Genomic DNA, 56,455 nt, shown 5'->3' with positions numbered 1-56,455 from the left:
CGCGGGTCAGCAACAGGCTCGGCCGGCCCATGTCGACGCCCTGCCCGATCCGCAATTTCAGTTCACCATCCCTGATGTCGTCGAGATCGGCGAGCAGCGCTGCGGCAGCCGCGGTCGCGCTGCCGGTCGCGGGATCTTCTGACAGCCCGCTGGCGCCGGGGTGGAACATGCGCGCCTGCAAGTCGAGCGGCTTTTCGCCCGATGGCACGTCACGCGTATAGAAGTAGACGGCGTCGCTGCCGTCGCACGGGAAGGTTTTTGCGAACGCCGCCGCATCGGGCCTGGCGCGCCGCAGCGCTTCGCGCGAGGCGAGTTCGACCGCGATGAACGACAGTCCAACTGAGATGACCTGCGGCGGATGCCGGTCGGTTCTCACATCGCTCGCCGACAGTGTAAGCAGAGCCGCCGCCTGCTCGGCGCTGACCTGCGACATCCGCTTCAACGGCTGCGGCGCGGTGAATTCGGTGCTGACGACCCTGCCCTGTTCGGTCACGACCTCGACCGGCACGAGGCCGGCCTTCTCCTCGAACAACAGCCGCGCCGGCGGTTTTTCCGCCAGCATCGCCAGCACGAAGGCGGTGCCGACATTGGGATGACCGGCGAAGGGGATCTCCCGGTTCACGGTGAAGATGCGAACCTCAGCGTCATGGCCGGGTTCGCGCGGCGGCAGCACGAAGGTCGTCTCCGAATAATTGAATTCCCTGGCGATCGCCTGCATCTGCGCGGTCGACAGCCCGCCGGCATCAAGCACCACGGCCAGTGGATTGCCGCCAAAGGCGCGATCGGTGAAAACGTCCACAGTGATATAACGGCGCTGCATATGCTGCTCCTGATTCTCAATTACGTGAGGCATAAACCGTGACGACGACTTCAAACCCGGCGTCGGCGATCGCCGACACGGTCTCCTTCGAGATAGCAAATTCGGACGAATGCGGTTCAACGCCTGCCTGGATGCCGATGTTGAGACTTCGCAACTCGCACTGTCCCCAAATCGTCCTCGCTTCGGGCGAAAGCGAATTGACCAACTCAACGAGCTTTGCAGTGGTCTCCTCAAGCGACAAAGAGTCCTCATTCAACTCTACGGACGCAGTTTGTGCAGTTTGGTTCAACACGATCACGGAAGACCCCATGGCGTCGAGGAGCGCCTGCAATCCGGCCTGCACACGAATGTCGAGATCAACGTTGAGAAACTGGGTAACCGACTTGCCGTTGGATGACATGCGAAATTCCTGAATCGATCCCTATCCCAGCCGCCACACGGCCATCGGCTGCTCATAGCCCCTGACCTCGACCTCACCGAGCGAGACGGCATCGCCGCAGGCTTCGCCGAGCGCGTCGCGGACCGCTTCGGAGATCAGGAATTGCGAATTGAAATCCTTGTTGAGCGCCTCCAACCGTGAGGCGAAGTTCACGGTGTCGCCGATCACGGTGTATTCCTTGCGCCGCGGCGATCCGATATTGCCGGCGACGACTTCGCCGAGGTGAATGCCGATGCCGATGCGCAGCGGCCAGCTGGTGGCTTCATTGACTCGCGCATTCGCGTCCAGCATCTCGCGCGCCGCGGCGACCGCCCGGTGCGCCGGGTCCGGCGCTTCCAGCGGCGCACCGAACAACGCCAGGAATCCGTCGCCCAGAAACTTGTTCACAATGCCGCCATGGCGATCGAGAATGTCGACCAGGATGGCAAAGGCGCCGTCGAGACGCTCCACCACCTCCTGCGGCGAGCGGCTGCGCGCGCCGGCGGTGAAGCTGCGGAAATCGACGAACATGACGGCAACGCGGCGGATGTCGCTGCCGGTGCCGACGCCCTCGGCCATCAGCCGCTCGACCACCTGTGGCGAAACGTGCTGGCCGAACAGGTTGGTAATGCGGTCGCGCGCGGTCGCCGCCATGATGCTCTTTTCGAACTGCCGCCGCAACTGGTGCCCGACTGCGCCCGCGAGCACGCCGCCAATCAAGAGAATCAGGCTGCGCGCCGCGTGATAGAAGACGTTTACCTCCTGACCAGGATCCGGATGATAGAATATCGCCATCGCAAGTAGCTGCGATGCGGCGACGAACCCGGTAAATGTGGAGAGCCAGAAGTCCAGCCGCAGCGTGGAGAGGATGATGAAGATGAAATAGGTCATCGGGACCACGAAGCCGAGCGCGGCCACCGATCCCATGCTGTTGATGTGCAGCGCTAGCGCAACCGTTGGCATCGAGGTTTCGATCAGCGCGCCGAGGTAGCGCCGGAACAAGGGCAGATCGCGGCCCTCTCGCATATGCCGGCTGATCGACCTGTGCACCCAGAGCTCGAACAGGATGAACGGCACCATCACCGAATAGAGATAGTGCGGCTTGAGATTGCCGTGCCAGACCTGGCTCACCTTCTCGGGCGCGAGGAAGTAGACGGTCCAGAGAATCACTGATAACGCCAAGGTCGTTCCAATCAACGCCTTGATGCGAAGCAGCTCGGTCGCCATCACTTCCCGCGTCAACGCGCGCTGGAAGTCGGCCGAGACGCCGGCGTCTTGGTCACCCTTTCTCTTGCCCCAGAACTTCACTGTCTTCTTCCCCTGTCATTCCGGGATGGTCCGAAGGACCAGACCCGGAATCTCGAGATTCCGGGTTCGCCTCTTCGAGGCGCCCCGGAATGACTGCAAAAATATACCCTCAATCCAGCGTGCGACGGAAGCGTGTCACGGCGATCGTCATCGCCACCAGCATCAGTACAATCAGTGCAATCGTATCGTACTGCAGGTTGGAAGGCGCTGCGCCTTTCAGCATGATGGCGCGGACGATGCGGATGTAATGGGTCAGCGGCAGCGCCTCGCCGAGATACTGCGCCCACACCGGCATGCCCGCGAACGGAAACATGAATCCGGACAGGAGAATGCTGGGCAGGAAGAACATCATCGACATCTGCATCGCCTGCAACTGGTTCTGCACAATGGTGGAGAAGGTGTAGCCGATCGACAGATTGGTCGTGATGAACAGCGTCGTCAGAACAGCCAGCAGCACCACGCTGCCGAGGATCGGCACCCCGAACAAGAGGACGCCGATGCCGACGATCAGCGTCGCCTGGATGAAGCCGACGATCACGTAAGGGATGATCTTGCCGAACATCACCTCCACCGGCCGGATCGGCATCGACAGCAGGCTCTCCATGGTGCCGCGCTCGATCTCGCGCGTCACCGACAGCGCGGTGAATATCAGCATGGTCATGGTCAGGATGGTGCCGACCAAGCCCGGCACGATGTTGAGCCGCGACTCGGCCGCCGGGTTGTAGCGGGCATGCGCCCTGATCTCGAACGGCATCTCGGGGGGATCGCCGATGTGGAGGTCGTGCGCCAGCGCGGTCTGCACCAGGGCACCGAGGGAGCCGAGCGCAGAACCGGCCGCGACCGGATCGGTCGCGTCGGCGGCGACCAATAGCGCCGGCTTGTCGCCGCGCCGCACCGCGCGCTCGAAGCCGCGCGGGATCTCGACCCCGAACAGCACCTTGCCGGACTGCAGGAGATCGTCGAATTCGGCGACGCTGTGCACTTCGCGGGTAAAGCGGAAGTAGCTGGTATTCTCCATCGCCTTCAGCACCGAACGCGCCAGATCGCTGTCCTCCTGGACCAGCACCGCCGTCGGCAGATGGCGCGGCGTGGTGTTGATGGCGTAGCCAAACAGCAGCAGTTGCATCACCGGGATCATCACGATCATCGCGAATGAGACGCGGTCGCGGCGGAGCTGGATAAACTCCTTGACCAGCATCGCATAGCTGCGGCGCCAGAAGCCGAAACGCGGCTCCCTCGCCTCTTCCACGGAACGAACAGCTTCGGTCGCACTCATTGGAAATTGTCCTTTGAGCGGTTCATGAGATCGATGAACACGTCTTCCAGCGACGGCTCACTGTCCTCCCAGCGCCATCCCTCCCTGTCGCGATAAGGCGCAATCGTCGCTTCCAGCGCGGCCTTGTCGCGCCCGGAGACGTGCAGGCTGGTGCCGAACGGCGCCACCATGTCGACGCCCGGTTTGCCGGTGAGTTCGCCCGCGAGCCCGTTGAGATCGTCGCCCGAGACCGTCCAGGTCGACAGCGCCGATTTCGCGATCACCTCGTCCACGGTGCCGTGCGCCAGCAGATGGCCATAGGCGATGTAGGCGATCTCGTGACAGCGCTCGGCCTCGTCCATGTAATGGGTCGATACCAGCACCGTCAGCCCTTCGGCTGCGAGCGCGTGGATCTCATTCCAGAAATCGCGCCGCGCCTTGGGGTCGACGCCGGCGGTCGGCTCGTCCAACAGCAGCAATTGCGGATTGGGCAGCGTGCAGGCGCCGAGTGCCAGCCGCTGCTTCCAGCCACCCGAAAGCTCGCCGGCCAGCTGCTCCTCGCGGCCGTTCAGGCCGATACGCTGGATCATGTCGCGTGCCGCAGCCCGCGCGTCGCGAAGGCCATAGAGCCGCGCGACGAATTCGAGATTCTCGCGCACCGATAGATCCTGATACAGGCTGAAGCGCTGCGTCATGTAGCCGACCTGGCGCTTGATCTTGTCGGCGTCGCGGCGGATGTCGAAGCCGAGGCAAGTGCCCTCGCCGGCATCCGGTGTCAGCAGCCCGCACAGCATGCGGATCGTCGTGGTCTTGCCGGAGCCGTTCGGGCCGAGGAAGCCGTAGATTGAGCCGCGCTTCACCTGCATCGAGAGATCATGCACGACCTCACGGCCGCCGAACGATTTTGAAAGACCTTCGACGTTGATGGCGATGTCAGGCGCCGATGTCGAAACCGAACTCATCGCTTTTCCGCCACCGGCGTCCGGGGATTGAGGAACACGCTGATTGGCTGGCCGACACGCAGCACGTCGGGCCGGCTCGGCCGCGCCTGGATCAGGTAGACCAGCTTGTTGCGCTCATCGAGGCTGTAGATGACCGGCGGGGTGTATTCCGCCGTCGTCGCGATGAAATAGATCTTTGCGGTGAGATCGGCCGCGCAATTGTCGCAGGTCACCTTCACCTCGTCACCGATCGCGAGTTTCGGCAGCTCCGTCTCCGGTACGAAGAAGCGGACCTTCATGTTGCCGGGCGGCATGATGGATAGCACCGGCCGCTGCGCCTGCACCATCTCGCCTTCGCGGAAGTAGATCTGCTGGATGGTGCCGCCGACCGGCGCAAACCCGCTGCGCCGCGCCAGCCGGGTCTGCGAGGTGTTGACGCGGGCCTCCGCGACGCGCAACGCCGACGTTGCCGAGTCGAGATTGGCTTGCGTGCCGGAGCCGGTCTTGCTCAGCGACGCCGCGCGGTCATAGGTCTGCTGTGCATTGGCGAGTGTCGCCTTGTTCTGATTAAGGTCAGCCTGCTGCAGATCGTCATCGACGGTATAGAGCAGCATGCCGGGTTTGACCTCGTCCCCCTCGCGCACATTGAGTTTGGTGACGCGGCCGCTTTCGTCGGGGCTGACGAAGATCATGTCGGCCTCGACCCAGCCCTGAAAGCCTGGATCCCTGCGTTCCTTGCATCCTGACAGCGTCGCGGCCAGCGCCAGCGCGGTCAGGATCGTAATCGTTCGCGACGAAGTCATGCTGTTCTCCGTTCGCCAAAAATCAGATCGAGATGCACGCGAAACATCGCGATCGCATCCAGTGGCGCGTGTCTGCCGAAAAGGCTTTGCCAGATCACGGCGATCAGCGCGGGCGCCACCATGATCTGAGGAAACTGCGCCAGGTTCTTCTGCTTGATCTCGCCACGGGCGATGCCGAGTTCGATCAGCGCGCGCATGCCGGAGAGACCGCGGGTCACCACCTCGCGGTAATAGAAGTCGGCCACCGCCGGAAACCGCGGCCCCTCGGCCACGATCAGACGCACGATATCGCCGCGCCGTGTGCTCGCGACCTCCTTGATGAAGCTTTGCGCGAACAGCTCCACCATGTCGCGTACCGATGCGCCCGGTGGCGGCGGCGTCGAGCTGAGCCGGACAACCAGCGGAACGATGGCGGTGCGGATCAGTTCCTCAAACATCGATTCCTTGTCCTTGAAGTGAAGGTAGATCGTGCCCTTGGCGACACCGGCGCGCTTGGCGATGTCGTCGAGCCGCGTCGCCGCAAATCCGCGCGCAATGAACTCATCCATCGCCGCCTCGATGATGGCCCCGCGCCGCTCGGCGGCGCGTTCGGCGCGGTTGGATGGAGGCGGCGGTTTCGAGGACGCCGATGCCCTCGCCCCGGCGCGGCGGTTGGCAGGCCTTGGGGGCGATTTCCTGCCGGTTTTGGCGGTTTCATTTGTCATGCCACATTTATGACTGACTGGTCAGTCATTGTCAATTTGGATCCGGAAACGGGCTTTCACATGGGCGTGACCGGAGTTCGGAGACCCCTCCATCGCGCTTCCGTTCCTCAGGATTTTGCGTGGCACCGACAGGACGTCACATCCCGCGTATGTGGGGGTATCCAGTAAGGCCGCGGGCCCATCCGCTCATTGCGAGCGCAGCGAAGCAATCCATTTCGCAGCTTGTGGAGATGTGGATTGCTTCGTCGCTACGCTCCTCGCAATGACGGCGGATGCAGTTTCACGTTCTCGCAGCGTGGCTCGCCCGAGGTTTGCATCTGATCTCCCCTCCCCGAAAACGGAGGGTGCAGGGAATGCCGGGTGCTCGCCGCACCCGCGGTCTCGGAGGCTTCAAACTGCTTCGCGGGCCGCCTAGTTCCTTTAGCTTTCGATGGACCAATTCAGCGCGTTCGCTTCGCACATCCATGCGTCGAGCGCTTCCCCGGCGATACCGCATGGTCCTAGTTTGATGTATGGCGGACCACTGCCATCGCCTCGATAACGTGCCCTTCCAAATCCGAAGTCATCGTCTTGTGAGTGCAGCCATTTCTATTGACTGCTTCCCGAACATGTCGGCCCGCCTCTTTGTAAACTCTACTATCACGTCGGCAAATTCGAATGGCGACCTGATTGTCAAAAGCCTCTGGCTGAACTCAAAAGCAAATCGCATGTTGGCTTGTGTCATTTCCAGAAGCTTCGCTTGATAAGCCACCACGCTTCCCGTCGCTGAAGCAAAATCAAACCATCGCATTTGACCGGGGCGGTCTTGCACCTCAGCGACGGGAGTCACTTGTTTTTCGACGTTGGGAGCTTCTTGTTTTGGATCGGCATGAAGCTCAAGAGGCGACTCAATCGACCCAGCGGCAACAGAGCGCAACGGATTGCCTTTCGCGCTTTTAACAACAGCCTGCTTCTTCCCATGGGCCCGCGTGGCTACGGCAGGGTTGCGGGCGCGCTTTGACGCCTTGGCTGGTTTACGCTTGCTCATCTGAGGCTCCAAAGGTCGTAGATCTTTGGAAAAGACAACAGGCCTTGCGATCTAGCGTTCCAATCGCGGGATTATTGGAGACGCACCGCGCTCGGTGTGGCCAATGGATGTTATCGGTCACAGCCCACCTCAGCGTCGAAGGGCGGCGCGCTCACGTTCCGACGGCCCGAGCGGCGCTGACCTCGCCGACTGCAGCAACCACATCGCTCGCGCGCAAACACCTTGCAACGCAGCTGCGGAACAACATTACGCCCGACAAACTCACGGAACGAAACGGCCGTTCAATCTTTCTTTGAAGAATTGGGAGGTGCCCATGACTTCTCTGGCCTCAAAAAGCGCGTGTGCATTCGCTTGGCGGAACTACTTGCTGCGCCATAACAGTATCAGCGAGGACGATAACAGGCGCTCCGCCCTCCATCGCTACGTCAGCGATCTTCGTGATACTCGCGGATATGATTTCGATCTCTTGCAAATAGCAGCAGTCGCTTACTTGAAACACCTGGACAAACTGCATGACGACCGAGAAGCGAGACTCGCGGCAGATCAAGCTTTGGCCCAATGTCTAAAATCACGCAGTGCACAACTCGACACGCGGCTTTATGCCTCCTTAACACCAGAGCGAAGGAGCGAACAGCATAGCAGACAAGACCGCTACCGCTAACCATTTCGGGCGCGATCCACAAAGGCGCATCACCGCAGCGACCGCAAGCGGGATGAATGCTTTTATGCTTGTTCAGGTCTCAATGGTGAGGATGTGGGCCCACAGCATTGAGAGGCTCGCGGGCAATTACCAAAAGGCGTTGGATGAAACCCGTCAGGAGCGGCCAGATAGGGAACGCGCGGCGTAAATTGAGTGGATGAACAGGTCTGCTCGTGCGTGGGCTTGAAAGCCTCTACTCGATTTTCCGTCACACTCATCGAGTGTGATCCATCAAACTGCCATCGATGGCAAGAGTCATGTGGAGCCATCCGTTGATTCAAATCAATCGCTCCGCTCCCCACGGGACGAGCGTGGGCTCGCACTGGCGTTGTTCTGTTCGCCTGTGCAAAGTGCTCCCTCGGCTGGAGCTAGCCCCATCCAGTCGGGGGGCTCCAGGCTGATGTGAAGGTGTTGCAGCACCAAGCTAAAACAGGTCCGATCACGGTCCTAAGAACGCATCGACCGCGAGTACTATCCGTACTTTCCCCCGCCTTCGTTTCCGGGCCCGCGAATTCCACGAGAGCTGAATTCGCGGCAAGCATGTTACGGGGCATCTGTCCGCACAAGGCGGCTTTCAACTCCAGAGCCATCCGCCGAGCATTCGGCTTGAAATGAGCGTGAAGTAGCCGGCCGTAAGCAGAGCGCCGGTAACAAGTCCCCTGACCGTGCCACGATGGTGGGCGATTTGATGGTGCCGCGCAGCGACTCCCACCTCACCGCATCTGGAGCAAGTTACCAAGCGCGGCACTCAGAGCGCCGAACATGCCAACCAGCTAATTGCCGAAGCCCGCAAGTTGTCCGCGGCTGGCAACGAACAAGAGTGCATGAAGAAAGCGGCAGAGCTCAAGGACGTCCTGGGAATCAAGTGAACGTCAAAAGGCGCGACTTAAGCCGGCCGAAATACCCGCGTGGCTGATCGAGAGTCTCGCAGATAGGCTTATGAGGACGTCGAGGCGGCAATCACGAGCCCACGACCCGCCAATCTCGCATGGTTTGCTTGATGCGCTAGAGCTCCTCTGACGGTATAATGCTTATGGCATAGATGGTGTTGCGTCTGACTGTGGAACCCACTCCTAGCCGCCCGCTACCATCGGTAGCCTGAATATGAACTTATTCTGTGCGAGCGTATCAACGAGTTAGCAGGACGTTATCCGGCGATCGCGTGTAACGCGAATGGAAAGCGCACCCAATAAGCCCCCCCACCAAGAGGGCCCCGTATTGCAGTCCGTATCCAAGATTCCCGGTCGCTATTATCTGGCAATCTTTGTGCTGGCGTTCGCGACGCTTTCCTACCAGATCCTGATAACGCGCTTCTTCAGCGTTATGCTCCATTATCATTTCGCATTCGCGGCCATTTCACTTGCTATGCTGGGGCTCACCCGCGGAGCGATGCAGGTCTACGGCAAGCCCGCCCGTTATGCCGCCGAGCGGGTCGGAATCGAATTCGCGCGCCACGCGTCATGGTTCGCCCTCAGCAGCGTTGGCGCAATGATCGTCTTCCTGTGCGTGCCGCTCGTCGTACCTGCAGAAAATGTGCCCCTCGCTCTGGCGCTGGCGATTATCACCTTTGTCGCTCCGTTCACGGAAGGCGGGGTTTGCATCACGCTGTTGCTCACGCGCTTGCCCTATCGTGGCGGGTGGCTCTATGCGGCCGATCTCGTGGGGGCCGCAGCTGGATGTCTCGGGGTGATCTTCATACTGCTGCTGATTGACCCCGTAAGCGCCACGTTATGGATCGGAGCCTCCGCTGCCGGTGTTGGCTGGATCGTCGTGCGAACCGGCAATGACGTCCGTAGTGTGCGTTTGAGCGGGGCTGCCGCGCTAGCGCTGGCCGTCGCGGCCACCATGCACTCCGGCCTTGACCTGACCGGTCGAAGCCATCTCGGTGTGTTCTGGGCCAAGGGCGCTGAGCAGACCGGCACGCTGTTCGAACGCTGGAATACGTATTCGCGGGTAAGGGTGCGCGAATTGGCCGAGAAGGTCCCGATTGGCTGGGGTCTGGTCCGCACTCCTGATGTCCGGGTCGACCAGCACCACCTCGACATCGATGCCGATGCAGGCACGGTCATCACCAGGTATGATGGCGACATCGGAAAGCTCGCCTACCTGAAGGATGATGTCATCAATGCAGCCTACCTCGTGCAGCCGGCGACCGACGTCGCTGTCGTTGGCGTCGGCGGCGGTCGTGACATCCTTTCCGGTCTGCTCTTCGGCGCCAGCCGGATTCGCGCAATTGAGATCAACCCGGCGATCTTCGAAGTGCTCACCGAAAAATTCGCTGATTTCTCTGGCCATCTCGATCGCCACCCCGGCGTATCCTTGGTCAATGCCGAAGCGCGAAGCTACATCAACCACTCGTCCGAGCGGTACGACCTGGTGCAGATTTCGCTCATCGATACCTGGGCGGCGACGGTGGCCGGTGGCCTGACGCTCACCGAAAATCGTCTCTATACCGTTGAGGCGTGGAATGATTTTTACCGTGCGCTCAAGCCTGGCGGGCTGTTGTCGGTATCACGCTGGTACGGTGCCGAGCGCCGTGGCGAGCTATACCGGCTGATTGCGATTGCCGCGAGCGCGCTGCAGCGCAAGGGAGTTTCGGCGGCAGAACTGCGGCATCACGTCGTCGCGGTCAACGTCGGCAACATCGTGACGGTGATTACCCGGCCTGACGCGTTCAGCAGCGCAGAATGGCAAGGCGCGCGAGAGAGACTCCAGGCGCAGGGCTTCAAGCTATTCTTGGGGCCGGATTTCACCTTCGATGCCGTCACCGCGACATTGCTTTCCGACAAGGCAGACCAGGCCTTCTTCGATTCGCTGCCGGAAAACATCGCGGCTTCGACCGACGACAATCCGTTCTTCTTCTATACTTCGCGCTTCAGCGATTTTGTGAATATCCATAGTTGGGACATCATGAGCAACAATGTCGCGATCGGTGTCGCCGGCCTGCTCATCATCGTAGCGCTCTGCGCCTGCGGATATTACATCGTGCTGCCCTTCCTCCGTCTTGCGACGCGGATGCCAATGGCGACACTGACGCCGCCCGTGGCCTATTTCAGCGCGATCGGAATGGGCTTCATGCTGATCGAGATCTCGCAGATGCAGCGCCTGATGGTCTTTCTCGGACATCCCGTTTACGGGCTGAGCGTTGTGCTATTCACAATTCTCCTCTTTAGCGGGATTGGCAGCGCCACGGTCGGTGCGGATACCTCCTCCCGATCACGATTTACCGTCTTCAGGATTACCGCCCTCCTCACCACGCTCGTGGTGGCAGGGCTGCTGACGCCGCTGGTCACCACATGGGGACGAGCGCTGTCAACCGACACGCGTATTCTGGCGTCTGTCCTGCTGCTGGCTCCTCCTGCATTCTGCATGGGGATGATGTTCCCGCTCGGCCTCGGTGTCTGGCGCCGTCATCATGAATTACTGCCGTTCTTCTGGAGCACCAACGGAATTACGTCGATGTTCGCCTCGGTTCTGGGTGTGGCGTTGTCGATCCAGTTCGGCATCGCCAAGACCTATGCGTTGGGGGTGTGCTTTTATGCGGTCTGCGCCATCGTGATCATTGCAAGCCGCCGGGTGCAGTCGATCGACATGTCCGCCGAGAAGAACCCTGTTAGCTCCGAGGCTAGTATCGCAGGAAAGGAAGGCGCCACGATTCGGCGGCCACATCAGTGAAGGGAAGTCCGAATCTTCGACCAGACAAGACGGCAGTGGGAATGGCGGTCGTGCCCACTGCAGGTACCAATGGTGATGGCAAGCGCGACGGGCGGCGCAGGACGGCAATGGGTCATTCGCGTCGATTTAGCCGCGTCCCGCCCGCGTCAGCGGTCATCGAATTTGCGCCGTTCGCTCTCTCCCTGTCGGAACCAGCGCTTTCGTCGAGCGTTGGATCGCTCGGTTGATCGAGTGGTTTCTCGCACCGTCCCGTGCCGACAGTGACGAGTGCCGATAACGACCAAAGCCAAGGGTGACAGGCGTCCGACGGGACCGACGTCTCAACGGCCAAGGGTCCGAAGGCCAGGGTCCAAACGGCCAGTGCAAAGCGAGGATCAACCCTGCGGCAGCCGCCAGTCTGTCCGCAGCTAACTGGCAAGAAACAAGGCAAAGCCGGCAGGCTTTGGGGACCATCGGTCGCTCCGGTGGTCCTTTTTCATTTGGGCGCAAAATCCGTGCGGACGACGGCTCTTATCTCGATGGCGCATTGGCAGTAGTCGTTCAAAGAAATTAGACGACGAGCCTGCGCTGTGGCCACTCTGGGGCAAACAACGTTAGGTCAGCAGAACTGCATTTTCCGAATCAGCGAAGTGCTGGTTCCTCCTGATGGGGGCTCGTGTGGGATTGTCATGCAATTCAACCGCGTCAGCGGTCCCATCGAGGACCTGCATATGTGGAGTGCGACAAGCAACGGCTTCTCCTTCGTGATCAGCTTTGAAACCCGCAGCGGTCCCGGCCTCCGCGGACGCCATGGTTACTTGGCATCTTGGCGCCCGATCCACCAAAGCCGATGCGCCATAAGGGTCGGCGGCTCCCCCTTTAAGACGCTTGTCGAGGCCGAGATCGCTTGCACCGCCATGCTCGCGCACCTGATCCGCCCAGGCTGATCAAAAGCTCTATCGCCATTCAACGCATCACATGGCGCTTTCGCGCACGAAACGTTCATAACTCTTCTCCCTGTCGTGCGCTGAAGATCCTACATCAAGAAAACCTGCCCTTTATGGGACAGGACTTAGCGCCGACGATCATTCCCTTATTCCATGGGACGTGCTTTGAGACGTTCTCACAGTGCTTGGGAGACCAGTCCGCAGATCCCCGCTAAGCGCCGTTTTCCCGAGAAATCAACAGTGCCGCCATTGTATCCTTGGAAGCTATATAAGGCCAAAATCGTCGGCGGGTAAAAGCCAGCCTAGCAGAGTTGACGTGCCCTCGCCTGTCCTGGGTTTGGGCTGGCTAAGAGTTAAGAGCCGCTGCCTAGCTCCAGAGGTGCTCTTATGTCCATGGACCAAGTCAAACAGTTTGCGCATTACAATAAGTGGGCCAACGCACGTCTATATGCCGCAGCGCTTGATCTGTCAGAGCGATCTTACCGGCTTCACATCGGCGTCTTCTTCGGCGGCCTTCACGGCACGCTTAACCACCTGCTCCTCACGGACCGCCTCTGGTTGAGGCGGTTAACCGGTGAGGGCGACCACCCAAACGGACTAGATGCCATCTTGTACGAAGACCGCATGGAATTGGCCCGTGCGCGTATTGCAGAGGATGATCGGCTCATCAAAGTAATCGAAAGCTACGATGAAGCAGCGCTGAAAAGTCTGCACAGCTATAAGACTACTTCAGGAATGCCCCAATCGCAGGTGCTGGCCGATATCCTGATGCATCTCTTCAACCACCAAACGCATTACCGTGGACAGGCGCATGCATGCCTATCAATACTGACGGGAGGTGAGCCGCCGCCCCTTGATCTTCTTGCTTTTCAGCGGGGTGGCACAGCACCAGACCTCCAGAACATTGCTTCGAAGTTACGTCAGTTCAGAAGCGGGTAGACTTCGCATGCCACTGCCCGCCGGGCGTCGTCGCGACGCCTCCCGGCACACAACTGTTTAACCATCCGTTAACCATAGCTATTCATGATGCTGTTCGTGTGCGTTCACGACGAGCTTGAACTACATGGCGCAGCGTATTTCCAGAGCGTCAGTTGGAGGGGATGAGGACGCCCTGCGCTTTCCCTCCCCGGTGGCACCAGACGAGGGCGCAACAGCCCTCGATCTGGTATATCAAGCGGCCAATGTTTTCCGCGACATGGAGAAGCACGCCCGCGAGACCGAAGCCCGTGCCCAGTCAATTTGCGCGAGCGCCTTAGAAGGATTGCGGCTTGCCGAAATGCGAGCGGAGGCCGCCGAGCGGGCACAACGTGAACTCATCGTCACCGCCGAACGTAAGCTGCAACAAGCGTGCCGAGCGCTGGAACAAGCCCGGTCCTGTATTGAAGCTCAGAAGGATAAGCTGACGGCCTTAGAGCTTCGTGCCGAAGTTGCTGAAGCCGACGCGCGACAAGCCAAAGAGGCGCTCGCGCTCGTTGAAGAGGCTATTCGCAAGCGTCTGCTTTGCGCAAACCCGGACGCCGGTGTCAGGTTGACAGCGGTAGCCTGATCCATTGCAACTGCCATGGCTCACAGGGTGCTGCCGTCGGCAGGCGCGGCACGAGCGAACACCCTGCTGTGAGCCTGACAGCAGCCGCCTCCTTTAGGCCAACCATCTTGAAATCGGGCGGCGCATGGGTCGCGGTTCAAGTACGGGGGTACCACGCGCGCCAATTCAAAATGACAGAGCCGAACGATAAACTAGCTATTAACCAAGTTGGATTATCTGGAGAATAGGGCATTCGGGGCGCGTGTGCTGGCTTGCGGGCCAGCCGGTAGTGTAGGCGTGGATCCATGGCCCTAGACCCGGAAGAGTTCGTCACCCTGACAGATCACGGCTCGATGAAACTGCGCGCGGCAGTATTGCGCGCGATGACGTTGCTACCCAAGGAACGCAAGCGGACGACAATCGTCCGCGAGGGTGAACCGGCGATCCTGAATTTCGAGCAGATCAAGAACCTTGCGGCGCGGTGGGACGAACGGCTCGCGCCAATCGACTGACTCGTTTCCCTGCGCTGGTTTTAGTCGGGTCGCGAATACGCGCCCGATCCGAAGCCGGAAACCAAGGAAAAAGATGTGGCGTCCCTACTCGAGGGTGACCGGCTCTCCGTGGTTTCGGTCAAAGCGATAGCGCGCCCCACAATTGCCCGACCTTTCTTCGGGGACGGCGACAGGGCCCAGAAGGCCAGTAAGAAGCGAGCATCAACCCTGCGCAGCAGTCAGCCAGTATGCGTGCAGTTCTGGCGTGTATGGCAATTGCCAACGAAAAGCCTTCGAGGCTTTTGGGACCATCGGTCGCCCCGGTGGTCCTCTTCGTTTTGGTGGTCTCGCGGCGCAAATTGTCTCGGGGCTGACGTAAGCCGGACCCGCAATGCGCACACGGCGGTAGTTTAACAGTGGCCAAGCAGAGCGCGAAATACTGCGTCAGTAACCGGTACCGGTACCTTATGGATTTCAATCCCGGCTGACTGCCCTCCGGGTAACCCCTCATCGACGGCTGTTCACCGCAGGGGCCGTCAGAGGCGTTGCGTGGTTAGTAGCGTGCTCTCCGGCGCCTCTGTGCAGTCTTCGTGCGCTTCTGCGGGATTGTCTTTCGGCTTGCAATATTTGCAAGCCGAAAGACAATCTACCCATGCCGGGATTCCCTGGCTGCGCTTCATCCGCCAGCGCCTCGGCCCGCGCGTGCATTTCTGGCCCTTCGACGGGTGGGACATCCCGGCCGGGCAATCGGCCATCGCCGAGGTCTATCCCGCGCTGTGGTCGCGCGGCTTCGCCAACAACGAGGGTCGCACCGGCGATCAGCACGACGCTTTCAGTATCGCCGCCTGGCTCTCACGGGGCCGACCGCGACGGCGGCCTTGCGGCTTTCCTTAAACCCGATTTGCCGCCGCGCGAACGCGCTCTGGGCGCAGGTGGCGGGTTGGATTCTCGGCGTTCCCGGCTTGATCCTTCAGCCGATTGGAGTGGGAGCGCAAAAAGCAGTGGCCCCTGCGGTCCCGCCGCGGCCGGCGCCAAAAACCGCCGGATCACGGATAACGAAGGCGTGCCCGAAGTGCGGTGTTTGTGTTTCGGGGCGGAACTTGGGGCGGGATCGATGTGCACTGGAAAGCGCTTCACAACCATATCATGCCTTACAAAGACGGATGGCCGATTATCAAGGCTGGACGAAAACCATCCGAAGCATAGGCATGGCGCAGCCCCGCGGCTAATGTCAGCGACCTTGGTTCGCTCTCAACCCCAATCGGCGGACTGAGGTTGCGATATTTGCCGTCGCCCGGGGGTAGCAGGAAGCACCGACTCGCTGATTGATGTCGTCGGTCAAGGAAAGTATGGCACAACAGTCGGTGAGCCGGCGTCGGAGAAACCAGGTGTACCCATCGTCCCTAAGAGCCCGCGTTTATGATTTGGTTCCGGCCTGCGAACTCCCATTCGGGCCCGCAGCTCCAGCGCTGCTAAAGGTCGGACAGATGGCAGCATCCGACTACGTGCCGACTTTCTTAAAAGCCGCTTGCATCTCGCGGGGCGTCCACAGATGATTCCACGCCCCAGTCTGGCATCGATGGCTAGTTCGGCGATCCGAGCACCACGTACAGCACAAGCGCGACTACCGCTGCTGCGGTGATGACTTCCTGGACGATCGCAAAGCGAGATCGCTGCATGGCGGAAGCCTTTGCGGACTTTCCCATCCGTAAGCGAGAACGGAACTTTATGAAACGGCTCTGGCGCGGGGCTGGGGGCTCAATGCGCCAGAGCCGTCCTTAGCGTGCGCTCTTTCGAGCGCCGAATCATCATGCCGGGATAAAGTGGCAAAACCGTGTGATCAACCGAGCTTCAATGATGGGCATCTTTTGAGCTGTGGCCACTTTGTACTGGGGCGAGCACCGCTAGGTCAGTGAACTGCGAAGCCATCCTGTATCGCGAATTTTCCGGCCGCTCGCTGACCGAGACCGCCGAGGCGTTCAACGTCACGCGCGTCCGCCCGCACCAATGGCACCACGGCATCGAGGCCGAATTGCCGGCGATCATGACGGCGCTGAAACTGGAACCGGCCAGCGCGTCGGCCCGCTGCCGTGGCGGTGACCGGCCGTCATTCTAGCGCGACCAGGCGATGGTCGACGCGGTCGCCGCGATCAGAATGCGCAGTCTTCGCGAAGCCTTGCGCGGCGTCAGGTAAATTTCGGCACCTCTTCGCACCATGGCAACCGATCAGTGGCAACCTCGCCTCGACAGTCCTGGAATTTTCCCGGCCAGGACCTGGTCAGACTTCTACCAGGATGTTGCTGGACTCGACAGCATCCACGCCGCGCCGCCAGACAGCACAAAAAACCAGACGATGGAAATCCAGAACAACCAGTCGTCGTTTTCCATAACGGGCCTAGTGAAACCGTTTCCAAGCCTGGCTTTATCGCCCCGGCGCATGCGAACAAACGGCCCTCGCTTCCAGCGGACAGACCTCACGGTCCCAGGTTCACAGAACAGCGGCTTGACCGGAAAACTTAACCAACGTCGGCCAAGCCGCTGCCGCTGCCACCAACGCGCGTGCGCGCGCCTACCCCCGTCGAGGCTTTAGCCAAGATCGAGGCACTTCGTCTTGCTCGATCAAGCCAAGATTTTGTTTCGTGAGGCCATTGTGCCGGCGACCGCGGTGGTGCCTACGCTCAATCGCGGGAATTCGCGCCCACAAGCGGAAGTGGCAATCGGCAGTATTCGTGGCAACACCCCGAGAATTTTCGGACTTGCTTGAAAACGCGAGGTGGAAATATTCGCCATTGCCCGCAGCAATAAAAACGCGGTGTTAGTGCCGAACACGGAATTTTGCGAAGGTTTCGAGTGACGGGGTCGTCCTCTCTTGAGGTGGCCACTCTCACGATGAACACCTTGATTAGTTTCGGCAGATGCAAACGTGTACTTCCATAGTCCACGCGTCACGCAGCGTTACGTCAGGCCTCACGGAGGCGATGTGAAAGTTTGTAGCTGGGAGCGGGCAAACCAAGCGGAGTGTACACATAGGTGACGACCAGCGATGGGACACCGCGGCTTGCGATTTCGATCAACCCGGCATGATCAGGTTGTCCTATAAAGACCTGGTGCTCGCACATCAAGACTGGATTGAACGGGCGAATGATTTGTTTGTGACAGCCGCACTGTTTCGGCACCGACAGCGTGACGTCGCCTCGCTGAAAGAGGCCGGCGTGTTGGCCGATTGCGGCGCAAATCAATCGTTATCGGATATGGAGCACCAGTACAGCTCCGAGAGAAAACAGCAACATCGAAGTGCCCATAGACGTCGCAAGGGCGGTAGCGAAGGTCGGTTCTGGATTTCGGAAAGCAAATCGCTGGATCAGGTAGCCCGCAAATAGCCAAATTGCAGCGCCGGCGGCGAGTGTTACGCCGCCAATCGCTGCTTCCACGACACCGTTCATATCGATGCTCCACCAATGATTTCGCCGGATGCCGTCCGGTGATGAAAGCCCAATTGAACTCGGCGGGTTGATTGGTGTCGGTCCGATTTGTAACCGTCGCGCCAGCTGTCCCCGACTTTCGTAAAGTGTTGCGCCGGCGCATCATGCTGCAAGGTGTCGCGAGGCAAGGGACCTGGCGTGACCTGTCACTTTTCACAGGGCTCGACAAAGCAGCTCTCTGCCCGCGCTCTGGCCACTGTACATTTGGGCGAGCACCGTTAGGTCAGCCCAACTGCGTTTTCCGAATCAGCGAAGTGCTGTTTCCTCCTGACGGAGGCTCGTATGGGATTATCATGCTGTTCAACCGCATCAGCGGTCCCATCGAGGACCTGCATATATGGAGCGCGACGAGCAACGGCTTCTCTTTCGTGATCAGCTTTGAGACTCGCAGCGGTCCCGGCCTCCGTGGACGCCATGGTTACTTGGCATCTTGGCGCCCGATCCACCAAAGCCGATGCGCCATAAAGGTCGGCGGTTCCCCCTTTAAGACGCTTGTCGAGGCCGAGATCGCTTGCACCGCCATGCTCGCGCACCTGATCCATCCTGCCTGATCAAACAATCCATCACCATTTCAGTGCGACTGAATAGCTTTGTCGGTTTTCGTCGACGTCGCACGAGCGACCATAGAGCCGAATGTCCCACCTCTGGCCTTCAGATCGCAGTGGCCGCTCATAACAAATGTTTGGCGTGATTTCACAAGGAGGCGCTTGAGCCGACGACGCTAGTGACCAGAACGGTATCGTTGGGGCGTCGTGCCGGTCCACCGTTTGAAAGCATGTGTAAGCGAGCTGACCTCGCGATAGCCAAGCAGCCATGCAATCTGGGAAATAGGCAACGTCTTATCCTGAAGATAACGCTTGGCGAGGGCGGCCCGCAGTTGGTCCTGTATCTCCGCGAAAGAAGTACTCTCATCGCCAAGCTTGCGCGACAATGTTCGCGAGCTCATTCCGAGCCGCCGCGCAACTTCCGTCGCCGTGGCTCTGCCGTGCGGCAGCAGTTCCTGCAAAATGTCCTCTACCTTCGAACGGACCGTGAGACGCTCTCGGGGCTTGCGCGCCAGCGCCTCTTCCGCGTAGCGCCGTAATAGCTCATTTAGCCGTTCGTCGCGTCCCACAAGAGAAAGCAAGGCGATCGGTCGGGGAAACCAGATCTCGTCAGCGTTAGCGCCAAACTCGATTTCAACTCCGAAGAATGCTTTGTATTCAGCTGGCATCCCATTTCGGAAATGCTTTATCTTCAGCCGCAACGGTGCCAAGCGGCCGTTTGTCACCTGTCGGCAAATGCGCACCAGAGTCACCAGCCAGAACTCTATATGCTGCCTGTCGGCATCCCGGTCGACGTTGACGTAATCAACCGCAATCACTGCTGCCCCGTCCCGCATACTGAAACGCAGACGAACGCCTTCATTGTTGATTTGGCTGTACCTTTCGGCGTTCCGAAGCGCATCTGCGAGTTGCTCCGACGACGCTATCACATAGTAAACCAGACCGATCTCGCGCAGGTCGAAGCTGCGCGCCAGGTGGAAACCGAGACATTCGTCCAGCACCTCTTCGGCGGCCAACTCCAGCAGCTTGATCTGGGTTCGTACCTCTAGCCGGACGGATGGGTCCCGGGCCTCTTCGGGCGTCAATCCCACCTTCGAGAGAATGACGGTGGGATCCTTGCCCATCTCCTTGAGCCGAGCGCATGCCAGTCGTGCGATCCCGCCGGTGGCGCTTGGTACCGAATTGAAGCCTCTTGATCTTGTGAACTTCATGCCCGAGAGATCCTGATCCATCGTTCGGCTAATGAATCGGGGGCCTCTTCAGCCGGTATTGATTTGCGTCAAGCAATCTGAGCATGTACTTTCTCTGGCGTTCAGACGCGCCAGGCAGCCGCATTCATAGCCACCTGAGGGCATTACAACGTTGGGGCGCGCCCGCGTGTCTCGGGCTTGCTTCCATGATGCTGTGCGAGCGCGTCAGTGCTGACGAGCTTGAGGAGCCTAACATCAGTCAACTCTTCGATGTTCTGGCAAGACGACAGTAGCCACGCCGTGCCCTGTCACCCTATCGCGGGAGTAGCTCGCATTATGTTGTGCTTGGCTGTCCGAATAGGAGACCAGCTATAGCACGTCCGCGCGAACCTGAGCCACGCCACGGTCTGTAATTCCCAAGCTGCGTGCAGCACCGAGCGAAAGATCGAGGACACGGCCTCGAACCCAAGGTCCCCGGTCGGTGATACGAACGACTACGGATTTGTAGTTCGTCTGTTCGGTCACGCGAACTCTTGTGCCGAAGGGCAAGCTGCGGTGCGCAGCAGTCAGCGCATCTCGATTGAACAAGGAGCCGCTGGCCGTTTTCCTCTTCGAGTATGAATAGTAGGAGGCTTTTCCGGAGAACGCGCGGTTGAAAGATCGAGATGCCGAGCGACCTGACGAGCGACGGCTTGTCTGCTCTTGCCCTGTCGACGGTTGCTCTTGCAGATTTTGCTTGCTCTCGTTGGGCGGCTCGGGAGCTGGTTCTGCGTGGGCCTTTGGGATGATGGACCATCTATCGTCGAAGGATTGTGCTGCAACAGGATCTACTTGCACTACCAACCAAACCGTGATTGCAGCAATCGCGAGTATTCCAAAATGGAGCAGACGCATGACAGGCCTCAAGAACAAAACCAAGAACTATGAACAATGCAGATTCATGAGGCGGTGTTCCCGAGCACGGGACGATTGTCGCGGTGACGAGCGGTGAGTTAATACCGATACAAGGCTGGGCACGACGACAAAGGCGCAATGCAGCAAAATGACCCTGCCCGTTGGCCATGAGGCCGCCGTGTCACAGTGCTGGGGATACTAGCCAAGTGTCGGCTAACGTGCAGACGGCAATGGTTCAGTTGAGCTTGATTGAAGGCAGCGGCGGCGGTTGCGGACTTGTTCGAGGAGCCTCCAAGCCTCGAACGAGTCCGCACACTTGCAAGCTGTCCTAGTCTCGGTGCTGAGACCATTTTGGAACACGTTGTTCAGCTAACATTCAGTCGACAGGTCCTGACCTGCTCCGTTCACGGCAAGTAGGTAGGACCGATGAGTTCCTTTGACCCGATGGCCGCAGCGATTGATTGGCTGGACGCTTACCGCGCAAGCGATCTTCCGATAACAGACTTGTACTCTAAGAGCGACGCGCTGGAATGCTGCAATGGTCAGGCGACAGTAGTTGGCCGCGCCGCAATCACCGAATATTGGCGGCTGCAATTCGCCGAGAGTCCAGCTGGCGAACTTGAAAGCTTGCAGGTAGAGGGTGACGAGGTGGTGGTTTCATACGCGGTGCCTGGCGACGTTCGCCAGACAGCTCTCGAATTTGGTGACACGGAGAGATCGTTAAAAGTCGATGCCGGCACGTATGAAGTGAAAATTGGCGCAACGCGCTTCTGTCAAACGCAGTTTCTGGCTTTAACCGGAACGCGAATCTCTATGCTGACGGCGCGAGGACCTCGGAATGAAACTTTTCTTCAGAGAACGCAGTACGCCCGTGAGAGCATGCGAGCTTTGCTTGCAGCCTATGAAGTTCTTGGGCGATCACGCGGAATTCAGGCTGTTCAGATGCGAGAGCTGCGCTCTTGTCAGCACGGAAAGCGCTGAACGTGAACCGGGACTTGCGCTCGCACGGCGTGCCGGCGTGAGCCTTCATTATTGAGTGCGTCAGTCCGAGCGCCCTGATGCGTCTTTGCACGGCCCCGGTGGTCCCCGGGGGGCCGTGCAATTACGAAGTCGAGCATGGCAGCACATAACGGCAAGCGCGTCAGGCGGCCATCCCGCTGGCGCAGGGTGGTTGCCCGATCCTTTCGCGACGTCGGCCTCGCGCCGCTCAGTACGGACGGTACCCGCCTGGGCAAACCCAGTTGCCGTAAGAGTCATAGCCGCAGCCGCCACGGTAGGCCCCCGCCGCGGCGGCACCGACCGCAGCCGCGCCCACTGCCGCCGCACCGACACCGTAGCCGCGATAGCCGTAGCCCCGATAGCCGTAGCGCCCGCCGCGCACAGCGACAGCGCCGCCCCGGTATCCCCGAGCTGCGACCGCGCCGCCGCGATAGCCTCCCGCTCGCACAGCCGCGCCGCCGCCGTGGAAGCCTCCAGCGCGCATGCCGCCGCCACGGCCGCCACGAGCGGACGCGTCGTCGGGAGTGAAGGTGACCAGCAGCATGGCTGCGGCAGCCGACGCGATGAGAATTCGACGCAACATCAGCATACTCCATCTAGCAAGAGAGGAAGCCGCGAACACCTGCGCATCGCGCCGGACACCGCGCGGCTAATCCGAAGCCTCGCGCCGGGACGCTTCGCACCCTTGACCTAGATCAAGCTACGCGCGTTCATCTACGTGAACGAGCGCTCCGTCACACCGCTCATTCGCGTCGCCGTCGACAGCAGGCACGGTTCGATGAAGCCGGAAGGTCGCTGCAAGACCATGGCCGGAGGATAGAGCAGTAGCCGGTCGGTTCGATCGCGCGCTGTATCAGTTCGCAACGCGATCAGAGTGTCGCCCGGAGCGCTGATCGCCCGGCCATGTAGGACCCGGCTTTGCGCGCGCGTGTGTGTCCTAATCCTCACACCGCGACTGAAAAAGCATCTGTTTGTCACTTTTCGAACCGACAGGGCAAATCCGTTTCATTTCGATGCTCTTACTGGGACCAGTCCAAAAACACGTCTGGTCGGCTAGGAGCCAATGAATGGATCGTTCCGTTATTGCCGATGTTCCGCGCGACAAACACGTCGAGCGGTGTAAGCAACGAGCCTTCGATTACCTCGACCGAGGCGAGCTCAGAAACGCGGTCGCCTCATTCGTAACAATATGAATGCCCGTCCCGATTGCGAATTGCCACATCATTCGCAGCGCTTGGCGTTCTGCTGCTGATGCAGAGCGATGCGCTCGGCTGGAAGGCGCTGATCGAAGAGTTTAGGTGATGATTTCGCTTAGCCAGCATCTGAATACATAGCCTCGTCCTTTTTCGACATGCACTCGATGAAGTGCGGGCGAGCTAACATCTGCGGCATGAGGAGCCTGAAGGACAAGATCGCTACGGCGGCCGGTCATGTGGATGAGTGTCGCCGGATTGTGGATCGGCAACGGCGGCGCGTTGCCGCTGATGGCGCTGGTCTCGCAGAGTTACAGGTGAGCTGGCGTTACAGTGCGGTTGATGCCGCCAAGCGGCGCAGTCCAAACGAACGTAACGGCACAGCAGAGCTACTCAGGATCACCTCGGCGGCCGCGTGCCGCAATCTCAAGGTGCTCGCGCGGCAGTATGGCGCTATCGACACCGAGATAGCATTTATCGACGAGAACACCATGGCTCTGCACAGAGGCACTCGAACTCGCGCCGCGCGCCGATTGCAAAAGCCGGGGAGTTGTCTGCTCGCACCTTTCTGGCGGAGATAAAATCACGCGAGTGACGCACCGCTGCCACATACTGATCACGATTGCGGGGCGAGATGTCCCGCTGCTCTCGGTCGGCGCGATTGCTTCTTGGACAGGTTGGCTCTCTTCGACCACGCGAACCGAGTATAATTCGCCCCAAATACACCAATCGTCCCCCTCGGCTTCCTTCGAGGCGCGCGTCGCGCTCTCGGCGTGCGCGATCGCTTCCGCCTCGTCGGCGTAAGAGGTCCGAGCCGAAGGCGAAGCCCAAGAAATTATGGGCTCGTGCAGGACCGCTGCAATCCCTATCCTCGCTGCGCTTTTGGCAAAGCGCGTTCGGCCAACGATCCGATTGGGTACGCCGGATCGTTACGCAGCCGGGTGAAGTCAACCCGCATGCAATCTTGGCCCTTGTTCCAGAGGACGTTATGGACGCCATCCGGCAGCCTTCCGTGGGCGAGGACCCAGCGCTGTAGCCGCGTCCCATGGAATAGTGGAGGCCAGGCCACACACCGCGCGGCGGGTCATTGGCGGCGACATATTTCTCAGCCAGTGCCATGATGGTGGCCTTGCGCTTGGCGGTCATCCTGTGCTTGCGGCCAGGACGCTGAAAATGCTCGACACACAACCCGAGCAAGATGGCTGGCTCGCCGCAGTTGGGCGCTAAACAGGACATAAGAAAACCCTCCAAGATTGCATAGGCATCTGGAGGGCTGGCGACCTATTGTTGCCCTTCCGGGCCACATCGTCGTTGCCACCTTTGCCGGTCTAGGGCTGGTTGGCGGGACCGTCAGGTCCTCTCAGGATGCATAGCCAGAGTTATCACGACGCATGCGGATGTCAACGATGCCCCAAAGCCGGATGCGAGTGCCGTGAATGTCCAGCGCGTCGCCATCGATAACGCTGGCTTGACCGCGGATGCTCGTTCCTGTCGCGTCGCGGCATGATTTGTTACTTCACCTTCACTAACCTAAACATGCGGGTACGGGATTGTTTCTTGTATTGCTCATAAAGCTTCGGCTCCGCCTCCTTGAAAGCCGTTTGATCAAACGCGCTTCGCGCACCGGTCTTCCATGTTGCAATACCCTTCAACTCGGCAGCGGTGCCCATCGTCACCTTTATTTCCGCCTCAAGATAATCGTACCGCGACTCCAGGCCCGCAATCTGTTCCTCCATTACAGATTTCAGGCGGCGGATTTGCTCCGCCACTTCCAACATTTCCTGATGCATCGAGATCGCCGCGTTACCGGGTATCTTGATCGATCCATCGCTATCGGTTTCCTGCATTCTCTCGGCTTCCAAGAGCACCGGCAAACACTCCTCAAGATACGCCTTGGCGTCCAAGATGATCGGTTCAAGCTCCGCTGGCGTCACCGCAAAAAACTCCTGCGATGATCTGCCGCTAATCTGCTTGGTACTAAGCCGTTTATGCAGATAGCTTTCGCAAAGCACATCGTTGTCCGTCTCGATCAATTGGTAGACGGTGAGTTGCGGATTCCCCGTCCTCAACTGCCGCAATCGCGTCTCGATGTCGATTGTCCGGCCGATCTTGAAAATGTTGTCAGTACCATTCCGCAGAATGTAAACATTCGCCGTAGTTGTTTTGTGATCTTCAACGTCCAACGTAAAGTCATTGACCGCGTTCATTTTGCTGCCTCGATTTGGGCCGACTGCCTCAGCGATTCTGGTTTTTGCGATCCGGTTTCCTTGAGAGGAGCGCGACTCCAATCGATGAGGTCGCCATTGCCATTAATAATTTCCCAGGCGGGCAACTCGTCTGCTTTGGTGCACGCTTCGTTAAGCGTCTGGTCCGTAGACCAGCGCATTCCTGCCGTCGATCACGCAGTATTCCACGCCGATATCTTTCAGAGCTTTGATGCTGAAAGATTTGCATACACTGGCGCGCGACGATCGACTTGCTAAAGAAAGCCAAAGAACTGTGCTTTGACGCCATTCTCTGCTTTGGCTGGTCCGGGAAAATACGGATCGAATAAACTTGGCGTATTTGCTATTGACGGTCGTGCTGCGCTCGCAACTGCAACCACAACTTTTTCTCGCACTAGATATCCTTGGCAAGCGCCGTCGCGCGGTCCAAGCATCAAAGCTCTCCGCGACACCGAGCTGGCTGCAAGCGCTCGGTAAGCGCCGAGCCAGGGGCGCAAAAAAACAAATTATTGGCAAGTTGTGACAAGAATTTATTTGCGCGCATTACTAGATTGTTCCGTTGATTTGCGTCGAGAAGGATCTCGACCAACGCGACTGCCGCACGACAACACGTCAAACAGGCGGTTTCCCGCACCGCGCGTGAAACTCAATCTTTGCTGTCGAAACCGCGAACGGAGCAACTAACGTGGCTTCCTGGAAGATTGTATGCTTCTTCAGCATCGTTACCTTTTGGTCGACGGCCACGGCGGCCAGAGATACAACTTGGAAGGACTGCGAGCTCGGTCGTCAAGACCCCGACCGCAGCATTTCAGCATGCTCAAGGCTACTAGCCCGCGGCCCGACCCGAGTTCATGCAGCAGCATTTCATAACAGGGGATTAGCGTTTGCTGCGAAGGGAAACCTCGACCAAGCAATCTCGGATGTAAGTGCCGGGATTCGGTTAGACCCGAACCGTGCCTACCGCTGGCAGGAACGTGGCGAACTTCATACTCAACAAGGCAAGTACCAGCAGGGCGTTGCTGATATCACTGAAGCAATCCGACTAGATACTACTCCTCGCGCCTTTCGCTTTCACAATCGTGCCCAAGCGTTTCGAGGATTGGGCGACCTGAGCCACGCTATTGCAGACTTTGACGAGGCAATCCGGCTAGATCCCGTGGCGCGTCTGTTTCGGTTCTACGAACGGGGAAACGCCCTGCGGGACTGGGGCCAGTTCGATCGTGCGTTGTCAGATTACGAGATCGCTTTGAAATTGGAACCGACGAACGCTTGGACGCTGGTCGAGCGCGGACGCACTTATGCGAAAATGGGGCAGCCTCAAGCTGCAAAAAGTGACTTCGAAGCCGCTCGCACGTTAGCTCCTTCGAACGATGACTTAAAGCGCACGCTCGAAGTGGAGATAGCGGCACTAACCAATGCTCCAGCAACCGTTGTTTCGCCACCCGTGGCAACGGCACCGCCGCAAAAACGGGCGGCAATTACAACGCCGAATGACCAGCGGGCTGAGATTTCAAGTGGAAGTGCCATCGTCGTTTCTCGGCAGGGCCATTTGCTTACGAACCATCACGTGATTTCGGAATGTGAGAGAATTAACGTTCCTGGTGTCGGATCAGCAACATTGATTGGACAGGACAGTGGGAACGATCTCGCGCTGATCCAAATCAAAACACCGCCTGACTTCGAGGCCGAGCCGTTGAAGTTAACAAGCAAATCAGTTCGGCTGGGGGAAGATATGGTGGCCCTAGGCTACCCCTTACGGGCCCTCCTTGGCGAGGGAATAAACGTGACCACTGGCACCGTAAGTGCTCTAAGCGGCGTAGGAAATGACAGCACCAAATTGCAATTCACCGCCGCCATTCAACCCGGAAATTCTGGGGGTGCCCTCGTGGACCGAGCCGGAGCACTTGTCGGTGTAGTCAGAAGCAGATTAAACGATATTACCGCGATAAAAGTCGGAGGCTTTGTTCCTCAGGGCATCAATTTCGCGATCAGAAAGGAAATCGTCACTGCATTCCTTGCTGCGCAATGGATAACCCTGGAGCCGATGGAGGATGGCACTGCGGGCAAGACGGTTGCGGATATAGCGCAGCAAGCGCGGAAGAGCGTCTTCCCGGTAAACTGTCTGAAGTAGCGGCCGAGATGACCGGCGAGAACAACGCATAAGGAATCGCGTCTGTCGCGGTCGCATCGACGCGAGTATTTCGTGCCCATGTCTCATCAAAGCCGAATGCCAAGCTTAGCGCAAATCGGGCTATGGCTGGTAGTTGGCCGTTGCAGGAGCCACGGCGAATTGTGGGGGTGGACAGTTATCTATCCGGCTGGGCTGTCAGCCGGCAGAAACGCTCCTTGGTGTCATTGATTTACGTCAAGAGGGGTGGGCTAGGACGCTGCCTCCACTGGCGCGGTCGGAATCGCGAGGCCGCTCCATCTATTTCCTTCGAGGGACGATGAGCCGATAAAAACCCGGAGGTTAGCATCATGCTGAACTGGATATCTGGGCTAACATCTGAGAGGCGGTCGGACGGTGCAATGCATGACGCCGAGGCGGCTGTAAAAGCGTTCGGAATTCAGTGGTTCGCAGCCGACCATGAAGCGAAGTTGGCCTGCGGCCAACTCGTGATTGAGGCATTAAAAAAATTGATGCCTAATTACGATTTGAGCCGAAATCTTTACTCTCAGTTTTTCTTCTTCGCGACAAAGCAGTCCGCCACGGATCTTGAGGAAGGCGCAAAATGGTTTAGCGAAACAGCGGCGGCGGGGAAGGACGAAAATCCACCCTTATTCATGGCCATGAGCAGTATCGGTCAGCTTTTTAGTTTGTATGCAATCAATGCTGCTGCGAAAGGCGAAAAGGCCCGCCAAGCATCCGGCACTCTCTACACGACCCACAGTCGAACTGTTAACGACATGATTCAGTACGTGCTTTATCACGGCGCTTTTTAATTCTTTTTCGCATGGCAAAGTGGGTCTCGCGCTTCAGCGCGATCGGATACAGATACCCACATTCTGGGATGGTGCCAGAACCTTGCCGAAGGGATCGATGGCGTGGCGCGATTTGATCACGCGCATATCCTTTTGCACTGTAAGCAGCCCGACCGGCGTGTAGGGCCGTCCTTGAAGTCGTGACGTGGCCTCGACCACTTCTGTAAAGAGGGCGCGAAGCTGATGCCGGAGCCGACAGAGCCGGCCCCATACATCGACGAAGCCTATCGGTTGTGGGGCATCAAACAGAATGGCAAGTAAGGACGCTGGCAGCGGTCAGGATTCTATCGCCTAGCGCTTCACGCAATAGGATGACCGTGGTTGCGCCGCTAACGCGGCCTCCTGCTCGAAAGGCACATAGCGGGCGTCGTAGCGCGGACACGCGAGAGCGGCACCTTGAGCAATTATGGCTCGATTGATGTCGGTGCCGCTGGCCGTGGTGCAATAGCCGACCTCGCGGCTATAGGTCTTTTCGCCGGTCAAGCGACAGGTCAGCGACCCGGTAACAAGCGTAGTCATCACGCGCCGGGCATTCTCGCCGCGCGCTGTACCCAGTTCGGCCGCATCGACGCCCTTGAGCCGTACTGTCGTGCCCGCGACGACGACGGTGTCGCCGTCGATAACGCGAGCGGGGCCGCTGATGGTCGGCGAAGCAATCCTGGATGGAGCAGGCGCGAGCGCGGGATACCACGTGGTAGCGCCCACGTAAATCACCGCGCCGACAGCGGCTGCGACGAGAGGGACGAAAATTCCGGTCACGAATATCTGGGCCCTCTGATGCGACCCCCGATCATCAGCGTTGCGCTGCGACGGATGATCCCACAGAAGCCCATCAAGCGGCTTGGCCTTCTTCAGCCCTTCATTTTGCTCCTTCCAATCCTTCCAATGCAGAAAAGACAAGACCAGAGCAGCCCCCAAGAGGAGTACCATTGCCAATAATACGACTTCGGTGTCGCCGTCGATAACGCGGGCGGGGCCGCTGATGGTTGTGATAGCTGTTGCGCGAGCCTTGATCGCCTCATACCACTTGGCTTCGTAAGCGACGTAAAGCACCGCCAATAAAACCGCTGCGATCCTAGAGAGGCGATAGGCGAAGGCGCTGACTTGGAATGATCGTTCGCTCCCGGTGCGCTGTCCAAGGACACTGCGCAGGCGCAGGCACATAAAGACCGCCAGCGCCGCGAAGATGATGGTGTAAGTATCCACGTCGCCTTCCAATGCAGAAAAGACAAGACGGTACTAGATTTGAGGCGGGTGTTCTTGTCTTCTGCCGCCATTCACTTGTTGAACGTCGCCACGGCTGGAGGATGCACCACCATCCCCCGTGATCGCACGATAAACAATGGATTACCCCGTCCGCTATCAAGCCGCATCATGCAGCGTCTTTGTGTGCGAGGAGGTACGAAATTTAGCGCGATGTGATGAATTGCAAATATGTTCATACGGCGCGGTCGCGCGGTCCCCGCGTGCGCAGCGCTCTCCAAAGGACCCGGTGACTGATGCGGATGGTCGGGCTGTTCTCGCATTGCTGCCGCCGACTTTGGCGCGGGATAACAAAAAAATGGCGAGAATTCCCAAGAGATTTGCGCCGGGTCCTTGCTACATCACCGACTGCTGGGATCGTGCAGCCTGGCTACGGCACACCACTTTTCCAACTGCTTAGCTCAAGGTCGGAAGACGCCGGGCAGTCACTCAATCGGCAGCGACGTCGAGACGGTTCTCAGTGTTGATCTCAGCTTTCCGACAAGGGACAGACGGGCAACGCTGCTGCGAGTGGCAATACCACGACCACCTATGACGCGAGCGTCCATCCAACGGAGCTATAACTAACGATGTTCAACACGGAGACGGTCGTCCACCTTGTCGGCGACCCCTGCTGAAGCTGCACCACAAAGGCAAAGGCTGTTGGTATTTCGAATTTGACGACCACGAGGTGGTCAGTACCAAGATAGTGCAGGTGGAACGGCTCAACGACCTGCCGCTCGATACATGGGTGAACGAGGGCAGGACATTCGCCGCCGCGATGCGGGCGCAGCGAGAGCGGTGACGATCGATCGCAACGCAACCCGGAAAATCGCCCGGGCAAATATCTTGAATGTGTGCCGTCGCGCGGTCCCCCCATCAATTCATGCGCGCAGAAGGACCCAAGCCTCAGAAATCTCCTGAGATTGTCGTCTGGCAGGCGGCGCGCACACCGTCACGACGGCAGCGGCAGGTAATCTGTTTCGCTCAGGGCGGCACGCGTGACGTGCAATTGTCCATAGGGATCTTTGATGGACGGGCGTATCACCCAGCCCGATATGCCCTCGGCAACGGTCCCGTAGCTGCCGCCAGTGGTGGGACTGTTGTTGGGGGGCGAGACCACACGTGCATGGCGTCGCGCGCTAGCGCTCGCACCGCATCGACCCTGTGTCAGCGTTCGATGACGGACGGCATCCCGCAGTCGGCTAGTGGACCCATAGGGACACGAAGGCACAGGCGAAGCCCACCACTAAGATGCCTGAGGCTGCAATGGTGACTAGGTCAATTGACCAGTGGTGGTCGACCAAATCGAGGTGGCTGGAGTGATTTTCGTCCCGATATGTCTGAAGGCGCATGGCAGCACCTCCTCGTGCGCGTTGGCACCTAATTCAATCGGCTGTTGCCCAAATAGTTCCCTTCTCGCCACGCGCTGTAGATGCCCGTCGATCAATTCCTCACCGCGTCCCGGCGCACAGCCATCGCGCGCTCACGTCGGCCCCTCCGATTTTTGTACCGATCCGCAACGCAACTAGGGTAATCGTCGGGCAAATATTTCGATTTTTCGGCGGTCCCAGTGTTGCAAAGCGAACCGACGCCGATCCCCCCCTGATCTTTGATACTCGCACTTCATCACGTAACTATACCTCCGATCGCCCGGCGTGCCCGCCGGGCTTTTCGTTGGGCGGGCAGTCACGTCAGGCCGCGCAGCAATGCCAAGGTCGGAAGACGCCGGGCAGTCACTCAATTGGCAGCGATGTCGATGGCTCTCAGTAGTGTTCTCAGGTGTTCCGACAAGGGGCAGACGGTCAACGCCGCTGCAAATGGCAATGCCCCACCACGACCACCTATGACGCGGGCGTCCGGGTCATCGAACGAGGCTATCACTGACGATGTTCAACACACAAACGGTCGTCCACGTGATCGGGGACCCCTGCCTGAAGCTGTACCATAAAGGAAAAGGCTGTTGGTGTTTCGAATTTGACGACCACGAGGTGGTCGGTACCAAGATGGTGCTGGTGGAACGGCTCAACGACCTGCCGCTCGATAGATGGGTGAACGAGGGCAGGACATTCGCCGCCGCGATGCGGGCCCAGGGCGAGCGGTGACGAGCGATCGCAACGCAACCCGGAAAATCGCCCGGGCAAATATCTTGAATGTGTGCCGTCGCGCGGTCCCCCCAATAACTCACGCTCTTCAAAGGACCCCAAGTTCAATGCGGCCTACTGCGGCACGTCCGCTTTTAGGGGTGACGCGGACTTGGGCGAGCAACTCCGAATGTCGCCTTTTTGGCCCACAGGCGATCTTCGGTTGATCGGAGCTGGATGCTTTCGGCAGCAAGTGTCTAGTGGCGCTAAACTAGCGCAGCGTCTCGACTGTTGCGACGTGCTCACGGATGAGCCTCGCGACATCCGACGCATGGGTCGCGACCATGAAGTGACTGGCACCGGGAACGGTCACCAGCGACGATCTGGAGATCGCGTCATTCAGCACCTCGGCGACGCGCTGAACGACTGGATGACTGCGTTCACCTCGCACGAGGAGGCTTGGTGCCGTGATGGCCGCATATGCGGCAAGCGGCACGTCGAAACGCCACGCCGACGACCAGTCGAGAATGTTCGTCGGCGTGGTGGCAACAATGTAATCCCGGGCCCGGGCTCCGAACGTATCAAAACTACCGTCGCCGCCGTAGAAGTCGATGATGCTCCGCGCAGCCAGCAGATTTCCGTTATCACATGCGCGGACATAAGCGTCGCTCATCGCGCGCACTTGCTCGTACGGCCCGAGATCGCCGGAGTGGCGAAGCAGATTGAACGGGGTCGCCTCGATCAGGGTCATGCTTGCGATTTTGGTCGGATCACGGAGGGCGGTCGCCAGACATACGGTGCCACCATACGAATGCCCGACGAGGTGGACAGCGCTGTTAGTGCGCTGGATGACGGCATCGATAACGTCGATCTCCTGTTCGATCGAAACGTCGTCCGGCGTCCGGCGCTCTTCGGTATCGCCATAACCGAGCAGGCTCGTTGTCACCGCCCGAAAGCGATCTCCTAACAAGGCGATCACACCACGCCACAGTGCGCCCGTACTCCACGAGCCGGGCACGAAAAGAATTGCCGGCCCCGATCCTTGCTCGCGGTAGTCGATCCGTCTAGCAGGATATTCGACCATGGCTGCCCCGGCGGGTGGACGTGGTCCGTATCGATAACGATACCACGAGCCGCGCGAAAACCAGATGGAAGACAAAGCTGAACTTCTGCTCATGGCCTAGGCGGACATCCAGCGCAAGCCCGGGCGACGCCCTCGCCTCCACCGCATCCCGCCTCGCGTTCGTGACGACCGCGATACGCCCCTCTTGTCGAGGCGGGACGCGCGGAAAATGCCGCTGATTTGGGGGCGAGGGAAAGCAGTATATTTTTGCGCTGACGACTGGACGACCCAAATCAGTTTGAATCTGTTCAGCAAATCAAGTTTTCCCTGCCGCCGCAATCTTCGATGGCACGCCGCTCGCGACACGTCGTCAGACTTGAATTGGCCGCGATGGCACCCGCATTATCTGTGTCAGGGTGCCGAAGCCAGAGCGCCCGCTCTTGGGAGGATTTGAAATGAAAGCATTCACGTTGGGTGCGGCGGTCACGCTTGCATTCACCGCCACAGCCTTCGCGCAAGCGCCGACCTGGACGGTGCCGACCGAAAGCCAGCGATGTCCGTCGAAATGGGGCGCGGCCGACGAGCGCGGTTCGGCCAACCACCAGAAGCCGGCGGCGGTGCTGAACGCCGCCAAGCTGATCAAATCAGGCGAAGTGATCGAGCTGGCGCATGTGCTCGGCCCCAGCATGGCATTCTTTGGAACGCGGCGCTTCGACATGCATGCCAAGCGCACCTTCATGAACCAGTTCTCCAACATGCGCGGTTCGAATGAAGAGATCATCGTGACCGAGCTTGGACAGGTCGGCACGCAGTTCGACGGCTTTGCGCACCAGACTCATCTCAACAGCTGGTACAATTGTCAGAAGGTCGACGAGAATATCGACCGTGCCGGCTTCAAGAAGTTCGGCATCCACAATGTCGGCGCGCTGTTCACGCGCGGCGTGCTAATCGACGTCGCGGCCTTCAAGGGCGTCGCGATGCTGGACGACAATTACGAAATCACCGTCGAGGATCTCGAAGGTGCGCTGAAAAAGCAGAACCTGGCGCTGCAACCCGGCGACGCCGTGATCATCCACACCGGCTGGGGCAAGCTCTACGGCAAGGACAATCCGCGCTACGTAAAGTCCTGTCCCGGCATCGGCGTGCAGGCCGCGCTCTGGCTCGCCACAAAGGACCCGATGCTGCTCGGCGCCGACAACTGGCCGGTCGAGGTCGCGCCCAATCCGGACAAGCAATTGTCGCTGCCCGTGCACCAGATCGCGCTGGTGGTGAACGGCATCCACCTTTTGGAAAATCTCAAGCTCGATGAGCTCGCTCAGAAGGGCGTCGGCGAATTCGCCTTCGTGATGCAGCCGCTGAAGATTCAGGGCGGCACGGGCTCCACGGTCTCGCCGATTGCGGTGAGGTAGGAAAGTAGCCTGAGTAGTAAGCCCGCATGAGCGGAACGATATGCGGGACCGGTCCCGCATATCGCTCCGCTCATGCGGGCTACGCTTAACCAGATCGTGCAAGATCGACATAAGCAACGTCATCGTGCGCTAACGATGCGTGCCTGATGGCCTTCGTCTCGCTTGGCGGCAAGCGTGGCTGATGCCATACCCGACCAAAGCCTGATGGTACAGTATGGCCGGCGGTATCATCATGGGTTGCCGCCGAAAGGCCCTCGCCCAATGATGGGAAAAAAGAAGGGATGATCGCATGACGCCAGACGGAGTTGCCTTAGCCGCCATCGTCATCCTGCTTTTCCCGATGGGTTATTTCTTTCTGGCCTCGCCCGCCTTTCTACTGGTGAAGCTCGACATCCCACCCGTCACCCAATTGTTGCGCGGCATGTTCAATGCGCATTTCCTGATGACGGGCATTGCGGGCGTGATCGGAACGCTGGTTTTTGCGGCAACCGGCCGGCTGGGCTTCGCGGTCGGCATCGGCTTGCTCACGGCGATCGCGGTCTGGTCGCGGCGCTGGTTTCTGCGGCAGTGGGATGTCCAGCTTAATGCCAGGGACGCGGGCGATGCCGATGCGGTGCGCCGGCTGCGGCGCTTGCATTGGGGCGGCATGCTGTCCAATGCGGTGCAGCTCGTCGCCATCGTCGGCAGCATTCCCCTATGTCGCCGCGACGACCTAGCGCGACTGCCGTAGCCCTGCGCTTGCATATTCTCCCGCGCGGAAAAAATCGGGTTGCATTCGGCATTAACTCGCCTGCAAGTCATTGAAGAACGCCGAATTTTTGCTCGATGCGCCAAAGTGTCCCGGCCCGCGCCCGTGGCAGTGGCGGTGTGATGCGATACGCTCCCTCAAAAAACAGGGAGGAATCATGTCCGCAAAATTCAATCGCCGTCACTTCATCGCCGCCGGTACGGCTGCCGCCGCAATGCCGTTGCTCTCGCGCGGCGCCTCGGCGCAAGGGGCGTGGCCGTCGCGGAACATCCGCATGGTCGTCAGCTACCCCGCGGGCGGACAGACCGACCTGCTGGCGCGCGCCTTCGGCGATTTCATCTCCCGCCAGGTGGGCAAGACCGTCGTCATCGAGAACAAGGCCGGCGCCTCCGGCTCGATCGGTGCGCAGGAGGTCGCGCGCGCGGAAGGAGACGGTCACACCATCCTGTGCTCGATCTCGACCACCTACGTGATGAACCGGGTGATGATGAAAAACCCCGGCTACGACATGGACAAGGATTTGACGCTGGTCAGCATCATCCCGGGCGCCGGGCTATTGCTGGTCGCGAGCCCGGCATCCGGCGTCAAGACGCTGGACGATTTCGTCGCGTTCGCGCGCAAGAAGGGCCAGGTGAATTTTGGCACCTATAGTGCGGGCTCGGCGCCGCACATGACCATCAATGAACTCAACAAGCAGTATGATCTCAAGATCGAGCCGATCCACTACCGGGGCGAAGCGCCGATGTGGACGGGAATTCTGGACGGCACGCTCGATGTCGCGATGGGCAGCTACACGGCCGCGCAGGCCGTGCTGACGGGCGACAAAGGCACCGTGTTCGCGGTGCATTCGAAGAAGGTCGACGCCATCCCCAACGTTAAGACCCTGCCCGAACAGGGCGCGACATCGAAGTTCTTCACCATCAGCGGCTTCACCGGCTGGGCGGTGCCCAAGGCGACGCCGCAGCCGATCGTCGACCGGCTGTCGGAACTCTTCGTGGCGGCCAACAGCGATCCGAAGGTGAAGGAGGTTCTCTCTACTTTCGCGCTCGAGCCCACGCTCGGCTTCAAGGAAAGCAATGCGCTCTATCAACGCGAATTGCCGACCTGGATCGAGAGCGCCAAGGCGCTCGGGCTGGAGCCGGCGTAGCGGGCTAGTTCTCCGCTCTCACTTCGCGAATGGGTTGACCCAGCCCCTCTGCCCCACCGACGCGCGCGGCGGATAGGCGGCCTCGAGATAGCTGAGCACTTTCTCGCGATCCTTGTCGTCGAGCGGCGGCATGTTGTGGCGGCGGACCATCAGGTTGATGGAATCCTCCCACTGCGCGCGCGTCATGCCCTGCTGGGCCACCAGGCGGAAACCGTGGCAGGCGGTGCAGGCGTAGAAGGTCTCGTCGCGGCCTGCGCCCGCGGCAAACTCCTCCGGGCTTTCGTCGCGCGGCGTGAACGCCGTTTGCGCCGAGGCCGGCGCCATCCAGAGCGCACCGGCCACGGCGAACCACGCAAGACGCAGCATCATCCGACCAGCACCGCGATGCGGTGCATGGCGTTGCCGCCATAGCCTTGCGGATTCCAGAAGCCGGCCTGATGCGGCTGCATCGCGCCCTTGGAATCGGTGGCGCGGGCCCAGATTTCGAAGTAGCCGTCGGTCGGCAGCTTGACGGTCGCGGTCCAGCGCTGCCAGTCATATTTGTTCTTCGGCTTCTCCAGCGTGACGCGCTGCCAGCTCGCGCCAAAATCGAGCGAGATATCGACCTGCTTCACCGTGAGATCGCCGGCCCAGGAGGCGCCGCGTAGCTTCAGCTCCTTGGTGCCGGCGGCGAATTTCGCGCCGTTCGCAGGGTTAGTGATGATCGAGCGCACCGGCATCGATTCCAAAATCTTAAAGTTCGCCGGATCGCCCTTGCCGCCGGGCACCATCGGCTTGATCGGCGTGCGATAGGAAAACTCCGTCATGCCGGGGCCGTCGTGCTCGCGGTCGCGGATGGTGATACGCGTCAGCCATTTCTGCGAGGCCGAGCCCGCCCAGCCCGGCACGACCAGCCGCACCGGCCCGCCATGGATGTTCGGCAGCGGCTTACCGTTCATGGCCCACACGATCAGGGTGTTCGGGTCCATCGCCTTCTCGATGCGCACCCCGCGCGAGATGGTCGGCTTGGAAGCGTCGCCCGACAGATGCAGGTCGGCCGCATAATGCGCGGTGTATTTCGCTGACGGCTTGAGGCCGGCCTTCTTGAGGAGATCGGCGAGCGGGACGCCGGTCCATTCGGCGCAGCCTGCGCCGCCATTGGCCCACTGGTTGCCGCGCGCCGGCGGCGAAAATCCCGCACGTCCGTTGCCGCCGCATTCCAGCACCATGCGCCGCGTCACCGCCTTGTATTTCGATTTCAATTCGCCGAGCGTGATCTCGATCTTGTTGTTGACCTCGCCATCGATGGTGATCTTCCAGGCGTCGGGGTCCTTTGCCTCTTCCGGAATCTGCCCGTTGTTGCGGATGTAGAATTTCTCGATCGGCGTGGTGTCGTCATCGAGCAGGCTTTCCGGCGTCTCCGCCACCAGCGGCTTTTCGCCGAGCACGACGAGCCCCTCGTTCTTGCCGGGGTATTTCAGGTGTTGCGGTCCCTTGGCCGCAGGCGCCGCGGCTTGCGCGTGCGCCTGCGGAATGCCGATGCCGTCGCGCGAGAGCGGCATCGCGCCGCCGATCACGGCGCCCAGCGCCGCCAGTCCTGAGCCGCCCAGAAATCTGCGCCGGCTGGTTTCGAAACGGCTGCCGTCAGCCGCATTGCCCTCGGTTTCCCGCGCCATGACGTCCTCTCCCTTTGTGCCCGCTCCCGGGCTTTCTTGGCCGGACCCCGCTTCCGGGAATCCAACTGGGAAGAGTATTTGCGCTTTGCGGGCGGGCTGCAAGACCGGCAAAAGTAGCGAGCCGCCGGGGCCGCTGATGGCATCGACGCCCGGCGCGCTGCGCCGGGCATCGCTGCATCGAACAAAAGAACTCAGCCCTTGCGCGCTTTGCTGAGCAGGTAGTTGTCGTAATAGTTTTCCGCGATCTGCGTGTAGAACAGCACTTCCTTCATGTAGGCGTCGTGGCTCTCTTTCGTCTTCTTGAACAGCGGGCTTTTCTCGGCGATCTCGTTCAGGTGGTCCTGGGTCGCCTGGTAGCAGGCTTCCATGACCGGTTGCGGAAAGGCGCGCAGCTCCGCCCCGCCCGCGACCAGCCGCTTCAGCGCGGCAGGATTGACGCTATCGTATTTCTCGATCATCCACGCGCCGGCCGCCGCACCCGCCTGGTTGAGGATCGCCTGGTACTGCTTCGGCAGCGCGTTCCACTTCTCCTCGTTCACGACCATGTGCAGCATCGCGCCGCCTTCCCACCAGCCGGGGAAGTAGTAGTACTTCGCCACCTTGTAGAAGCCGAGTTTTTCGTCGTCATAGGGGCCGACGAACTCCGCGGCGTCGATCGATCCCTTCTCCAGCGCCGAATAGACCTCGCCGCCCGCGATCTGCTGCGGCACGATGCCAAGCTTGGCGAGCACATGGCCGCCCATGCCGGCGATGCGGAATTTGAGACCCTTGAGGTCGTCGGGCGTCTTGATCTCCTTGCGGAACCAGCCGCCCATCTGCGTGCCGGAATTGCCGCACAGGATCGCATGCGCCTTGAACGGCTTCAGCGCCTCGTTGCAGAGCTCGGCGCCGCCGCCGAACGACCACCACGAACCCTGATGGCGGTGGTTCATGCCGAACGGCGCGCCGGTGGCGTAAGCCACCGCCGGCTCCTTGCCGATGTAGAAATAAAGCGGCGTCTGCGCGATCTCCACCGTCGCCGTGCTTACGGCATCGAGCGCCTGCAGGCCGGGCACGATCTCGCCGGCCGCAAAGGTCTGGATCTGGAATTTGTTGTCGGTGGCGTCAGCCACATATTTCGCAAAGGTCTGCGCCGTGCCGTAGATGGTATCGAGCGACTTTGGAAAGCTCGAGGTCAGGCGCCATTTGATCTCGGGCGAGCCTTGCGCGATCGCAGGCGCCGCCACCAGCGTCGTCGCGCCGGCCACGGCGCTGCCTGTGAGGAACGTACGGCGTTTCATGATGTGCTTACTCCTTCGATTGCAATCCAGTGGGCCGGGGCGCGCGAAAGCGTTTCCGGGACCATTCGGCCCGTATCATACTGAACTTCAATGCGTGCGTGGAAGCCCTACCTTGCCTATGACAAGGCCCGATATCCAGGGCTGTTGGCGGCTGACTTTGGCCCGGCTGACTGGCAAACCGGAACGGTGTCGGCGTCAATTTGTCGCTCGACTCCGCGCACAAACCTTGCGAAAATTTTCAACGATGCAACCGCCCCACAGGAAGGCGGGGACATGCTCGTCGTAGACTTGCATTACTCGCCACTTCGGCTGTGGCGTTGTGACTTTGTCTGCCAGCCAGACAGTCGGGCGCAAATCGCGCCTTCGAAGTGCCGGCGATGTACTGGCAGCAATCATGATAGCCGATCGCCGGAAGACAGGTATCGTCGTGGGCGCATCGCCCATAGCCAGCACTTCAAAGCAGGAAACAGCGGAGACCTGCCATGATCAGTATTGAGGAAACTTCGAGCAAGCTGGTTCTGAAGACCGGCTCGACCACGCTTACGTTCGACAAGGCTTCCGGCAAGGCGACACTGCAGAAAAAAATGCTGCTGTGGAACAAGAAGCCTGTTGAGTTCGCGCTCTCCGAAATCGACGACATCGCGGTGAAGTCGGACGTCGACGGGCTTTCAGGCGCGGCAATCCATCACAGCGTCATGCACAGGCGCAGCGGCGAGATCACCGTCCTGACGACCGAGGAAGCCAACGACGCTGCCGAGACCGTCAAGAAGCTGCGTGGATTTGTCGGACTTTAGGTTTCGGGCAAGACGGCTACGGCTCGGACACCATGCGCTAGCCGTGAAACTTCAGCCCGTCGACGATCTTGTCGATCACCTTGCGCTCGGCGCGCATCGCGAGCCCGACCAGATTGAGCTCGGCGCGGATCACCGCGCTGACCACCTCGCGGTTGGCGGCGTCATGCGTGGTCTTGAACATGTCCTCGGTGTAGACGGCAGGGGTGACGTTGCGCGCCAGTGCCCGCTCCAGCGCGCGGGACAGTGCCGGGCGGTCGGCGCCGTAGATCAGGATCGGCTGGCCGATCAGCGACAAATATCTCGTGCCCGATGCGTCGCCATAGGGCTCGCCGATGCAGTCGGGAAACGACGCGGCGATGCCGCCGGCGAGGAAGGATGCGACGTTGAGTTTCTGCCAGGCTTCGAGATCGGTCCGGATCACGACCGCGATCTTGGTGTCGAATTGCATGATGGCTCCCGATTTCATTCCGGGACACGTCGAAGACGCGAACTCGGAATGACAATAGCAAAGTCATCCCTTGGCGTCGCAGGCCCAGGCGCGGATGACGCATTCCTTGCCGCCGAACTCATAGCACTTCTTTGTTGCGGCGTTGAGCGAGCTCGAAATTTTGGGTTTCACGGCATAGCCGTGGGCGCCGCAGGGGTTGGTCATATCGACGGCGAGCGCCGCGCAGGCCCGTTTCATGGCAATGGCGGTGCAGTTGCCCTTGCACTGCTTCAGCGCCGCCGAGCGCGCGTCGGCCTCGGCGGGATAGTCATAGGCCTGGCCATAGGCGCCGCATTTGCCGACCGCCAGCGCGCCAGCGGCCCATGCCTTGGTAAAATAGCTCGAAACAGCCAGTAGCAGCGTCAACACAACGACAAACAACGCGCGGCGCTGTGCCGCGACGGTCGAAACGATCAAAATCCCCTCCCCCGAGGTAACCGGGAGAATCTAGCCGCGGGGAGTTTCCAGTTGGTGAACGGAATGGTTGCGTAGCAACCATTAAACGGATTGATTGTGCGCGATTGATTGTCCGTTTCCGCTGAGCATGACGCCGTGCTCGCCGCCGTCAAGGCGTGGCCTGGCGGCGGCTGTGGGTGGCGAGAGATTGGAGCGACGGCCATCCTTGACGACGGCTGCGCGCGACGTCGTTGGGATGGCAGGTCGGGACGAAGAAACGGTGCTGCGGTCGAACCAAGAAACTTGGATTAGCTTGCTGGCGAGGCGCCCATCGTTGCAGCCAAGGGGGGCTGGTCTTGCCAAGGCGTGCCACGTGCCACGACAGTGTTGATGAAGATGAGCAGCTTCCTGGCGCAGGCGATGAGCGCTTGCTTGTGCTCTTTTCCAGCGGCCCTCAGCCGGCTGTAAAGGGCGATAAGCTGCGGATTCCAGCGAAAGGATGCCGGCAGCGCCGCCGTATAGAGCGCCCGACGCAGCCTCTTGCGTCCGCCGTCGACGTGACGGGCGCCGCTGTGCTCGCCGCTGTCATCGTCATAGGGCGCAAGGCCGGCGAGAGCGGCGGCTTGCTCGCGGCTGAGCTGGCCGATCTCGGGCATGCGTATCAGGACCGCGACTGCGGTCGGCATCCCGGCGCCGCCCACGCTGTAGATCAGATCGAGCCGCTGGGCGAGGTCGCGATGCTCGCGGATCGCGGCCACCAAGGCCTTGAGTTCGACCCTCTCGCGCTTGGCCAGGCGGGCGATCTCGTCCTTCCAGACCTTCTGGATGCGCGGATCGCGGCAGGCCTCGAGCCGGTTTTTGTACAGCGTAATGTCCTCTCCGATCTGTTCGATCAGCGTCAGATGTTCGGCAAACGGCTGCAGCCGGGGATCGGGGGCGGCGTGGATCTTCTTGACCGCAGCAGTGCAGGCGGCAATCAGCGCGGCATCGATCTTGTCGTTCTTGGCGCGCTGCAAGTGGAACTTGGCATAGGCCCGCACTTGTGCCGGCTGAAACACCACCACAACGAACCGCTTGCGCCGCAGCTCGCTGACGACTGGGAGTTCATAGCCGCCACTCGCCTCGATCCCAATGCGCTTGACCTTGTGGCGCCGCAACCACTCCAACAGCGCCTTGTGGCCTTCAGCCGTGTTCTCGACTTGCAGCTGCAAGGAGTTGCCATCGATCGCCACGTCTAGCTTCCGTTTGCCGGTATCGATCCCGGCGCAGATTGTGGTACGCTTGGCCATCTTCGTCGACCCTCCCTTGTGATGCGAACCTGAAGTTCCTTCAACCATCCGGGTCCCGATGAAGTGCCGATTGCGATCTTGCTACGTAAGACAGCCCTCTAGGCTTCGGTGGGCATCGATCCGATCAATCGGCGGCCCAGCCAGGGTGGCCACCCCGGCTGGGCCATTCCTCACGGAACGAGACCACTTTAATCCTTCGCGCTAATACAAGGGTGGGCAAAGCGAAGCGTGCCCACCATTTGGAAGTAGCGCCGTTGATGGATGGTGGGCACGCTGCGCTTTGCCCACCCTACGGATCTACGATCTCCGCGCGGCTTCCAGCGCTTGCGGGGTATCGATATCGAGAAACGCGCTCTGGCCGTCGACCGGGACTTCGGCGACCGCTTCGGCGTGCTTGGCGATCAGGTGACGGGCGCCGACGTCACCGTCGAGCGTCATCAGCTCCTTGAAGAACCGGCGCGACCACAGCACGGGATTGCCGCGGCGGCCGTCGCTGACGGGGACGGCGATCAGGTGGCCGCGGTCCGGGGCGAAGGTTTCGATCAACTGGTCGATCAGCTTGGCCGAGATCAGCGGCATGTCGCCGAGGCAGACGATCGCGCCGTCGGCGTTGTCAGGCACCGACGCGATGCCGGCCTTGACCGAAGACGCGAGGCCGCCGGCGAAATCGGGATTGCGGACGAATTTGACATTGAGCCCCGCCAAGGCCTGCTCGACCAGATCGGCCTGATGGCCGGTGACGACGACCACCTCGGCTGCTTTCGAGGCCAGCGCCTGCTCGGCGACGATCCGCACCAGTTTTTTGCCGTCGATCTCGGCCAGCAGCTTGTTCGGACCACCCATCCGTGTCGAGCGGCCAGCGGCAAGCACGATTGCCGCGACGTTGCGGTTGGCCTCGCCCTCGAGGCTGGTGCGCGGCTGCGGCCGGGTGACGATTTCCATCAACAGGCCGCCGACGCCCATGCCGGTCAACTCGGCGCGCGTGACCTTCAGCCCGGCGAGCAGCCGCATCAACACCCAGTCAAAGCCGTTCTCGACCGGCGAGCGCGCGCAGCCCGGCGCGCCCAGCACCGGCACGCCGCCGGCGCTGCCGATCAGCAAGAGATTTCCGGGGTCAACCGGCATGCCAAAATGCTCGATGGCACCGCCAATCTCGGTAATCGCGGCCGGGATGACATCTCGGCGGTCGGCAATCGCGGACGCGCCGAACACGATCACGAGCTCGGCGCCGAGGCCGAGCAATTCCTTGACCGAAGAAGCCAGCGCCGTCTCGTCATGCGGCACGCGACGCTCGGCGATGATGCTGGCGCCCGCCGGCGCCAGCCGCTCCGCCGTGACGCGCAAGGTCTTGTCGATGACTTTTGTCGCAAGGCCGGGTAGCAGGGTCGAGACCACGCCGACGCGCTTGATGACATAAGGCGCGATCCGCAGCGCGTCCTTGCCCGCGACCTCGACGGCGGTGTCGCGCAGCTTGCCTTCGACCCCGAAAGGAATGAGCTTTACCGTCGCGATCATCTCGCCTTCGACGACCGGCTTGAAGGCTGCGAGCGTTGCAAAGGTGATGGCTTCATCGACGCCGTTGATGCGGTCGACCGCAGCGCGATCCACCACCAGCACGCCGGCCTGCGCCGCGAACAGATTGGCGCGGCCGGTGAAGGCGCGCTCAACATTGACGCCCTCGCCCGCGACCGCCTGCGCGATGCTGGCGGCGGCTTCGTCTTCGGAGACGTCACCCGCTTCCAGCCGGACCACGACGATTTCCTTGACGCCGGCCTTGTTGAGCGCCTCGACTTCGGCGGGGCCGATTGTGGTGCCCTTCTTGAGCACCAGCGAACCCTGGCGGAGCGTATGCACGGTGACGCCGCCAATCGCGTCGGCCGGACTGGCGGGACCGAACTTCATGCTGCCTGGACCTTCGCGGTTTCTTTCGGCAGCCGCAGCTCGGCGGTGATCTCGGCCATGATCGCGACCGCGATCTCCGAGGGCGACACCGCGCCGATGGAAAGCCCGATCGGCGCGTGGATACGCGCGATGTCGGCATCCGACGCACCCTGCGCCTTCAGCCGCTCGGCGCGCTTGGCATGGGTCTTTCGCGAGCCGAGCGCGCCGATATAGAAACAGTCGCGCTCGAACGCATGCAGCAGCGCCGGATCGTCGATCTTGGGATCATGCGTGACGGCGACGAAGGCCGTGTAGTGATCGACATTAAGCGGCGGCAGCGCCACGTCGGGCCACTCCGCGATCAACGGCACGTCGGGAAAGCGCTCGGGGCTGGCAAACGCCGTGCGCGGATCGACCACCGTCACGTCGTAATCCAGCGAACGGGCCAGCGGTGCCAGCGCCTGGCTGATATGGACCGCGCCGACGATCACGAGCCGCGCGGTCGGCGCGTGGACGTTGAGGAACAGTTTTTTGCCGCCGGACTCGATCATGCCGCTCTTGCCCATGCGGAGCTGCTTTGAAAGCTCGGCGCTGATCGGATCGGTCGCGATATCCTTGGCCTTCACCAGCCGCTGGTCGCCATTGGCGACGTCAGTGACGACGATGACCGGGCGGCGCGCGGCACGCTCGGCGTTGACCTGTGTGAGGGTTTCCAGCTTCACGACTGGCCTACCTTCTCGACGAAGACGCGGATGGTGCCGCCGCAGGACAGGCCGACATTCCAGGCGGTCTCGTCGGCGACGCCGAATTCCAGCATTTTTGGCTTGCCGCTGGCGATCACATCCAGCGCCTCGGTGACGACGGCGCCCTCGACGCAGCCGCCGGAGACCGAACCCAGAAACGTGCCGTCATCGTTGATGACGAGGCTGGAGCCGGCCGGCCGCGGGGCGGAGCCCCAGGTCTCGACCACGGTCGCCAGCGCCACGCCGTGGCCGGCCTTCTGCCAGTTCTCGGCGGCCTGCAGAATGTCTTCGTCGCGGTTGAGCATGGAAAACCCTCCTTCAGGCTGCCGATCGGATGCGGCTGATGTGGTGGGGCGGCGGCGGCGCCGAGAGCGCCTCGATCAGCCCTTCCATCGACGTCAAGTTATGCACCGGGCGGAATTCGTCAACGTGGGGCAGCATCATTTTGATGCCCTGCGCCTTGGCCTCGAACCCGCTGTAGCGCAGCAAGGGATTGAGCCAGATCAGGCGGCGGCAGGAGCGGTGCAGCCGGTCCATCTCGAAGGCGAGCTTGGCGTCCGCCTCGCGCTCCAGCCCGTCTGATATCAGGAGCACGATGGCGCCCTGCCCGAGCACGCGGCGGCCCCACAATTTGTTGAAGGAGTGCAGCGAGGTTGCGATGCGGGTGCCGCCGGCCCAGTCCTCGACCGAGGACGAACAACTCGCCAAGGCCTCGTCGGGATCCTTGGCCCGCAAGGCCCGCGTCACATTGGTGAGCCGCGTGCCGAACAGGAACACGGAGACGCGCTTGCGGGCGTCGGTGATGGCGTGGAGGAAGTGCAGGAACAGGCGGGTATATTCGCTCATCGACCCTGATATATCCAGGAGCGCCACGATCGGCGCCGGCTTCTCGATGCGGCCGAGCTTTCGGATGTCGATGATCTCGCCGCCAGTGCGAAGGCTGCTGCGCAAGGTGCGGCGCATGTCGAGCCGCAGGCCTTTTGCATCGGGCTGGTAGCGGCGGGTGCGCAATTCCGCCTGCGGCAGCTTCATGTTGGCGATGGCGCGGGTGACCTCGGCGATCTCGGCCGCGCTCATCTGCGCAAAGTCTTTTTTCTGCAGGATCTCCTTGTCGGAGACGGACAGCCGCAGCTCCTGTTCCTGCACCTGCTCGGCCTCGTCGCGCATCGAAGGCTGAGCCAGCGCCTCCTGCACCCGGCGCGAGGCCGCCGGCGGCTTCTTCTTGGCGTGGTCCGGCAGCGGCACCGAATCCAGCATGTGCTTCCAGTCCTCGGCGGCGCGGAAGAACAGGTCGAAGGCTTGGGCAAAGATCAGCGCATGCTCGTGCCGCTTGACGAAGATCGCTTCCAGCGTGGTGTAGACATCGCCGCGGTGGCCAATCTCGATCATCTGCAACGCGTTGAGCGCGTCGATGACGGCGCCGGGGCCGACCGGGATGCCGGCCGCGCGCAGCGCGCGGGCGAAGCCGATGACGTTGTCGGCCATGTGGCCGGTGGGAGGATTGAGGTGGTCGATGGTGGTCATGGTCTTGCGGCCTCGTCATTCCGGGGCACGCGAAGCGTGAACCCGGAATCTCGCGCTACAATCTCGGGATTCCGGGTTCGCACTGCGTGCGCCCCGGAATGACGGGCAAGGCGCGAAACTAACCCTCGCTCGTCGCTTCCTTCAAAACCTTTTGCAGCGTGTCGCCCTGCATCCGCGCGATGTCGTCCTGATACTTGAGCAGCGCGCCCAGCGTGTCGCCGACCAGTTGCGGCGTCAGCGAGCGGGCGTCCAGTTCGGTCAGCGCGGTGGCCCAGTCGATGGTCTCGGCGACACCTGGCGACTTGTAGAAATCCTGGTCGCGCAGCGCCTGCACGAAACTCACGACCTGCTGCGAGAGCTTGGCGGAAATGCCTGGTACCCGCGACTTGACGATCGCAAGCTCGCGCTCGGCATCGGGATAGTCCACCCAATGATAGAGACAGCGGCGCTTCAGCGCGTCGTGGATCTCGCGGGTGCGGTTCGAGGTGATGATGACGATCGGCGGCTGCGGCGCCTTGATGGTGCCGAATTCGGGGATCGTGACCTGGAAGTCGCTGAGGATTTCCAGCAAGTAAGCCTCGAACGCCTCGTCGGCGCGGTCGAGCTCGTCGATCAGCAGCACCGGCGCACCGGCAACATCAGGCTCCAGCGCCTGCAATAGCGGGCGCTTGATCAGGAAGCGCTCGGCAAAGATGTCCGAGGACAATTGCTCGCGATCGGTATCGCCGGCGGCTTCGGCGAGGCGGATCGCGATCATCTGTGCCGCGCTGCTCCACTCGTAGACGGCGGAGGCAACGTCGAGGCCTTCGTAGCATTGCAGGCGGATCAGCTTGCGCCCGAGCGCCGCCGACAGCACCTTTGCGATCTCGGTCTTGCCGACGCCGGCCTCGCCTTCGAGGAACAGCGGCCGGCCCATCCGCAGCGACAGATAGGTCACCGTCGCCAGCGACCGCTCGGCCAGATAGCCGCGCGAGGTCAGGAGCTCGAGCATCCCATCGACGGATTTGGGCAGCGCCGATGCAGTCATGGGATAGCCAATCTTGGTAAGCCGGAAATCGGCAAAACTTACTTCGCCGTCGCCGCTTCGACGGCACGGCGCGTCAACACGCCGATCAGGTGCGCGCGATATTCGGCGCTGCCGTGCAGGTCGCTGTTCAGCCCGTCGGCCGAAGCCGAAACGCCGTCGAGCACCTTGTGCGAGAAGCGCTTCTTCAAGGCTTCCTCGAACGCGGTGGCGCGGAACACGCCGTCCGAACCCGCACCAGTCACCGCGACGCGCACGTCCGACGGACGCTTGGCGACGAACACGCCCACCAATGCATAACGCGAGGCCTGGTTGCGAAACTTGATATAGGCCGCCTTCTTCGGCAGCGGGAACATCACCTTGGTGATGATCTCGTCGCTCTCAAGCGCAGTCGTGAACAGGCCCTGGAAGAATTCCTCCGCCTTGAGGCGGCGCTTGTTGGTGACGATGGTGGCGCCGAGCGCGAGCACGGCCGCGGGATAATCCGCGGTCGGGTCGTTGTTGGCAAGCGAGCCGCCGATCGTGCCCTTGTGGCGCACCGCGGGATCGCCGATTCCGCCGGCGAGCTCGGCGAGCGCCGGGATGGCTTCGCCGACAACGGCTGAGGTCGCGACGGCCGCGTGCTTGGCGGTGGCACCGATCACCAGCGAACGGCCCTTCATCTCGATGGTGTCGAGCCCCTCGATGTGGGAGAGGTCGACCAGATGCGGCGGGCTGGCGAGCCGCTGCTTCATGACCGGGACCAGCGTGTGGCCGCCGGCGATCACCTTGGCGTCTTCGTTCTTCACCAGGAGATTGGCAGCCTGCCGCACGGTCGCCGGACGATGATATTTGAATTCGTACATGAGAACTTCCTGATCGCTATTCGCGATGAAAATCGATTAAGCGGATTTGCCCATCGCCTTGGCGCCGGCGGCGATCGAAGTCACGATGTTCTGATAGCCGGTGCAGCGGCACAGATTACCTTCGAGCTCCTCGCGGATAACGTGGTCCGAAAGATCATGGCCCTTGCGGTTGACCAGATCGACCGCGGTCATGATCATGCCGGGCGTGCAGAAGCCGCACTGCAAGCCGTGATGCTCGCGGAAGGCTTCCTGCATCGGATGCAGCGGCGCGCCGTCGGCGGCCAGGCCCTCGATGGTGCGGACTTCATGGCCGTCGGCCATGACCGCAAGCGTGGTGCAGGACTTCACCGCCTTGCCGTCGAGATGGACGACGCAGGCGCCGCACTGCGAGGTATCGCAGCCGACATGGGTGCCCGTCAGCCGGAGATTTTCCCGCAGAAACTGGACCAGCAGGGTACGGGAATCAACATTGGCGTTTACGGGGTTACCGTTCACGATGAGGGAAATCTTGGCCATTAGCACTCTCTTGGAGCTGCACCTTCCGGATATACCGGCAGCGCAGGCGTTTTATAGTCATTCCAAGGCCCATAATATGGGCCATCCCGGTAATGAGCAACCTCGCGAGCCCCTCGCCTGGGACATGGCCTGAGTGACTTGACGGGCCGTTCGACCAAGGCCGGCGTGCAGGAATCAGTCCGGGTCGGACCTTGGGGGCAGCCCCTGGATCAGCCCTGCACGGCCTTGCCGAAATTGGCGAAGAATTCGTCGGCCAGCTTCTTGGCCGCACCGTTAATCAGCCGCTGTCCAAGCTGGGCCAGCTTGCCGCCGATCTGCGCCTCGACGTTGTAGCTCAGGAGCGTGCCGCCATCCTTTTCAGACAGCGCGACCGTGGCGCCACCCTTGGCGAAACCGGCAACGCCGCCCTCACCTTCGCCTGATATCTTGTAGCCGTTGGGCGGATCGAGATCGCTCAGCATGACCTTGCCCTTGAAGCGGGCGGACACCGGCCCGACCTTCATCTTGGCGGTGGCGCGGAAGCCGTTATCCTCAGTCTTTTCCAGCTCCTCGCAGCCGGGAATGCAGGCCTTCAGCACTTCCGGATCGTTCAGCTTGGCCCACACGGCCTCGCGCGACGCCGCAAGCTGGACTTCGCCGTTCATTGTCATGGCCATGGGGGTGCCTCCTGGATCGCTTCAACTGTTATCCCCCAAGTAAAGCACGCCCGGGCCAAAAGGAAGGGCGATAAGCGATGCATCTTCGCAACCGCAACAGACGCCAACCCGACAAGGGGCATTGGCATTGACGGGACGGAATGGTTAGGTCGCGCCGATGAGCACGTCCCTCTCCCCCCTGCTTGCCCCGATGCTGTCGAGCGCCGCGATGCGCGCGGTATGCGACGATGTGGCAAGCCTGCAGAACATGCTGGATTTCGAGGCGGCGCTGGCGCGTGCCGAGGCCGCGGCCGGGGTGATCCCGACCGATGCGGCCGGGCCGATCACGAATGCGTGCCGGGCCGAATCATTCGACATCGCCGCACTGGCGGATGCCGCAACCAGGGCCGGCAACCTCGCCATCCCCCTCGTCAAGGCGCTGACCGCCAATGTCACCAGGGCGGACGCCGCGGCGGCGCGCTATGTGCATTGGGGCGCGACCAGCCAGGACGTCATCGATACCGGCGCCATGCTCGGCCTTCGCGCCGGCATCGACGCGCTGCTTGCCGACATCGATCGCGCGATCAAAGGCTTTGCCAAGCTGGCGCGTCAGCACCGCAACACGCCCGTGGGCGCGCGCACCTGGCTGCAGCACGCGCTGCCGATGCCGTTCGGGCTGAAGCTCGCCGAATATGCCGCTGCATTGCACCGCTCGAAGGGGCGGCTGCAGCGCCTGCGCAGCGAAACGCTGGCGCTGCAATTCGGCGGCGCCGCCGGCACGCTGGCGGCGCTGGGCGACAAGGGATTGGCGGTCGCGGAAAGGCTGGCGCAGGAGCTGAACCTGCCCTTGCCCGACGCGCCCTGGCACACCCACCGCGACCGTATGGCGGAAGCGGCCGGCGTCTTTGCGATTCTTGCCGGCACCTGCGGCAAGATCGCGCGCGACGTGTCGCTGATGATGCAGACCGATGTCGGCGAAGCGTTCGAGCCCTCGGGCGAAGGCCGCGGCGGCTCCTCCACCATGCCGCACAAGCGCAATCCGGTGGCGGCCGCAAGCGCGCTAGCCGCGGCGACCATGACGCCCAATCTGGCGGCGACGATTTTTGCGGCGCAGGTACAGGACCACGAGCGCAGCGCCGGCCCCTGGCATGCGGAATGGCCGACGTTGCCGACGCTGCTGCTGGTTACCTCGGGTGCGCTTGCGGCGATCGTCGATATCGCCGAAGGGCTGGAAGTCGACGCCGCGCGCATGCGCAAAAATCTCGACGCGACCGATGGGCTGATCATGGCCGAGGCGGTGGCGATGGCGCTCGCTGAAAAGATCGGCAAGAGCGACGCGCATCATCTGGTCGAGGCCGCCAGCAAGAAGGCGGTCAAGGACAAGAAGCATCTGCGCGACGTGCTGACGAACGACTCGAAAGTCACCGCACAACTCGGCGCCGATGAGATTGCAAAACTGTTCGAGCCGATGGCCTATCAGGGCGCCTCGCAGGCGCTGATCGACCGCCTGCTCGCTTCGCTGGACAACAAGTAAGAGACCGGAGACTTCCCATGCCGATGATCGACGCCGACGGGTGCCTGCTCAACGTATCCGTCGAAGGCCGCGACGGCGGACCGACGCTGATGCTATCGAACTCGCTGGGCTCGACCATGCAGATGTGGGAGCCGCAGATGAAGGCGCTGACGCAGGTGTTCCGCGTCATCCGCTACGACCGTCGCGGCCATGGCAAGTCGAGCGTGCCGCCCGGCCCCTACTCGCTGGAGCGCTTCGGCCGCGACGTGCTGGCGATCCTCGACGACCTCAATATCGCCAAGGCCCATTGGTGCGGGTTGTCGATGGGCGGCATGGTCGGGCAATGGCTGGGGGCGAATGCGCCCGACAGGTTCGACAAGATCATCCTGGCCAACACCTCCTGCTATTACCCCGACCCGACGCGCTGGCACGACCGCATCAAGGCGGTGAAGCAAGGCGGCATCGCCGCGGTCGCCGACGCGGTGCTGGCCGGCTGGCTGACCGCGGATTTTCGCGAGCGCGAGCCGCAGATCGCGGCCAACATGAAGGCGATGATGCTGACCACGCCGGTCGAGGGCTACATCGCCTGCTGCGAGGCGCTGTCGACGCTCGACCAGCGCGAACTGCTGCCGAAGATCAAGAGCCCGACGCTGATCATCGCCGGCCGCCACGACATGTCGACGACGGTCGCGGACGGCGAGTTCATGCGCAGCCGGATTCCCAACGCGAGCATGACGCTGCTTGATGCCACGCATATTTCCAACGTCGAGCAGCCGCACGCCTTCACCGATGCGGTGATCGGGTTTTTGACGCAACGGTAACACCAACCGCGTCATTGCGAGCGAAGCGAAGCAATCCATCTCACCGCAGGCCGAGACATGGATTGCTTCGTCGCTTCGCTCCTCGCAATGACGGAGAGAGGGTACAATGGACGACAACCAACGCCGCGATGACGGCATGGCCCAGCGCCGCAAGGTGCTCGGCAATGAATGGGTCGACAAGTCGATCAAGAACCGCAATGCGTTCAATACCGACTTCCAGGACCTGATCACCCGCTATGCCTGGGGTGATATCTGGACCCGGCCGCATTTCGACCACCGCACCCGCCGCGTGCTCGTGGTCGGCACCATGGTGGCGCTGGGACAGTGGGACGAATTCCGCCTGCATGTGCGCGCGGCACTTAGCGAAGGCGGCTTCACGCCCGACGACATCAAGGAAATCCTGCTGCAGCAGGCGATCTATTGCGGCGTGCCGGCGGCCAACCACGCGGTGAAGGAAGCGGGCGCGATCATTGCGGAACTAGGATTGCTGAAGACCTAGCCGCGTCCGGGACACGAAGTCGGGAGCACAAAAAGAAGAGCCCCGTCTTTCGGCGGGGCCTTCTTCAAGTCTCTAACCAACCAGTCCGGCTAGCGGTCCTGGCTGGGGGTTTCCCTGACCAGGGTTTTGTCCCTGACGTCCCGGATCCTGCTGCTGCTGGCCCGGCTTCTGTCCGCCGCCTTGCTGCTGCTGTCCGGGCTTCTGACCCGGCTTCTGGTTCTGCTGACCCGGATTCTGGTTCATCTTGTTCATTGAGGCCGTCGTTTAGACGTAGCCCGAACCAACGAAGGGCTGCGGCATTGGTTGCTGCGGAACAGCGGTTCCGGTTGCGATCACCGCAAGGCAAAGCCGTGTCCGGACTGTGACGGGGGAACCGCGCTCGCAAAACTAGTTCTGTACAAGCCAATTAAGCCGCACCCGGCGCTGTTGCCGCCGCCGGTTCCCACCTGTTAGAAAACGACACGACGCGTCGTCATGGGCTGCCGGAGCTCTCGCCGCGTCCTCATACAAAAAACGGCAGCGCATGGATTACTTCGCCCAGCAACTCATCAACGGCCTCGTGCTCGGCTCGATCTACGGCCTGATCGCCATCGGCTACACCATGGTCTACGGCATCGTCGGCATGATCAATTTCGCCCATGGCGATATTTTCATGATCGGCGGCTTCATCGCCCTGATCACCTTCCTGATCCTGGTCTCGTTCGGCCTGACCGCCATCCCGCTGATCCTGCTGGTCGTATTGCTGGTATCGATGGCGATCACGGCGCTCTATGGCTGGACGGTCGAGCGCATCGCCTACCGGCCGCTGCGGCACTCGTTCCGCCTGGCGCCGATGCTTTCCGCCATCGGTATGTCATTCGTGCTGACCAATTATTCGCAGGTCGCACAGGGCGCCCGCGTCAAGCCTGTGCCGCCGATCATCACCGGCGGCTACACCCTGCATGAGGGCGCGGAAGGCTTCAACGTGCAGCTTTCCAACATCCAGATCATCGTCGTCCTCACCACCGTGGTGCTGCTGGCGCTGTTCACCTGGCTGGTATCCAGCACGCGTCTTGGCCGCGATATGCGCGCCTGCGAACAGGACCAGACCATGGCCTCGCTGCTCGGCGTCGACGTCGACCGCACCATCTCCATGACCTTCGTGATCGGCGCCGCGCTCGCTGCGGTAGCCGGCATGATGTACCTGCTCTATTACGGCCTGGTCGATTTCTTCATGGGCTTCGTCGCCGGCATCAAGGCGTTTACCGCGGCCGTGCTCGGGGGCATCGGCTCGCTGCCCGGCGCGATGCTGGGCGGGCTTCTGATCGGCCTGATCGAGACGCTGTGGTCGGCGTATTTCTCGGTGGAGTACAAGGACGTCGCGGCGTTCTCGATCCTGATCGTGGTCCTGATCTTCCTTCCGACCGGCCTGCTCGGCCGGCCCGAAGTCGAAAAAGTCTGACGGGCTGCCGCGTGAGCGCAAACCCCGCCGCCCAAACCTCGCGCGCACCGAGCGCTGCCTTCATCCTCAAGAAGTCACTGATCAGCGCGCTGGTCGCGCTGGTGCTGTTTTCGCTGATGATCGGCGTCCGCACCGAAGCCGGACCTGACGGACAACTGACCTACTGGACGCGTTTCGGCGACCTCGCCGCCATGGTGGCGGCCGTGTTCGGCGGCAGCATCCTCATCGAGTTGTTCCGGCAATGGTGGGGCCCGGTCGACACCGCCAGGGTGGTCCCCGCTCCGGTGCAAAATGTGCTCGCGTTCGGCGGACGGCTGGTCGCTCCGGTGCTGCTGGTGTTCACCTTCCTGGTGCCGGTGCTGTTCTACAACGAGCGCTACATTCTCGACCTCGGCATCCTCGTGCTGACTTACGTGATGCTCGGATGGGGACTGAACGTGGTGGTCGGCCTCGCCGGGCTGCTCGACCTCGGCTATGTCGCCTTCTACGCCGTCGGCGCCTATTCCTATGCGCTGCTCGCCACCAATTTCGGGCTGTCGTTCTGGATCTGCCTGCCGCTCGCCGGCATTCTCGCGGCGTTCTGGGGCGTGCTGCTCGGTTTTCCCGTGCTGCGGCTGCGCGGCGATTATCTCGCCATCGTAACGCTCGCCTTCGGCGAGATCATCCGCCTCGTCCTGATCAACTGGCAGAGCCTCACCGGGGGCCCGAACGGCATCACCGGTATCCCCCGGCCGACGCTGTTCGGCATTCCGCTGACGCCCGGCGACGACGGGCTGGCAGCCATGCTCGGCATCGAATTCTCGCCGACCCACCGCATCGTGTTCCTGTTCTATCTGATCCTGGCGCTGGCGCTGCTCACCAACTGGGTCACCATCCGGCTGCGGCGGTTGCCGATCGGCCGCGCCTGGGAAGCGCTGCGCGAGGATGAAGTCGCCTGCCGCGCGCTCGGCATCAACACCACCACGACCAAACTGACGGCGTTTGCGACCGGTGCGATGTTCGGCGGCTTTGCCGGCGCGTTCTTCGCCACAAGACAAGGCTTCATCAGCCCGGAATCCTTCACCTTCCATGAATCAGCGCTGGTGCTGGCGATCGTCGTGCTTGGCGGCATGGGCTCGCAACTCGGCGTGGCGCTCGCCGCACTCGCCATGATCGGCGGTTTCGAGCTGTTTCGCGGGCTCGACCAGTACCGCATGCTGGTGTTCGGCATGGCGATGGTGCTGTTGATGATCTGGCGGCCGCGCGGCCTGATCGGCCACCGCGCGCCGACCGTATTTCTCCAGCGCAAGGAGGCGATCTCATCCGACCTCGTCAAGGAGGGCCACGGATGAGCGGCGATCACATCCTCTCCGTCGACCGGCTGTCGATGCGCTTCGGCGGCATCGTCGCCGTCAACGACCTCTCCTTCAACGCCGAGCGGCGCAAGATCACCGCGCTGATCGGGCCGAACGGCGCCGGCAAGACCACGGTGTTCAACTGCATCACCGGCTTCTACAAGCCGACCTCGGGCGCCATCGGCCTCACCCATGATGACGGCCACGCCATCCGGCTCGAGCGGCTGAACGATTTCCGGATTGCCAAGCTGGCGAAGGTCGCGCGCACCTTCCAGAACATCCGCCTGTTTCCCGGCATGACGGCGCTGGAAAACCTGATGGTGGCGCAGCACAACGCGCTGATGCGCGCCTCCGGATTGACGTTCCTCGGCCTGATCGGCGCGCCGTCGTGGCGCACGGCGGAACAAGCCGCGATCGATCTGGCGACGACGTGGCTCGATCGCATCGGGCTTTTGGATCGCGCTGACGATGCCGCCGGCAACCTGCCCTATGGCGACCAGCGACGCCTGGAAATCGCGCGCGCCATGTGCACCGAGCCCGCGCTGCTCTGCCTCGACGAACCAGCCGCCGGATTGAATGCGCGGGAGAGCGCCGCCTTGAGCGAATTGCTGCTCGCGATCCGCGCCGACCAGGGCACCTCGATCCTGCTGATCGAGCACGACATGAGCGTGGTGATGGAAATCTCCGACCATGTCGTGGTGATGGATCACGGCGTGAAGATTGCCGAAGGCACGCCAAAACACATCCGCGACGATCCCAAGGTGATCGCCGCCTATCTCGGCACCGACGAGGAGGAAGCGATCGCGGTGATGGAGAGCGGCACGTGAGCGCTGTCCACATATCTTCGTCATGCCCGGGCTTAGCCGTCCGAAGGACGGCGTCGCTTCCGCTCGCCTATGCCCGGGCATCCACGTCTTTCTTCTTTGACGACCGCAAAGACGTGGATGGCCGGGACAAGCCCGGCCATGACGGCTGTGAGGTTGTGCGATGATCTCACCCGCAACTCCCCTGCTCGCGATCCGCTCGCTGCGTGCGGCCTATGGCAAGATCGAGGCGCTGAAGGGTGTCGACATCGACATCAATGCCGGCGAGATCGTCGCCCTGATCGGCGCCAATGGCGCCGGCAAGTCGACGCTGATGATGACGATCTTCGGCCGGCCCCGCGCCCGCTCCGGCCACATCGAGTTCGACGGTCAGGACATCACCGGCGTCCCGACGCATGACATTGCGCGGCTGCGCATCGCGCAATCGCCTGAGGGCCGGCGCATCTTCCCGCGCATGAGCGTGGCGGAAAACCTCCAGATGGGGGCGGATGCGACCGACTCGAGCGAGTCCGACCGCGCGAACAGCCTGGAGCGCGTGTTCGCGCTGTTCCCGCGGCTGAAGGAACGCATGACCCAGCGCGGCGGCACGCTGTCCGGCGGCGAGCAGCAGATGCTGGCGATCGGCCGGGCCCTGATGAGCCGGCCGCGCCTGCTGATGCTGGACGAGCCGTCGCTGGGGCTCGCCCCCCTGATCGCGCGGCAGATTTTCGATGCGATCAGGACCCTGAACCGACAGGACGGCCTCACCGTCCTGATCGTCGAACAGAACGCCAACCACGCGCTGAAACTGGCCCATCGCGGCTATGTCATGGTCAACGGCCTGATTACGCTGTCAGGAACCGGCAGCGAATTGCTGCAGCGCCCGGAAATCCGCGCCGCCTACCTGGAAGGCGGCCGGCGGGAGTAGCGCTACCGCCGCCCCCTGCGCCACCACTCGTGGCGCGCGCTGCGGCAAGATGTTGCGAGCGGACCGTGGATTTGCCCGAAAATTGCCGATGACTTCGCGGTAAAATCAGCCGACAATGGGGACGATTTTCGTACCCGGCCTGCCGGGCATTTCCCGAAATCGACTGATCTGCGAGGATATCTCATGAAATCACTGAAACTCATCGGCCTGGCATTGGGCGCGTCGTTGGCGCTATCGACAACGGCGCTGGC

The 56,455-nt window shown here is 61.3% G+C and carries 54 protein-coding genes and 1 riboswitch (2 of these 55 only partly in view); of the genes, 26 read left to right on the top strand and 28 right to left on the bottom strand.

Translation table 11 applies throughout. The features are described 5' to 3' along the window. The 8 genes from LMTR21_RS15820 to LMTR21_RS15785 all read right to left on the bottom strand — a co-directional run. On the bottom strand, positions 1 to 820 hold the 5' portion of the coding sequence (locus LMTR21_RS15820; RefSeq protein ID WP_065754188.1) for a PhzF family phenazine biosynthesis protein. 95 nt of this gene lie to the left of the window's left edge; 820 of the gene's 915 nt are visible here — the first part of the coding sequence; the start codon lies at positions 818 to 820; its stop codon lies beyond the left edge, outside the window. A 16-nt stretch (positions 821 to 836) separates the two neighbouring features. After that, positions 837 to 1,220: a hypothetical protein gene (locus tag LMTR21_RS15815; RefSeq protein ID WP_065754187.1), complete on the bottom strand. Its 384-nt coding sequence runs from the start codon at positions 1,218 to 1,220 to the stop codon at positions 837 to 839. A 21-nt stretch (positions 1,221 to 1,241) separates the two neighbouring features. Beyond that, positions 1,242 to 2,546 (bottom strand): adenylate/guanylate cyclase domain-containing protein, encoded by a 1,305-nt coding sequence (locus LMTR21_RS15810; RefSeq protein ID WP_065754186.1) that lies wholly within the window; start codon positions 2,544 to 2,546, stop codon positions 1,242 to 1,244. Between the two features lie 109 nt (positions 2,547 to 2,655). Next, positions 2,656 to 3,822 (bottom strand): ABC transporter permease, encoded by a 1,167-nt coding sequence (locus tag LMTR21_RS15805; RefSeq protein ID WP_065754185.1) that lies wholly within the window; start codon positions 3,820 to 3,822, stop codon positions 2,656 to 2,658. Further along, positions 3,819 to 4,763, bottom strand: coding sequence for an ABC transporter ATP-binding protein (locus LMTR21_RS15800; protein WP_065754184.1), 945 nt, complete (start codon positions 4,761 to 4,763; stop codon positions 3,819 to 3,821). The genes LMTR21_RS15805 and LMTR21_RS15800 overlap by 4 nt, the downstream gene beginning before the upstream one ends. After that, positions 4,760 to 5,545, bottom strand: coding sequence for an HlyD family secretion protein (locus LMTR21_RS15795; RefSeq protein WP_065754183.1), 786 nt, complete (start codon positions 5,543 to 5,545; stop codon positions 4,760 to 4,762). The genes LMTR21_RS15800 and LMTR21_RS15795 overlap by 4 nt, the downstream gene beginning before the upstream one ends. Continuing rightward, positions 5,542 to 6,249, bottom strand: a complete 708-nt coding sequence (locus LMTR21_RS15790; protein ID WP_065754182.1) for a TetR/AcrR family transcriptional regulator — start codon at positions 6,247 to 6,249, stop codon at positions 5,542 to 5,544. The genes LMTR21_RS15795 and LMTR21_RS15790 overlap by 4 nt, the downstream gene beginning before the upstream one ends. A 562-nt stretch (positions 6,250 to 6,811) precedes the next feature. After that, entirely contained in the window at positions 6,812 to 7,276 is a 465-nt protein-coding gene (locus LMTR21_RS15785) for a hypothetical protein (protein WP_065754181.1), read from the bottom strand. A 1,918-nt stretch (positions 7,277 to 9,194) separates the two neighbouring features. On the opposite strand from LMTR21_RS15785, the gene LMTR21_RS15770 reads away from it, so the two are divergent. The 9 genes from LMTR21_RS15770 to LMTR21_RS15730 all read left to right on the top strand — a co-directional run bounded on the left by LMTR21_RS15770 (position 9,195) and on the right by LMTR21_RS15730 (position 18,626). Then, positions 9,195 to 11,651: a spermidine synthase family protein gene (locus LMTR21_RS15770; protein ID WP_065754178.1), complete on the top strand. Its 2,457-nt coding sequence runs from the start codon at positions 9,195 to 9,197 to the stop codon at positions 11,649 to 11,651. 668 nt (positions 11,652 to 12,319) lie between these two features. Beyond that, positions 12,320 to 12,577: a hypothetical protein gene (locus tag LMTR21_RS15765; RefSeq protein WP_065754177.1), complete on the top strand. Its 258-nt coding sequence runs from the start codon at positions 12,320 to 12,322 to the stop codon at positions 12,575 to 12,577. A 387-nt stretch (positions 12,578 to 12,964) separates the two neighbouring features. Next, positions 12,965 to 13,516, top strand: coding sequence for a DinB family protein (locus tag LMTR21_RS15760; RefSeq protein ID WP_430642551.1), 552 nt, complete (start codon positions 12,965 to 12,967; stop codon positions 13,514 to 13,516). A 124-nt stretch (positions 13,517 to 13,640) separates the two neighbouring features. Then, the gene (locus LMTR21_RS15755; RefSeq protein ID WP_065754176.1) at positions 13,641 to 14,123 is read left to right on the top strand and encodes a peptide chain release factor 1; all 483 of its coding nucleotides are present in this window, start codon (positions 13,641 to 13,643) and stop codon (positions 14,121 to 14,123) included. Positions 14,124 to 14,407: 284 nt separating this feature from the next. Next, complete coding sequence (locus LMTR21_RS15750) at positions 14,408 to 14,614, top strand: hypothetical protein (protein WP_141688401.1); 207 nt, start codon at positions 14,408 to 14,410, stop codon at positions 14,612 to 14,614. A 597-nt stretch (positions 14,615 to 15,211) separates the two neighbouring features. Next, positions 15,212 to 15,487, top strand: a complete 276-nt coding sequence (locus LMTR21_RS15745) for a hypothetical protein (protein ID WP_065754175.1) — start codon at positions 15,212 to 15,214, stop codon at positions 15,485 to 15,487. Between the two features lie 1,018 nt (positions 15,488 to 16,505). Continuing rightward, on the top strand, positions 16,506 to 16,709 hold the full coding sequence (locus LMTR21_RS15740; protein WP_065754174.1) for an RNA polymerase sigma factor sigma-70 region 4 domain-containing protein: 204 nt from the start codon (positions 16,506 to 16,508) through the stop codon (positions 16,707 to 16,709). 964 nt (positions 16,710 to 17,673) lie between these two features. Next, the gene (locus tag LMTR21_RS15735; RefSeq protein ID WP_141688400.1) at positions 17,674 to 17,973 is read left to right on the top strand and encodes a hypothetical protein; all 300 of its coding nucleotides are present in this window, start codon (positions 17,674 to 17,676) and stop codon (positions 17,971 to 17,973) included. Between the two features lie 395 nt (positions 17,974 to 18,368). After that, the gene (locus tag LMTR21_RS15730; protein ID WP_141688399.1) at positions 18,369 to 18,626 is read left to right on the top strand and encodes a hypothetical protein; all 258 of its coding nucleotides are present in this window, start codon (positions 18,369 to 18,371) and stop codon (positions 18,624 to 18,626) included. Positions 18,627 to 18,796: 170 nt separating this feature from the next. Here LMTR21_RS15730 and LMTR21_RS15725 read toward each other — a convergent pair whose 3' ends face one another. Beyond that, a complete protein-coding gene (locus LMTR21_RS15725) occupies positions 18,797 to 19,831 on the bottom strand; it encodes an AraC family transcriptional regulator (protein ID WP_141688398.1) in 1,035 nt (344 codons plus the stop codon). Between the two features lie 348 nt (positions 19,832 to 20,179). After that, positions 20,180 to 20,704, bottom strand: a complete 525-nt coding sequence (locus LMTR21_RS41820) for a septal ring lytic transglycosylase RlpA family protein (protein ID WP_084030721.1) — start codon at positions 20,702 to 20,704, stop codon at positions 20,180 to 20,182. A gap of 426 nt (positions 20,705 to 21,130) precedes the next feature. On the opposite strand from LMTR21_RS41820, the gene LMTR21_RS15715 reads away from it, so the two are divergent. Beyond that, on the top strand, positions 21,131 to 21,685 hold the full coding sequence (locus LMTR21_RS15715) for a nuclear transport factor 2 family protein (protein ID WP_141688397.1): 555 nt from the start codon (positions 21,131 to 21,133) through the stop codon (positions 21,683 to 21,685). Between the two features lie 226 nt (positions 21,686 to 21,911). Here the strand turns inward: LMTR21_RS15715 and LMTR21_RS15710 are convergent, their stop codons facing one another. Further along, entirely contained in the window at positions 21,912 to 22,286 is a 375-nt protein-coding gene (locus LMTR21_RS15710) for a hypothetical protein (RefSeq protein WP_084030725.1), read from the bottom strand. Positions 22,287 to 23,093: 807 nt separating this feature from the next. Between LMTR21_RS15710 and LMTR21_RS15700 the strand changes: the two genes are divergently transcribed. Further along, positions 23,094 to 23,477: a hypothetical protein gene (locus tag LMTR21_RS15700; protein WP_065754171.1), complete on the top strand. Its 384-nt coding sequence runs from the start codon at positions 23,094 to 23,096 to the stop codon at positions 23,475 to 23,477. A gap of 692 nt (positions 23,478 to 24,169) precedes the next feature. Next, a riboswitch (SAM-I-IV-variant riboswitch) is annotated at positions 24,170 to 24,270 on the bottom strand. Positions 24,271 to 24,407: 137 nt separating this feature from the next. Here LMTR21_RS15700 and LMTR21_RS15690 read toward each other — a convergent pair. After that, positions 24,408 to 25,103 (bottom strand): GIY-YIG nuclease family protein, encoded by a 696-nt coding sequence (locus LMTR21_RS15690; protein WP_065754170.1) that lies wholly within the window; start codon positions 25,101 to 25,103, stop codon positions 24,408 to 24,410. A gap of 703 nt (positions 25,104 to 25,806) precedes the next feature. Here LMTR21_RS15690 and LMTR21_RS15685 point away from each other — a divergent pair. Both LMTR21_RS15685 and LMTR21_RS15680 read left to right on the top strand, forming a co-directional pair. Continuing rightward, positions 25,807 to 27,252, top strand: coding sequence for a trypsin-like peptidase domain-containing protein (locus tag LMTR21_RS15685; RefSeq protein ID WP_084030720.1), 1,446 nt, complete (start codon positions 25,807 to 25,809; stop codon positions 27,250 to 27,252). A gap of 398 nt (positions 27,253 to 27,650) precedes the next feature. Beyond that, a complete protein-coding gene (locus tag LMTR21_RS15680) occupies positions 27,651 to 28,064 on the top strand; it encodes a hypothetical protein (protein WP_141688396.1) in 414 nt (137 codons plus the stop codon). Between the two features lie 330 nt (positions 28,065 to 28,394). Here the strand turns inward: LMTR21_RS15680 and LMTR21_RS15675 are convergent, their stop codons facing one another. After that, complete coding sequence (locus tag LMTR21_RS15675; protein WP_141688395.1) at positions 28,395 to 29,309, bottom strand: thermonuclease family protein; 915 nt, start codon at positions 29,307 to 29,309, stop codon at positions 28,395 to 28,397. A gap of 1,925 nt (positions 29,310 to 31,234) precedes the next feature. Between LMTR21_RS15675 and LMTR21_RS15670 the strand changes: the two genes are divergently transcribed. Beyond that, positions 31,235 to 31,450, top strand: coding sequence for a hypothetical protein (locus tag LMTR21_RS15670; RefSeq protein ID WP_065754166.1), 216 nt, complete (start codon positions 31,235 to 31,237; stop codon positions 31,448 to 31,450). 250 nt (positions 31,451 to 31,700) lie between these two features. On the opposite strand, the gene LMTR21_RS15665 is transcribed toward LMTR21_RS15670, so the two are convergent. After that, positions 31,701 to 32,513: an alpha/beta fold hydrolase gene (locus tag LMTR21_RS15665; RefSeq protein WP_065754165.1), complete on the bottom strand. Its 813-nt coding sequence runs from the start codon at positions 32,511 to 32,513 to the stop codon at positions 31,701 to 31,703. 434 nt (positions 32,514 to 32,947) lie between these two features. On the opposite strand from LMTR21_RS15665, the gene LMTR21_RS15660 reads away from it, so the two are divergent. The 3 genes from LMTR21_RS15660 to LMTR21_RS15650 all read left to right on the top strand — a co-directional run bounded on the left by LMTR21_RS15660 (position 32,948) and on the right by LMTR21_RS15650 (position 35,796). Further along, positions 32,948 to 33,901: a cyclase family protein gene (locus tag LMTR21_RS15660; protein ID WP_065754164.1), complete on the top strand. Its 954-nt coding sequence runs from the start codon at positions 32,948 to 32,950 to the stop codon at positions 33,899 to 33,901. A gap of 289 nt (positions 33,902 to 34,190) precedes the next feature. Continuing rightward, positions 34,191 to 34,631 (top strand): hypothetical protein, encoded by a 441-nt coding sequence (locus LMTR21_RS15655; RefSeq protein WP_065754163.1) that lies wholly within the window; start codon positions 34,191 to 34,193, stop codon positions 34,629 to 34,631. Between the two features lie 175 nt (positions 34,632 to 34,806). After that, on the top strand, positions 34,807 to 35,796 hold the full coding sequence (locus LMTR21_RS15650; protein ID WP_065754162.1) for a Bug family tripartite tricarboxylate transporter substrate binding protein: 990 nt from the start codon (positions 34,807 to 34,809) through the stop codon (positions 35,794 to 35,796). 18 nt (positions 35,797 to 35,814) lie between these two features. Here LMTR21_RS15650 and LMTR21_RS15645 read toward each other — a convergent pair whose 3' ends face one another. The 3 genes from LMTR21_RS15645 to LMTR21_RS15635 form a co-directional block, all read right to left on the bottom strand. Then, complete coding sequence (locus tag LMTR21_RS15645; RefSeq protein ID WP_065754161.1) at positions 35,815 to 36,165, bottom strand: hypothetical protein; 351 nt, start codon at positions 36,163 to 36,165, stop codon at positions 35,815 to 35,817. Beyond that, complete coding sequence (locus LMTR21_RS15640; RefSeq protein ID WP_065754160.1) at positions 36,162 to 37,451, bottom strand: sulfite oxidase; 1,290 nt, start codon at positions 37,449 to 37,451, stop codon at positions 36,162 to 36,164. Before LMTR21_RS15640 ends, LMTR21_RS15645 begins: the two co-directional genes overlap by 4 nt. Positions 37,452 to 37,642: 191 nt before the next feature. Continuing rightward, positions 37,643 to 38,731, bottom strand: coding sequence for a TRAP transporter substrate-binding protein (locus LMTR21_RS15635; protein WP_065754159.1), 1,089 nt, complete (start codon positions 38,729 to 38,731; stop codon positions 37,643 to 37,645). Between the two features lie 482 nt (positions 38,732 to 39,213). On the opposite strand from LMTR21_RS15635, the gene LMTR21_RS15630 reads away from it, so the two are divergent. Further along, positions 39,214 to 39,525, top strand: a complete 312-nt coding sequence (locus LMTR21_RS15630; RefSeq protein WP_065754158.1) for a hypothetical protein — start codon at positions 39,214 to 39,216, stop codon at positions 39,523 to 39,525. Positions 39,526 to 39,562: 37 nt separating this feature from the next. On the opposite strand, the gene LMTR21_RS15625 is transcribed toward LMTR21_RS15630, so the two are convergent. The 11 genes from LMTR21_RS15625 to LMTR21_RS15575 form a co-directional block, all read right to left on the bottom strand. Beyond that, positions 39,563 to 39,973 (bottom strand): DUF2000 family protein, encoded by a 411-nt coding sequence (locus LMTR21_RS15625; protein ID WP_065754206.1) that lies wholly within the window; start codon positions 39,971 to 39,973, stop codon positions 39,563 to 39,565. 63 nt (positions 39,974 to 40,036) lie between these two features. Further along, on the bottom strand, positions 40,037 to 40,426 hold the full coding sequence (locus tag LMTR21_RS15620) for a DUF4189 domain-containing protein (protein WP_065754205.1): 390 nt from the start codon (positions 40,424 to 40,426) through the stop codon (positions 40,037 to 40,039). 290 nt (positions 40,427 to 40,716) lie between these two features. Continuing rightward, positions 40,717 to 41,697, bottom strand: a complete 981-nt coding sequence (locus tag LMTR21_RS15615) for an IS110 family RNA-guided transposase (protein WP_065750579.1) — start codon at positions 41,695 to 41,697, stop codon at positions 40,717 to 40,719. A 297-nt stretch (positions 41,698 to 41,994) separates the two neighbouring features. Beyond that, entirely contained in the window at positions 41,995 to 43,599 is a 1,605-nt protein-coding gene (locus LMTR21_RS15610) for an NTP transferase domain-containing protein (RefSeq protein ID WP_065750342.1), read from the bottom strand. After that, complete coding sequence (locus tag LMTR21_RS15605) at positions 43,596 to 44,300, bottom strand: XdhC family protein (protein WP_065750341.1); 705 nt, start codon at positions 44,298 to 44,300, stop codon at positions 43,596 to 43,598. Before LMTR21_RS15605 ends, LMTR21_RS15610 begins: the two co-directional genes overlap by 4 nt. Then, entirely contained in the window at positions 44,297 to 44,626 is a 330-nt protein-coding gene (locus LMTR21_RS15600; RefSeq protein WP_025589337.1) for an XdhC family protein, read from the bottom strand. The genes LMTR21_RS15605 and LMTR21_RS15600 overlap by 4 nt, the downstream gene beginning before the upstream one ends. A 13-nt stretch (positions 44,627 to 44,639) precedes the next feature. Then, complete coding sequence (locus LMTR21_RS15595; protein ID WP_065750340.1) at positions 44,640 to 45,845, bottom strand: vWA domain-containing protein; 1,206 nt, start codon at positions 45,843 to 45,845, stop codon at positions 44,640 to 44,642. A gap of 118 nt (positions 45,846 to 45,963) precedes the next feature. After that, positions 45,964 to 46,872, bottom strand: a complete 909-nt coding sequence (locus LMTR21_RS15590) for an AAA family ATPase (RefSeq protein WP_065750339.1) — start codon at positions 46,870 to 46,872, stop codon at positions 45,964 to 45,966. A gap of 38 nt (positions 46,873 to 46,910) precedes the next feature. Further along, the gene (locus LMTR21_RS15585) at positions 46,911 to 47,714 is read right to left on the bottom strand and encodes an FAD binding domain-containing protein (protein WP_065750338.1); all 804 of its coding nucleotides are present in this window, start codon (positions 47,712 to 47,714) and stop codon (positions 46,911 to 46,913) included. Positions 47,715 to 47,750: 36 nt separating this feature from the next. After that, entirely contained in the window at positions 47,751 to 48,230 is a 480-nt protein-coding gene (locus LMTR21_RS15580) for a (2Fe-2S)-binding protein (protein ID WP_057837316.1), read from the bottom strand. Between the two features lie 209 nt (positions 48,231 to 48,439). Further along, a complete protein-coding gene (locus tag LMTR21_RS15575; protein WP_065750337.1) occupies positions 48,440 to 48,886 on the bottom strand; it encodes an SRPBCC family protein in 447 nt (148 codons plus the stop codon). A 157-nt stretch (positions 48,887 to 49,043) separates the two neighbouring features. On the opposite strand from LMTR21_RS15575, the gene LMTR21_RS15570 reads away from it, so the two are divergent. From LMTR21_RS15570 to LMTR21_RS15530, 8 genes are all read left to right on the top strand, one after another. Beyond that, positions 49,044 to 50,399, top strand: coding sequence for a 3-carboxy-cis,cis-muconate cycloisomerase (locus tag LMTR21_RS15570; RefSeq protein WP_065750336.1), 1,356 nt, complete (start codon positions 49,044 to 49,046; stop codon positions 50,397 to 50,399). A 17-nt stretch (positions 50,400 to 50,416) separates the two neighbouring features. Beyond that, positions 50,417 to 51,199 (top strand): 3-oxoadipate enol-lactonase, encoded by a 783-nt coding sequence (gene pcaD / locus LMTR21_RS15565; protein WP_065750335.1) that lies wholly within the window; start codon positions 50,417 to 50,419, stop codon positions 51,197 to 51,199. A gap of 106 nt (positions 51,200 to 51,305) precedes the next feature. Beyond that, the gene (locus LMTR21_RS15560; protein WP_065750334.1) at positions 51,306 to 51,698 is read left to right on the top strand and encodes a carboxymuconolactone decarboxylase family protein; all 393 of its coding nucleotides are present in this window, start codon (positions 51,306 to 51,308) and stop codon (positions 51,696 to 51,698) included. 523 nt (positions 51,699 to 52,221) lie between these two features. Further along, positions 52,222 to 53,139, top strand: a complete 918-nt coding sequence (locus LMTR21_RS15550) for an ABC transporter permease subunit (RefSeq protein WP_065750333.1) — start codon at positions 52,222 to 52,224, stop codon at positions 53,137 to 53,139. A gap of 11 nt (positions 53,140 to 53,150) precedes the next feature. Next, positions 53,151 to 54,470 (top strand): high-affinity branched-chain amino acid ABC transporter permease LivM, encoded by a 1,320-nt coding sequence (livM, locus tag LMTR21_RS15545; protein ID WP_065750332.1) that lies wholly within the window; start codon positions 53,151 to 53,153, stop codon positions 54,468 to 54,470. After that, positions 54,467 to 55,300 (top strand): ABC transporter ATP-binding protein, encoded by an 834-nt coding sequence (locus LMTR21_RS15540; protein ID WP_065750331.1) that lies wholly within the window; start codon positions 54,467 to 54,469, stop codon positions 55,298 to 55,300. The genes livM and LMTR21_RS15540 overlap by 4 nt, the downstream gene beginning before the upstream one ends. 160 nt (positions 55,301 to 55,460) lie before the next feature. Next, entirely contained in the window at positions 55,461 to 56,204 is a 744-nt protein-coding gene (locus tag LMTR21_RS15535; protein ID WP_065750330.1) for an ABC transporter ATP-binding protein, read from the top strand. 183 nt (positions 56,205 to 56,387) lie between these two features. After that, positions 56,388 to 56,455: the 5' portion of a branched-chain amino acid ABC transporter substrate-binding protein gene (locus LMTR21_RS15530; protein ID WP_065750329.1), read on the top strand. It continues 1,051 nt past the right edge of the window; the window shows 68 of its 1,119 coding nt (coding positions 1-68); its start codon is at positions 56,388 to 56,390; the stop codon falls past the right edge of the window.

This window comes from Bradyrhizobium paxllaeri, assembly GCF_001693515.2.
Lineage (GTDB): Bacteria > Pseudomonadota > Alphaproteobacteria > Rhizobiales > Xanthobacteraceae > Bradyrhizobium > Bradyrhizobium paxllaeri.
This window is presented reverse-complemented; position numbering and strand designations above follow the sequence as displayed.

Coding starts and splice junctions, on each gene's coding strand:
- LMTR21_RS15815 (WP_065754187.1), bottom strand. CDS start 1,220: ATGTCATCCAACGGCAAGTCGGTTACCCAGTTTCTCAACGTTGATCTC.
- LMTR21_RS15805 (WP_065754185.1), bottom strand. CDS start 3,822: ATGAGTGCGACCGAAGCTGTTCGTTCCGTGGAAGAGGCGAGGGAGCCG.
- LMTR21_RS15800 (WP_065754184.1), bottom strand. CDS start 4,763: ATGAGTTCGGTTTCGACATCGGCGCCTGACATCGCCATCAACGTCGAA.
- LMTR21_RS15795 (WP_065754183.1), bottom strand. CDS start 5,545: ATGACTTCGTCGCGAACGATTACGATCCTGACCGCGCTGGCGCTGGCC.
- LMTR21_RS15790 (WP_065754182.1), bottom strand. CDS start 6,249: ATGACAAATGAAACCGCCAAAACCGGCAGGAAATCGCCCCCAAGGCCT.
- LMTR21_RS15785 (WP_065754181.1), bottom strand. CDS start 7,276: ATGAGCAAGCGTAAACCAGCCAAGGCGTCAAAGCGCGCCCGCAACCCT.
- LMTR21_RS15765 (WP_065754177.1), top strand. CDS start 12,320: ATGCAATTCAACCGCGTCAGCGGTCCCATCGAGGACCTGCATATGTGG.
- LMTR21_RS15760 (WP_430642551.1), top strand. CDS start 12,965: ATGTCCATGGACCAAGTCAAACAGTTTGCGCATTACAATAAGTGGGCC.
- LMTR21_RS15755 (WP_065754176.1), top strand. CDS start 13,641: ATGGCGCAGCGTATTTCCAGAGCGTCAGTTGGAGGGGATGAGGACGCC.
- LMTR21_RS15750 (WP_141688401.1), top strand. CDS start 14,408: ATGGCCCTAGACCCGGAAGAGTTCGTCACCCTGACAGATCACGGCTCG.
- LMTR21_RS15735 (WP_141688400.1), top strand. CDS start 17,674: ATGATCAGGTTGTCCTATAAAGACCTGGTGCTCGCACATCAAGACTGG.
- LMTR21_RS15730 (WP_141688399.1), top strand. CDS start 18,369: ATGCTGTTCAACCGCATCAGCGGTCCCATCGAGGACCTGCATATATGG.
- LMTR21_RS15725 (WP_141688398.1), bottom strand. CDS start 19,831: ATGAAGTTCACAAGATCAAGAGGCTTCAATTCGGTACCAAGCGCCACC.
- LMTR21_RS41820 (WP_084030721.1), bottom strand. CDS start 20,704: ATGCGTCTGCTCCATTTTGGAATACTCGCGATTGCTGCAATCACGGTT.
- LMTR21_RS15715 (WP_141688397.1), top strand. CDS start 21,131: ATGAGTTCCTTTGACCCGATGGCCGCAGCGATTGATTGGCTGGACGCT.
- LMTR21_RS15710 (WP_084030725.1), bottom strand. CDS start 22,286: ATGTTGCGTCGAATTCTCATCGCGTCGGCTGCCGCAGCCATGCTGCTG.
- LMTR21_RS15700 (WP_065754171.1), top strand. CDS start 23,094: ATGAGGAGCCTGAAGGACAAGATCGCTACGGCGGCCGGTCATGTGGAT.
- LMTR21_RS15690 (WP_065754170.1), bottom strand. CDS start 25,103: ATGAACGCGGTCAATGACTTTACGTTGGACGTTGAAGATCACAAAACA.
- LMTR21_RS15680 (WP_141688396.1), top strand. CDS start 27,651: ATGCATGACGCCGAGGCGGCTGTAAAAGCGTTCGGAATTCAGTGGTTC.
- LMTR21_RS15670 (WP_065754166.1), top strand. CDS start 31,235: ATGTTCAACACACAAACGGTCGTCCACGTGATCGGGGACCCCTGCCTG.
- LMTR21_RS15665 (WP_065754165.1), bottom strand. CDS start 32,513: ATGGTCGAATATCCTGCTAGACGGATCGACTACCGCGAGCAAGGATCG.
- LMTR21_RS15660 (WP_065754164.1), top strand. CDS start 32,948: ATGAAAGCATTCACGTTGGGTGCGGCGGTCACGCTTGCATTCACCGCC.
- LMTR21_RS15655 (WP_065754163.1), top strand. CDS start 34,191: ATGACGCCAGACGGAGTTGCCTTAGCCGCCATCGTCATCCTGCTTTTC.
- LMTR21_RS15650 (WP_065754162.1), top strand. CDS start 34,807: ATGTCCGCAAAATTCAATCGCCGTCACTTCATCGCCGCCGGTACGGCT.
- LMTR21_RS15645 (WP_065754161.1), bottom strand. CDS start 36,165: ATGATGCTGCGTCTTGCGTGGTTCGCCGTGGCCGGTGCGCTCTGGATG.
- LMTR21_RS15640 (WP_065754160.1), bottom strand. CDS start 37,451: ATGGCGCGGGAAACCGAGGGCAATGCGGCTGACGGCAGCCGTTTCGAA.
- LMTR21_RS15635 (WP_065754159.1), bottom strand. CDS start 38,731: ATGAAACGCCGTACGTTCCTCACAGGCAGCGCCGTGGCCGGCGCGACG.
- LMTR21_RS15630 (WP_065754158.1), top strand. CDS start 39,214: ATGATCAGTATTGAGGAAACTTCGAGCAAGCTGGTTCTGAAGACCGGC.
- LMTR21_RS15625 (WP_065754206.1), bottom strand. CDS start 39,973: ATGCAATTCGACACCAAGATCGCGGTCGTGATCCGGACCGATCTCGAA.
- LMTR21_RS15615 (WP_065750579.1), bottom strand. CDS start 41,697: ATGGCCAAGCGTACCACAATCTGCGCCGGGATCGATACCGGCAAACGG.
- LMTR21_RS15610 (WP_065750342.1), bottom strand. CDS start 43,599: ATGAAGTTCGGTCCCGCCAGTCCGGCCGACGCGATTGGCGGCGTCACC.
- LMTR21_RS15600 (WP_025589337.1), bottom strand. CDS start 44,626: ATGCTCAACCGCGACGAAGACATTCTGCAGGCCGCCGAGAACTGGCAG.
- LMTR21_RS15595 (WP_065750340.1), bottom strand. CDS start 45,845: ATGACCACCATCGACCACCTCAATCCTCCCACCGGCCACATGGCCGAC.
- LMTR21_RS15590 (WP_065750339.1), bottom strand. CDS start 46,872: ATGACTGCATCGGCGCTGCCCAAATCCGTCGATGGGATGCTCGAGCTC.
- LMTR21_RS15585 (WP_065750338.1), bottom strand. CDS start 47,714: ATGTACGAATTCAAATATCATCGTCCGGCGACCGTGCGGCAGGCTGCC.
- LMTR21_RS15580 (WP_057837316.1), bottom strand. CDS start 48,230: ATGGCCAAGATTTCCCTCATCGTGAACGGTAACCCCGTAAACGCCAAT.
- LMTR21_RS15575 (WP_065750337.1), bottom strand. CDS start 48,886: ATGGCCATGACAATGAACGGCGAAGTCCAGCTTGCGGCGTCGCGCGAG.
- LMTR21_RS15570 (WP_065750336.1), top strand. CDS start 49,044: ATGAGCACGTCCCTCTCCCCCCTGCTTGCCCCGATGCTGTCGAGCGCC.
- pcaD (WP_065750335.1), top strand. CDS start 50,417: ATGCCGATGATCGACGCCGACGGGTGCCTGCTCAACGTATCCGTCGAA.
- LMTR21_RS15560 (WP_065750334.1), top strand. CDS start 51,306: ATGGACGACAACCAACGCCGCGATGACGGCATGGCCCAGCGCCGCAAG.
- LMTR21_RS15550 (WP_065750333.1), top strand. CDS start 52,222: ATGGATTACTTCGCCCAGCAACTCATCAACGGCCTCGTGCTCGGCTCG.
- LMTR21_RS15540 (WP_065750331.1), top strand. CDS start 54,467: ATGAGCGGCGATCACATCCTCTCCGTCGACCGGCTGTCGATGCGCTTC.
- LMTR21_RS15535 (WP_065750330.1), top strand. CDS start 55,461: ATGATCTCACCCGCAACTCCCCTGCTCGCGATCCGCTCGCTGCGTGCG.